Here is a 40,405-nt window from a genome sequence, read left to right on the forward strand (position 1 = left end):
GCCGTCCTCGTAAGCGTTGACCCAATGCAGCACGAAGGTTGGGTCGGCTTCGAACCACCGGATCTCCTCGGATCCGCCGCGGCGGGGGATGACCGCGAAACGTGACGGCATATCGCGGTGAAACCCGGGCAGGTGGACGCCGGCCTGTAGCAGCTTCGGGTCCCAGAACAACGGAAAGTCATTGAGGATCGCGTAGTTCTCGGTGAACGCCATGTCGTGGGGGAGTCGCGGTCCAGGAAGAGGGATGTCGGTGAAGTGCACCAGATCATTGGCGGCGTCGACGACACCGTAGCGCATGTACGGCGCTTCCTTGCTATAGGTGAAGAACAGCAGCTCGCCCGTGCGATCGTCGACCTTCGGGTGCGCCGAGACCCCCCAGTCGAACGGGAATCCACCGTTGAAATCCTCTTTACCCAAGGTGTCACCGGTGAAGGGATCGATGCGGTACATGTCGCCGCACTGATAGTGGCTCGTCAGCGCTCGACCGCGGTGAACGATGACGTCGGTGCTGGACGCGTCCTTCATCAACGTTCTTGCACCCCAGCCGTAGTCGCGCTTGGCGAGCTGGATGGGTTCGGCCAGGCCGGGCCATAGCGGGCCGCCCTCGTCGTTCTCAGCGATGAAGCCGTCGGTTTGCACGAACCTGTTGCGGTAGAACGCTTTCCCGTCCCGGAAGCCGACGACGTGCACCATGCCGTCGCCGTCGAACGGGTGGTAGAACTTCAGCGCCGGATGCAGTGGATTCTCGGTGTTGCGCAGGTACACACCGTCCAGGTCGGGCGGGATCTCTCCTTCAACGGCCTGCAGATCGTCGGCATCCCATTCGGTGGTCTGTGGGCGCCACGGTCCGTTGCGGTAGGGGTGGTCGTCGTCCTCAGGCAGGGTGGACAGGTACTTGCCGACGATCTCGACATTGATGGTCATCTCATACTCCGCTCACGACGAAACTGACAGTGGTGGCGGTGCTGCCGCCGAAGTTCAACGTGCCGAACGTCTTTGCGCCCTCGACCTGGTAGTCGCCCGCGCCACCGCTGACCTGTTTGGCGGCGTCCAGGAGCATGCGAACACCGGACGCGCCGACGGGATGCCCGCCGCCGATGAGGCCGCCGCTGGGGTTGATCGGCAGCAGTCCGCCGATCTCGATCTCGTTGTTCTCGATCGCTTTCCATGATTCGCCGGGCCCTGTGAGGCCGATGTGGTCGATCGCGAGATATTCGCTGGGCGTGAAGCAGTCGTGCACTTCGAAGCCGTCGACGTCATCGAGGGTGACTTGCGCTCGGTCGAATGCGTCGAGCACCGCGGTGCGTACATGGGGCAGGACGTACGGATTGTCGGCCGAATGGTCGAGCTTCTGCTGCAGTCCGAGGCCGACGGTGCGGTGGCCCCAGCCATCGATGCGTCCGATTGGGCGGACGGTGGGATGATCGCGCAGCCAATCGTCGGTGACCAGAACGATTCCCGCGGCCCCGTCGGTCATCTGGCTGCAGTCGAAGCGACGGATGCGCCCGTCGATGACGGGATTCGCCTCGTCATCCGCGGTAATCGGATCCGGAACCGTCCACTCCCGCGTCTGAGCATTGGGGTTGTTGCGCGCATTGGCGAAGTTGACTTGGGCGATCGCGTGCAGGTGGACGTCGTCGATGCCGTAGCGGTGGTCGTACTCCGCGGCCACCTTGTCGAACATGTGCGGCCACATGAATTTGGCATCGGTGCCCTCATGGTCGGTCCACGCGGCCGCGCCGAGGTATTGCGCAGCAGTGTCGCCGTGCACCGTCTTCTCCAGTTCGACCCCGAGGACCAGTGCGGACCGATACGCGCCGGATCGAAGATCCGCGATCGCTGCCAATACGGCGACACTGCCCGAGGCGCACGCCGCCTCATGTCGTGACGCGGGCGTGTCCCACAGCCCGGCGTTGACGGTGGCGGGCATCGCGCCGAGGTGGCCTTGCCGGGCGAACATCTCGCCGAATGCGTTGCCGAGGTGTACGACCTCGATTTCCGACGAGTTGACTTTCGCCGCCGCCAGCGTCGAGTCCACGACTTCGCACGTCAGATCCGCGAAATCGTGTCCTTCGCGGGTGAGGTTGCGGGCGAAGTCGCTCTGATACCCGCCGAGGATCCAGACGCTTGTGCTGCCCATGAGCCTGACGCTACTACAACTAAGAGAGTGACTACAGGGAATCGGCGGGGGGATCGGCTCCGTCGGCACTCAGGTCTGAACCGACGGAACCTCAGCTGAAGTAGTGGTCGACCGCCACTTCAGCCTTTGTTGGACATTGCCCGGTGGTGTCGATGACAAACGTTCGTGTAGTGGACAGCAGGAGTGGGAAGCCTGTAGCGATGGCCGCAATTCAGAACCACGAGTTGGCTCAGCGGATGGCCGAGTTGGCGCGTGCTGCCGCGTCGCCGCGCAGCGTCGACGACGTCTTGATGGACGTCACCGCCACGGCGAAGGAACTCATCCCGGGAGTCGGGACCGCTGGTGTACTACTTGTCGGCAGGAACGGAAAGTATGAGTCCCTGGCGGGCACGTCTGAGTTGCCGCACAAGCTCGACGACCTCCAGATGGCGTTTGGCGAAGGTCCGTGCGTGCAGGCCGCGCTCGACGATGTCATCGTGCGTACCGACGATTTTCGGACCGAGCAGCGCTGGCCCAAATATTCGCCCGAGGTGGTGAAGCTGGGGATCCTCAGCGGCTTGTCGGTGAAGCTCTATACCGCGGATCGGACTGCTGGAGCGCTGAACCTGTTCGGGTTCGAACCGAACGGGTTTGACTCCGAGGACGAGACCATCGCTACGGTCCTGGCCTCGCATGCTGCTGCGGCGATCCTGGCCAGTCGTCAAGGCGAGCAGTTGCAGTCAGCTCTATCGACGAGGGATCGCATCGGGCAGGCCAAGGGCATCATCATGGAGCGCTACGGCATTGACGAGATAGCGGCCTTCGACATGTTGAAGCGGCTGTCGCAGGACAGCAACGTTCGGTTGGCCGATATTGCGCAGCGCGTCATCGACACGCGGAGCGAAAATGACGCGCGCGGCGCCGAGTAGGCGGCCGCTGCACGACATCGTCCGTGAAAACGGATTGCTGCTCGCATGCGTCGGCCTGTTCGTGGTGTTCTTCGGCGGCATGATCATCTCCGGCGCGGCAACCTACAACCAAGAGCAACTCGAGCACGGGTCTACCGAGCAGGTCTCGGTGCTGCAGTACCTGGTGACCGGAGACTTCGTCGAGGCGACGTTCGAGAACTGGGAGTCCGAGTTTCTTCAGATGGGGATGTACGTCGTTTTGACGGCCTTGCTGTACCAGAAGGGTTCATCGGAGTCGAAGCCGCTGAACAAGTCCGCGCCCCAGGATGCCGACCCACGCGAGGCCGCCAAGCGAAACTCACCCTGGCCTGTCAGGCGCGGCGGGTGGCCGCTGGCCGTTTACGAGCATTCGTTGGCGATCGCGTTTTTCGCGTTGTTCTTTGCATCGTGGGCGTTGCATGCACTCGGCGGCGTCAGCGCCTTCAACGAGGAGCAGATCCAGCATGGGCAGTCGGCGATTTCGGTGTGGCGGTATGTGACGACCGCTCAGTTCTGGTTCGAGTCGATGCAGAACTGGCAGAGCGAGTTCATCGCGGTGGCAGCGATCATCGGGCTGTCGATCTTCTTGCGCCAGCGCGGTTCTGCCGAATCTAAGCCCGTTGCCGATCCGCACCGCGAGACCAGCGCGTAGCTGGGTGGCAGGATCCGAGATAGGTCGTGTGCCGGAACCGAACGGCCCGGCAGTTGAGTGCTGAAATTACAGGGGTGGAATGTCTGAGTTGTCGCCAGAGCTTCAACCGCTCTACCTGTTCGCGGACAGTCAGCTGCTTTTCTGGAAGCGCAACGATCGGCTGCTTCTGGACACCGCGCTCGACGGGTTGGCGCGGGACACCCCGATCAGCGCTGCCTATGTCGGTGCCTCCAACGGCGACGCCCTCGAGTACTACGAAATCTTTGAAGCGGCGGTGGATTCGATCGGGATCAGCGACCGTCGCATGATCAATTCGTCGTTCGGCTCGGACGATCGGGCTTTCTTGGAGCGTGCGCAGTTGATCGTCCTCGCGGGCGGCGATGTGCGCCTGGGCTGGAACACGTTCGATAGAACGGGCATGAAGGACGTGATCCTGCAGCGATTCGCTCACGGTGCCGTCCTGGTCGGTATTTCAGCCGGCGCGGTGCAACTCGGCCGCTACGGCTTCGCCGAAACGTCTGAGTCCTCAGCGACCGCACCGTTCGATGTATTCAAGCTCGTCCCGATGGTCATCGACACGCACGACGAGCAAGCCGGATGGGCGCGCCTGTCACGCGTGGTTCATCTCCTCGATGGAGCGGCCGCTGGGCTCGGGATCCCTACCGGCGCAGGACTGATCATGCATCCGGATGCCACCATCGAGCCGCTACGGCGCCCGTCCCACGAATTTCGGTTCGACGGTGAGCGGGTCGCGCAGTCGCTCTTGTGCCCCGCAGAGGAAACTTGAGCCCTCAAGTTGTTCGCTGCGAACGATCCGCTTTGGCTTTTTCAGGGCTCGCGACGTGTCACACTGATACTTGCCGACCTTCTCCGTGAGGAGGAACCGCCTATGACGTCCTCGAGGATGGCCATTCATTGGCCTGATCGCCATCTGTGGGTCGCGCGGGTTTTCGCAACGCGGGCCACAATCCTCGGCTTTATCGATCAGTATCCGTGGGCCGCGGGATTGCTAGCGGTGCCGCTAGCAATGATTGGCCTAGCCGGGGTGGTCCTGAACCCGTTCCTGTTCGGTCCGTTACTGGTGCTTCTCGGCGTCGCGTTGGTCCTGATCGAGTACTACGCGGATCAGCACCAAGAACTTGAGCACCAGGCGCAGGCGGCCGGCACCCCGAAATGGAACCTCAGGTCGCGGATCGGCCAAGTCAGGCTGCACAACTGGCCAAAGCTGCCGCAGCTGATTCTGGAAGCGCGCGCGCGGGCGGAAGCTGCCGCAGCTGAATCGCTGGCCACCGCAGCCCGAGCCTTGGCCGCTGACGCGAAGAAGCAGGCAGACGTCGTTGAAGCCCGGACGCGAACCACCCAGCATTCCGAGGCGCACGCCGAGACCAAGCCGACCTTCCCCGCGGCTTAACCGCTGTTCAGTGATCTACGCGCCAACGCTTTCGCCGTCATCTACGGCGGCCGCAGCCCCAACGGCTGGAATCTCGGGGCGGTGAACATCAACCAATACGTGCCATCGCAAATCAGCGCGGCAGGGTTATCGGCAGGTCGACTAACTGTTGCACGCGGAGGCGGCGCGCTTTAGCACCAGCACCGCATCGGCCGCGGTGGTGTGCACGTCATCGTTGAATGCGTCCAGGTCCGGCCAGTCCATTGCTTCGGCGGAGTTGGCCAGCCGCACCAGTAGTAGCTCCAGCCGATCGACCTGCTGTTGCGCCGCATAAGGCTGCTCGCTAAGCCAGTAACCAGCCGCGGTACGTAGCGCCCCTCCCAGGCAGAAGCTGCATGGGGCGGCCACTGGCTCGGTGCGTGTCCGGTAGCCTCCCGCGCCGACGTGCTCGGTGCGCACCCGCACCCAGTTGCCCGGCGAGTCGACTGCCGGGTGCACCTGAGTGCCATCGGCGTCGCGGTAGTAGGCGCCTTGGGTCCATCCGCCGTCAGCCTCTATAAGCGCCAGGGCGCCCTCGATGACCTCCCGGTCGGTGTTCATGTCAGCCATGCCTCCAAAGTACGAAGTGCGGCCGCGCGACAACACGAGGTTGGCCTCCCAAGTTTTGGGGGTTAACCCCCCCTGAACACGAGACCTGTACGACGACCGCCGCTGGGTGCGAGCCATTGCCGGGCTGCGTGACTCGGGTGACGCGTCCCTCGCGCCCAAGCTTCCGAATTGGTCGGAGATCGCGACGGCAGCCCGGTTGTTCACTAGACGATGCCTGACCGGGCCTGCTGGTCAGTCATGGTGCTGCGTTGCGCATGAGCGATGACGCTATCCGCCGTCACCGACACCCAGTCGGTGACTGATGGTTGGCTTGGAGCCACGGATTCGACCTCGACGCCTTGGGTTCGCTGTTTCGCACGCCCTTGCGTTCGCGGCGCTCGTTGTCTCCTTAGTGGCTCTGTTGGTTCTCGCATCGCCAGTTGGTTCTGCATCGTGACGAGGGTGGCGGTCGGGGGACATCCCAGGGACTACCAACCACCGGCGCCCCAAGGCCCCAAACGGAAAGCGCGGACCTAACGTAGGTCCGCGGCTATTCCGATGTCTTGAGACATCACAATGTGCCCCCGGCAGGATTCGAACCTGCGACACCGGCTTTAGGAGAGCCGTGCTCTATCCCCTGAGCTACGAGGGCCTGACCGCTGGCAGCTTACCGGTCGGGGTACCGGATTTAACCGACAGCTGTGATCAGTTTCGGCAATTTTGACAAAACTTTCGCGAATCGGTCCAGCGGGCATCGATCCGCCAGTAGCCTCGTGAGCCGTGGAGTTGAAGTTGCAGCGCGTCGGCGCATGGTGTGGAACCGCGATGATCGTCCTTTACAGCGTGTGCTTTTCCGGCATCGCCAAACTCTTCCCGCCGATGTCCCCCATGGACACGGCCGAGCAGACTGACGCATTCTTGACCACTGAAAACCTTTGGGTGCGTTTCGGACTGGCCGGGGCGCTGCTCGCGGCCGCGCTCGCGCTGCCCTTCCACGCGGTGATCGTGCTGCGTCTACGGCGAGCGGAGGGGCAGTGGGGCATGCTGACGCTCACCCAGCTGCTCGCAGCTGCGATCTTCACACCGGCGATGATGTTCTCGCTGATGGCATTGGCGGCAGCCGCATTTCGAGCCGGGCAGCGTGATCCGCAGATCACCCAGGCGTTTAGCGACTTCTTCTGGTTGTGGTTCATCGGCATCGTGGGCACCATCGTGATGCAGAATCTGACGCTGGCGATCGCGTCGTTCACTGACAAGGGCGATCCTTCGACGTTCCCGCGTTGGTACGGCTTCCTCAACCTCTGGGTGGCGATGCTGTCGCTACCCGGTTGTGTGGTGGTAGCCATGAGTAGCGGGCCACTCGCCTGGGATGGTGTCTTCTCCTATTACCTGCCGGGTCTCGCCCTCATCGTGTGGATGATCGGCACTACTGTCGTGCTGCTGAAGTCCATCAAGGCAGAGGAATTCGCCGAAAGTCAGCTGGCTACGGCGTCGTGACAAGGTCGTCGACCCTGCCGAACGAGCTTTCCGCCCGGCGGATCCCCGGCGAGTCCGGCACGTGGGTGTTCTTGTTCGGCGACATGGTCGTGTTCGGCGTCTTCTTCGTCACGTTCATGGTGGAGCGGGCGAAGGAGCCCGACGTATTCGATGTCGCCCGTACGTCACTGCACATCGGAGTCGGGGTTGCCAACACCCTGGTCCTACTCTCCAGCTCGCTGTGCGTCGTCATCGCCCTAGGTGCGATCCGCGCCGGCGCGAAATCCATTGCCACCAAAGCTGCTTCCGCAGCGATTGCGTGCGGTCTGCTTTTCGTCGGCCTCAAAATATTTGAGTACGTCGCACTGACCACCAGCGGTCACGGCCCCGGCGCCAACGATTTCTTCCTCTACTACTTCATCCTGACGGGACTTCATCTTTTTCACGTTTGCATCGGCGTCGGTGTGCTGATGTTCCTGCTGACGCAGACGCGCCGTTCTGAATTCAGTCCTGCGCGGACGTCGGCCATCGAAGGCGGCGCCTGCTTTTGGCACCTCGTCGACCTGCTGTGGATCGTCCTATTCGCCGTGCTCTATCTGGTGAGCTGATGAAAGGACCCTCGGCGCTTCAGCTGGTCTGCAACCGGGCCGGCTTGTCGTGGTTGATTCTCGTTGCGGCGACCGTCGTCGCGTGGGCCGTCGGCGCCGATCACGGCACCGGCTCGATGGTGGCGATCGTTGTGTTGGCGATTGCGGCGATCAAGGTACGGCTTGTCGGCCTGGATTTCATGGAGCTGCGCCGCGCGCCGATGCCGTTGCGTGTGATGTTCGAGACCTACTGTTTCGTCATCTGGGCGGTGCTGTCAGGCCTCTACCTCTGGCTGTAGCCAACCAATTCTGTCCAGTCTCAGCGCAATTCAGTAACAACTACATTGCCGATTTTCGAGCGCGCCGTCACGCTAGGAGCGCTCGGATCGGTGGTTTCCCGTACGGTGACCGTCGTCTTGCCATCAGGCCGTTCGGATTGGGTAGTCACCCGATATCGTCCTGGCGCGGGCAGTCCGACGTCCACGTCGCCGTTAGCGATCGCTTCGGTAGTGCGCGGCGCTGCACGGAACTCCACTGAAAGATTGCCGGATTTGGTTTCGGCTGTGAAGGATTCGGTGACTGCGATCCTGTTGCTGGTGCTGATGTCGCCGTTGTGGACGTCGATATCGATCACGCGGGCCGAGCCGCCCAGTGTGACGGTGCTGTTATCAGACCTCACGATCAGCTGATCGAGGTCTGCGTCGAAAGTGAGGGACCCGGAGCGCTGGTTGACCGATACGCTTAAGCCTCGCGCGATATGCGGCGGAAGAACTATTTTGACCTCACCGATGCCGCTGAACCCCAGCAAACCGGGACGGCTACCGCCTATCGTGAGTCGACTGGCACCGGCGTGGTACTCGACTACGAGCGGCGAATCGTCAGCGCGCGTGAGCATTCGCAATCCAACCGAGGGCTCACTGACACCGGCGTCGGTGACGACGCGGATAGCGACGGGGACGTCTCCGTTGGCAACGGTCAACATCTTTATGGAGGCTGGCAGCACCCTCGCATCGGTGATGAGGCGCGCGTTGACGAGCCCGTACGCAACAGCCCCGAGACCGGTCATGCTGCTGAGGACTACCACCGCCGCGATGAAAACCAGGCCGATGCGCATCGCGGTGCGAAGGCCATCAGCCCTTGTCGTCGGCGGAGTTATCACCATTGGGAACGGTAGCACCGCCCCCGCCCCGAGGGCGCTGAGCGGTATTCCGGGGCGACTTCACTATTGCGCACTGCTTCTACGCGTCGAGGTGGGCGGCTGCACGCTTCAGCAACAACACCGCGTCGGCGTTGCTTGTGTGCGGATCGTCGTTGAACGCCTGCAAGCTCGGCCAGCACAGGGCTGAGACGGGATTGGCCAGCCGTAATAGCAAGCTCTCCAACCGGTCGACCTGCTCCTGGGCCGCGTGAGGATTATTCCTGGCGTGCCAGTAGCCGGCGGCCTCGCGTAGCGCCCCGCCAAGGCAGAAGCTGCACGGCGTGGCTCCGGACTCCTTACGCACCACATAGCCGCCCGCGCCGACGTGCTCGGTGCGCACCCGTTCCCACTCGCCCGGGGAGCCGACGACCGGGTGAACCTCGACGCCGTCGACATCACGGCAGTAGGTGCCCTGGGTCCATCGGCCGCCACCCTCGAGGACCTCCAGCGCGTCCTCAATGACTTCTCGGTCACGACTCGAGGTAGCGCAGAACGGCTAGGACACGGCGGTTTTCGGTGTCATCGGGCGCCAGCCCCAATTTCGTAAATATGGAGGCGATGTGCTTTTCGGCTGAGCCGGTCGACATGTGCAGGGTGGCGGCGATCGCCGAGTTAGTCCTGCCTTCGGCCATCAGCTGCAGAACCTCGCTCTCGCGCGCTGTGAGCTGGTCCAGCGCGTTACGGCGATTCGATCGCGCGAGGATTTGGGACACGACCTCGGGGTCGAGCAGGGTGCCGCCGGCGCCGACAAGTGAGACGGCGTCCAGGAACGCCGGTACGTCGGCGACCCGGTCTTTGAGTAGGTAGCCGAAGCCGCGGCTATCCGACGTGATCAGGTCGGAGGCATAGCGCTCTTCGACGTAGTGCGACAGCACCAGCACGGGCGAATCAGGATTTTGGCTCCGCAGTAACGCGGCTGCGCGTATTCCCTCATCGGTGAACGTCGGCGGCATCCTCACATCGACGATCACAAGGTCTGGTTTGGTGTCGTTGACCAGGGTCAGCAGGTTTACAGCGTCAGCCGCGCTCGCTACCACCTCGTGGCCGGCGTCGGTGAGTATGCGTTCGATGCCCGCGCGCAGCAGCGCCGAGTCCTCGGCGATCACGATGCGCATGGCAGCACCGCGGTGATAATCGTCGGACCGGTGAGGGGACTGGCGACCGTGAACGTGCCACGGGCTGCGCGCACCCGCTCTGCCAGACCACGCAGGCCGGTGGTGGTCGCACTGTCGGCGATCTGCGCACCGCCGCGGCCGTCGTCGGACACCGAGACGTGGAGCAGGTTTTCAGCCTGGTCGAGGCGCACCGTAACGACGGCCCGCGACGCGCGTGCATGTTTGGCGACGTTGGTGAGCGCCTCCGCGACGACGAAGTACGCGACTGATTCGGTTTCCTCCGGGATGCGTCCGGGCAGATCGACGTTCAGCGTTGTCGAGACTCCGACATTCTGGGTGCGTTGCACCACCGATGAAAGCGCGGCGTCCAGACCCCGGTCAGCAAGGATCGTCGGTGCGATACCGCGTACGACGTTACGTAGTTCTACGAGAGCGGTTTTCGCGTCCTCGTGGGCCTCCGACATCAGTGCTTTGGCGGCAGACGGGTCGGAGTCGAATTTGGTCTGGGCTAGGCCGATGGTCATCGCCAGCGCCACCAGCCGCGACTGCACGCCGTCGTGCAGGTCCCGTTCGATGCGGCGTCGCTCTGTATGGGCCGATGAAACCGCACCCAACCGCGCGTCGGCTAGGGCATTCACCTCGTCTTGCAACATCGAGGCCGACGACGTCGAGAGCAGCCAGAGGTCGATCTTGGCGTCGAGGATCGGTGCGAACACCACGATCGCGCCTGCGACCCCCAGTGCGACGATTGCTAATGGCCAGGCCAGCGCGGGGTGAACGAAGGACGGCCCGGCGTCGTCGCTTCGACTTATAGCGATCGAGGCGGCTGGTGCCAAAAACGCGAACGCCAGTAGCGCGAACGCGAGAACAGTGGCCGCCAGATCGAAGGTCATTCGGAGAAAATGATGAACGCAGCTCTTCCAGAATTGGACACTCGTTATGTCCAGCCACAATTGATCGATCCACCGTTGAAAGCCGGTGTAGGCAGACCTTTTTCGATGTGGTATCGCCAGGTCCATGCCGAAAACCGCTTCGCTCCGCAGCCGCTCGAGCCACGCCACGCCACGCATGAGATACACGAAAGCGACCGCGGCGAGCGCAAACCCGATCACCGAAGGGATCGTCGAGATCCCCACGATCAAGATCAATATCGGCACCCAAGCCCATACCACGGCGATTGCGGCGCCGGCAATCAGCGATGCGCTGGGTACCAACCCGATGCGTCGAGGCGCAGGCGACGCGGTCGTGTCAGCCTCGAGCGGCTCGGCATCTTGTTCCATGACTGCAACCACACCCTCAACGTACGGAACCGCCGCGGCTGTACCCATGCCGTTTACCGCCCAGTTTGACGGGGGTTAGCCCCCCCGGCTACCCGCCGCAGACATCACGGCTCGACTCAGCGTACGGGGAGACAACGTTGGCCGGCATCGTGTTTGCGAGCAGAATGCCGTACGTCAGAGCCTGGGCTTGGTGCGGTTTTGGTGGTCGAGCGACCGTTTGACCGAGGCGCCATGCGGCCTAGGTAGCGCTGGACGGCGGCGCGATGTGTGGCGTTCGGCGTCTGGCCGGTAGCTGTTTGGCTCCGGCTGTAAACCAACCGCAAATCACGCGAGGTTGCTCTCCGTAGTAGCGTCCCACCGTGGTGGATTTGGCCTATGAAGACCGCGGTGATGGGGATCCGGTGCTGTTCATTTCCGGTCAAGGTGGAGTTGGACGCACATGGGATATCCATCAGGTGCCTGCGTTCCGCGCAGCTGGCTACCGAGTCATTACGTTTGACAACAGGGGAGTCGGCGCCACCGCGAATGCGGAAGGGTTCTCGACGGCAACGATGGTGGCTGACACGGCGAAGTTGATCGAAAAACTCGATGTTGCCCCCGTTCGAGTCGTGGCCACCTCGATGGGCTCGTTCATCGCGCAGGAATTGATGCTGGCCCGGCCAGAGTTGATCAGCCAGGCAGCGTTGATGGCGACGCGCGGACGCCACGACCGCGCGCGAGAGTTCTTTCGGGTAGCTGAACAAGAATTCGTCGACGCCGGCCTACAACTACCGCCCAGTTACGACGCCAAACTGCGCTTGCTTGAGAACTTCTCGCCGAAGACCCTCAATGATGACCAGGCGATTCGGGACTGGATCGACACATTCACAATGTGGCCTACCAAGTCGACACCAGGGGTTCGCACCCAGTACGGGATCGCGCCGGCGAGCGATCGTCTGCGTGTCTACCGGGTAATCACGACTCCGGTCTTGGTGATCGGATTCGCGGACGACCTCGTGATGCCCCCGCACCTCGGAGCCGAGGTGGCAGACGCTTTTCCGCGGGGACAGTATCGGGAGATTGCCGACACTGGCCACCTGGGCTTCCTCGAACGGCCGCAAGTGGTGAACTCGGCGATACTCGACTTTTTTGCCGCCGGCCCCTAGCGTTCCCCGAGCGGACGAGCCTCGTTCCTGCTGGGCTGCGATTTGCCGCGCGACCCCGGCCCACACGTTCCCACTAGCATCAGTGGGGATTTATTCCTTCGTATTCGCGCCCTGCGATGCGGCGGTTTCCGACCGCGTCTTGCTCAACGTCAATTTCATTGGGCGTCGACGGCTGAAGGCCGCACGAATGATCGCCACCCAGCACTACGAAATATTTTCTCTAAGTCCCCACGTCAGAGGGCAATCTGCGTAGCAGCGAGGCTTTTTTCGCTGACGTTAACGATCAGTAGTTGCGCGACTTCCGTGGTATGTCTTTAAGCAACCGTATCCATTACGGTCCGGTATCACGTTCGTAAGACTTCATTTTTCGAGAACGACGCCATGCTTTACTCTCCAGAACCGGGTTTTGCTCCCCGAGTACTGCGTGTTTGCGGTGGCCGCCAGCCGGCTGGTCCCGGATGCTTGCCGCATCCGGGGGTTATCCCTCTGGCGGATCACGGTGATGTGTAGTTTCATGTTCGAGCCGGGCATGGAGAGGGATGGAGGGGATCGGCGATTTTTAGAGTGCTGAAGCGGGTGTGGATACCGCTGCTCATAGTTGTGGTGATCGTCGCCGGGGGTTTCACTGTGTCGCGACTGCGCACCGTCTTTGGCTCCGACGAACGCCCTGCGTATGCCGACACCGACGCTCAGGAGCAAGAAGCTTACGACCCGAAGGAATTGGTCTACGAGGTGTTCGGTCCCAGCGGCACTGTGGCGACGATCAGTTACTTCGACCCCGAGGCTGACCCACAGCTTGTTGAGGGCGTGAGTTTGCCGTGGTCGTCGAAGTATGAGCTTTCCGGGGCCGCCATCATAGGCAACCTCGTCGCCCAAGGCACCGGCGGCAGCATCGGTTGCCGCATCACCGTCGACGGTGAAGTCAAGGCAGAGAGAACCGCCGACGGAGTGAACGCGTTGACCTTCTGCATAGTGAAGGCCGCATGAGTACCGATCAGATCGTGAGCACCGATCAGAAGCGGCACAGCTCGTCATTCGTCGCGCGCATGATCCATCGACTAGCGGTCCCCATCATCCTTGGGTGGGTGGCGATTGCGGTCATCCTGAGTATGGGTGTCCCCTCGTTGGAGCAGGTCGAGAGAGAGCACGCGATAACGCTAACTCCCGATGATGCGCCGTCCTTCAAGGCGATGCAGCGCATGGGAGAGATTTTCGGCGAAGCCGATTCCGACAGCGTCGCGATGATCGTCCTCGAGGGACAGGAACCGCTCGGCGAATCTGCCCATGCGTTCTACGACGACCTGATCAGTCAGCTGAGGGCGGATACGGCACATGTGGAGTTTGTGCGCGATTTCTGGGGCGATCCGCTCACGTCAGGCGCCGCGCAGAGCTCTGACGGTAAAGCAGCGTATGTACAGATAAACCTTAAGGGCAATGTGGGCCAGGCCTCATCCAACGAGGCCGTAGAAGCCGTCCGGGACATCGTCGATCGCACCCCACCCCCGCCGGGCATCGTGGCGTACGTTACCGGCCCAGCCGCATTCGTTGCAGATATGGGCGAAAGCGGCAACAGGACGGTCATGCTGGTCACGGTCGTGAGCATCGCGGTGATCTTCCTGATGTTGCTCGTCGTTTACCGTTCGCTCGTCACCGTGATCGTGTCCTTGCTGATGGTCGCCCTGCAATTGCAGGTGGCGCGCGGCTTTGTCGCTTTTCTCGGTGATATCGAACTTGTCAGCCTTACTACGTTTGTCGTTAACCTGTTGGTGTCACTCGTTATCGCGGCCGGAACCGACTACGGGATCTTCTTCTTCGGGCGTTACCACGAAGCGCGCCTGGCCGGCGAGGATCGGATAACAGCCTTTTCCACCACATATCGCGGCGTCGCCAAGGTGGTCCTGGCGTCTGGGTTGACTATCGCCGGGGCAGTCTTCTGTTTGAGCTTCACGCGGCTGCCGTATTTCAAGCCGCTGGGTATTCCCGGCGCTATAGGCGTGCTCGTGGCGGTCGCCGTCGCGCTGACGCTGATTCCTGCGGTCATTGCCGTAGGCAGCCGCTTCGGGTTGTTCGAACCCAGGCGGAAGGTCGTCGGTCGTCGATGGCGTCGGGTGGGCACCGCGGTCGTTCGGTGGCCAGGGCCCATTCTGGTCGCGACATTCGCGCTTGCGCTCATCGGACTGCTGGCGCTGCCGGGATACAGGCCCAGTTACAATGATATGGACACTCTTCCCAAAGACATCGCGGCCAACACGGGATTCGAAGCCGCTAAGCGACATTTCCCCGGGGCACTCATGCTGTCCCCCGATATCCTGTTGATTCAAGCCGATCATGATATGCGCAATTCGGCTGATTTTCTTGTCTTGAACAAACTCGCCAAGGGCGTCCTCGCGGTTCCTGGAATTTCCACGGTGCAGGCGCCAACCCGGCCCGCGGGGGAGCCGCTCGAACATACGACGATTCCTTTCATCATGAGCATGAGCCAGGCGGCCCAGGTACAAAACCTGCCGTTTCAGGAAGATCGCATGGACGACATGCTCGTTCAGGCCAATGAAATGACCAAGACCATAGCCTTGATGCAGCGCATGTACGGCCTGATGGGAGAGCTCTACAACACCACGCATCGCATGACCGCCACGACGCACGAGCTCGAAGATATAACGAACGAGTTGCGTGATCACATTGCGGACTTCGATGACTTTTTCAGGCCAATTCGTAACTACTTTTATTGGGAGCCGCACTGCTTCAACATTCCTGTTTGCCATTCGATCGCATCGATATTTGAAGTAATCGATGGCGTCGACAGGATTACCGTGAAGATGCGTGATCTCGTAACAAATCTCGATCAATTAGACGCGCTGATGCCGCAGCTCATCGCCCAGTTTCCGCCGATGATCGAGACCATGGAAAGTACTCGGACAATGATGCTGAGTATGCACAGCACCATGTCGGGGATGCTTGGACAAATGAACGAGGCGGCGGATAACTCCACCGCGATGGGCAAAGCTTTCGACGCCGCCAAGAATGACGACTCCTTCTACTTGCCACCGGACATTTTCGAGAATGAGGATTTCAAGAGGGTGCAAGACATTTTCCTGTCAGAGGACGGGAAGACGGCGCGAATGCTCATCACGCATAGGGGCGATCCCGCAACACCCGAAGGCATTTCGCGGGTCGAGCCGATAATGAGCGCGGCCGAAGAGGCGCTGAAAGGGACTCCGCTAGAAAGTGCCCAGCTTTCGCTTGGTGGCACCGCGGCGATGGCTAAAGATCTGGTCGAGGGTTCCACATACGACCTCTTGATCGCGGGAGTCGCGGCGCTCTGCCTGGTTCTCATCATCATGCTGATCATGACGCGAAGTCTTATCGCCGCTCTGATCATCGTGGGCACCGTTGCGCTGTCGCTCGGCACGGCCTTCGGGTTGTCGGTACTCATTTGGCAGCATCTTCTCGGTATCCAGATTCACTGGGTGGTGCTCGCGATGTCTGTCATCGTCCTTCTGGCAGTTGGTTCTGACTACAACCTGTTGCTGGTATCGCGGATGAAGGAGGAAATTCACGCCGGATTGAATACTGGCATCATTCGGGCAATGGGAGGTACCGGCGCTGTCGTTACCGCCGCGGGCCTCGTGTTCGCGTTCACCATGTTCGCGCTGTTGGTAAGTGACCTGCGCACGATGGGACAAGTGGGTTCGACGATCGGGTTGGGTCTACTATTCGACACTTTGGTCGTGCGAGCGTTCATGACGCCGTCGATCGCCGCGCTGCTGGGACGCTGGTTCTGGTGGCCGCAGCGAGTCCACCCCCGTCCGGAGAGTGCAGCACGTCGACAGTTCGGGAGACGTCCACTGGTGAGTTCCCTCCTCCAGAAGCCGGAACGTGGGCAACCGTGAGAGGTGTCGGCTGCCGCATCTTCGCCGGTGAGGGGAAAGCGGAGGAGATCGTGCTCGCCATGATCGTACCGAGCTTCGGACTGCCGGCGGTCGTATGAGCAACCAACAGGAGACACGCAGTCCACGATTCGTTGCGCGGACGGTCCATTGGTTGGCAGTGCCGATCATCGTTGGCTGGCTGGCGATCACCGCAATCCTGTTTTTTGGTGTTCCCTCGCTAGAACAGGTCGGCAAAGAGCGTTCCGTATCGCAGGTGCCCGAAGATGCGCCGTCGTACCAGGCGATGAAACATATGGGCCAGGTTTTCGAGGAATCCGATTCCGACAGCTTTGCCATGGTCGTCCTGGAAAGCGACCACCCGCTCGACGCCGATGCGCACGTGTACTACGACGAACTGATTCGTCAGCTGAGGGCCGACACAAAGCATGTGAATCACGTGCAGGATTTCTGGGGCGACCCGCTGACGGCACCCGGCGCGCAGAGTGGCGATGGCAAGGCCACCTATGTACAGCTGAATCTCGCAGGTGACCAGGGCGAAGCCTTGGCCAACGAGTCTGTGCAGGCCGTGCGCGACATCGTCGAAAAGACTCCGCCTCCACCCGGAGTCTCCGTCTTCGTCACGGGCCCGGGGCCATTGATGGCGGACATGAACGCCGCCGGCGACGATTCCATGCTCAAGATCACTGTAGTCACTCTCGTAGTGATCTTGACAATGTTGCTTTTTGTGTACCGATCACTCGTCACCGTGATCTCTGTGCTGCTGATGGTCGGGATCCAAGTCCAGGTGGCCCGCGGAGTTGTCGCATTGCTCGCCCATCACGAACTCATTGGACTTTCCACATTCGCTACCAACCTAGTGGTATCGCTCGGGATCGCGGCGGCGACCGACTACGGGATATTCTTCTTCGGGCGGTACCACGAGGCGCGCCAAGCGGGCGAAGACCGGATAACGGCCTTCTACACCACGTACAGCAGTGTTGCCAAGGTTGTACTGGGTTCTGGTTTGACCATCGCCGGAGCCATATACTGCCTGAGTTTCACTAGGCTGCCGTATTTCGAGACTCTGGGCATCCCCGGGGCTGTGGGCATGCTCATGGTGGTCTTGGTAGCCGTTACTTTGATTCCGGCGGGGATCCTCGTAGGCAGCCGGTTCGGGATGTTCGAACCCAAGCGTATTGTCGCGGTTCGACGATGGCGGCGCTTGGGTACTGCGATCGTCCGGTGGCCCGGACCCATCCTGGTTGCGACGCTGGCCGTCGCCCTGGTGGGTTTGTTGGCACTGCCCGGGTACAGAAGTAGCTTCAACGATCGGATGTACGTTCCTCAGGACATATCTGCCAACGTGGGGTATGCGGCAGCTGAGCGTCACTTTCCGGCGTCGCGCATGATGCCGGAGATACTGATGATCGAAACAGATCACGATATGCGCAATTCGACAGATTTCCTTACCTTGCACAAACTCGCGAAAGCGATCTTCGCTGTTCCGGGAATCTCCAGGGTCCAGGGTATTACTCGACCAGAGGGAAACCCGATCGAGCGCACATCCATACCGTTTCAAATGAGCTTGCAGCAGGCCAGTCAGGTGCAGATGTTGCCGTTCCAGCAAAAGCAGGCGGACTCGATGCTGAAACAGGCGGATGATCTGACCAAGATGATAACCATCATGAAGCGTCAGTATGAACTGACAGCACAACTCAACGACATTACTCACACCATGATCGGTTCAACGCACGACATAGAAGATGTCTTGAACGAAATGCGGGACAACGTCGCGGATTTCGATGATTTCTTCAGGCCAATCCGCAATTACCTTTACTGGGAGCCGCACTGCTTCAATATTCCGATCTGCTGGGCGTTCAGATCCGTGTTCGACACAATTGATGGCATCGACCAAGTCAGTGGCAAAATGCGTGAGCTCGTCACGAATCTCGATCAACTCGATTTGATCATGCCACAGATACTCGCCCAAATGCCGCCGATGATTGCGACTATGTCGCTTATGCGGACGATGATGCTTACTATGCACAGCACCATGTCCGGAATGCTTGGTCAAATGGAAGAGGCGGCGGATAACTCCACCGCCATGGGCAAAGCATATGACGCCGCCAGGAACGACGATTCCTTCTATCTGCCTCCTGAAGTTTTCGAAAATAAGGACTTCAAGCGCGCGATGGAGCTTTTCTTTTCGCCGGACGGAAAGGCGATGCGCATCATGATTTCGCATCGCGGCGAGCCCGGGTCGCAAGAGGCTATCGCGCGGGTTGAGGCGGTCAGGAACGCTGCTGAGGAGGCACTGAAGACCACTCCGCTGAAGGATGCGAAGTTGTACCTCGGTGGCACCTCAGCGTCGTACAAGGACATGCAAGATGGCTCCAAATTCGATTTGCTGATCGCGGTAGTCGCTGCGCTCTGTCTGATTTTCGTCATCATGCTGATTTTGACGCGAAGCCTCATTGCCGCCCTTGTCATCGTGGGTACCGTAGCGCTTTCGCTGGGCGCGTCGTTTGGGCTCTCGGTGCTGATTTGGCAGCATATTCTGGGCATTGATTTGCACTGGCTTGTGCTAGCCATGTCCGTGATCATTCTCTTGGCGGTGGGGTCTGATTACAATCTCTTGCTGGTCTCGCGCATGAAAGAGGAAATAGGTGCGGGACTGAATACCGGCATTATTCGTGCAATGGGCGGCACCGGCAAAGTCGTGACAAACGCTGGCCTGGTGTTTGCGTTCACCATGATTTCTATGGTGGTCAGTGATCTGCGCATCATCGGTCAGGTGGGCACCACCATCGGGTTGGGTCTGTTGTTCGACACGCTCGTCGTGCGTTCTTTCATGACCCCGTCGATAGCTGCGCTGCTGGGACGCTGGTTCTGGTGGCCGCAGAAGGTGCGGCAGCGCCCCCTGAGCGCACTCCCAATGGTTTCAAGTCGGACGGTGCCACGACAGCAAGCAGACGCAGCGGCCGATACGACTCCGCTTCGTATACCACGCGATAGCGCCAGTCTTGGGAACTCATCGCAGGAGAAATAACCGGCTCACCACCAGTTATGTCCCGCGGCAAATGAGAATGGAGATTCTCGCTGCGGGATCGGGCGTTGAGGCGGTGTCTGGTGAGCGGTATCGCGCACGGGCTTATTCGCTAACGGCTTGGGCAGTTGGCATCGGCCATCTTCTGAAGGCGCTGTTTTCCGCCTGATCTCCGTGCACCACAAATTACCGCTCAAGTGCAGTGTCTGGGCCGGCGGCACCTGATCATGGGACACCCGCACGATCGATCAACAGGTTTGCTGGACTGCCAGCCGGATCACAGCAAAAACTTTGCCGAAACCGGAACCCGCCCCGTTTACCTTCAGTAACCTTTGGAGCGGTTCCACTCATTTCGACTAGATGGTCTGGAGAACTTGTGAGCGTCAATCCGTTCGACGACGACAGCGGCAGTTTTTACGTATTGGTCAATGACGAGGAGCAACACAGCCTTTGGCCGACGTTCTCTGATGTTCCGGCCGGCTGGCGGGTGGTTTATGGCGAGGCGGACCGCGCGGCATGTTTGGACTACATCGAACAGAACTGGCCCGATATCCGGCCGAAAAGTCTGCGCGAGAGGTTGGCGGCAGGACGAGTTGCCGACGAGTAGATCGTTCGTCCGGGGGGAGTCCAATGGAATTCGATGATGGGGCACTTCAGCTGACGCGCGGGCAGACGGCAGATTTTGATGGTCGTGTGTTGCCGGTGACGCGCGGCCAGCTGGACATATGGCTCGCGCAGGAAACAGGCCAACTCGGCACGGCGTGGCAGCTGGGTCTGTTGGTAAAAATCGATGGGCCCGTACAGCGGGATGCCTTGGAGTGGGCGATCCGTCGAGTGATAGCGGAGGCCGAGCCGGTCAGGGCCGCCTTTTTCGAGGTGGACGGCCAGGTCGTGCAGCGGGTGATCGATTACCCCGACGTCGAGCTGCCGTTTCATGACCTGAGTGCTTCCAGCGATCCAGCGCAGGAAGCCCGTGAGATCGCGGTGTCGATTCAGCGCACGCCGATGCCGCTTTCCGGCCCGCTTTTCAAATTTGTGTTATTTCAGACCCGGCCCGATGAATTCTATTTGTTTGCTTGCGGCCACCACATGGTCGTCGATGGATCCGGCATTGCGCTGCTTGGACAGCGGGTGGCAGCGGTTTATACCGCGATCGTTTTTGGCGCACCTATTCCTGGTGGCCTTTTCGGCTCGCTGCAGGACCTGGTGGAGTACGAGTCGGCATACGAAGCGTCCACCGACTATCTGGACGATCGCGCCTATTGGACTGAAAGCCTTCCAGCGGAAAGTGAACTGCCTCATCGGTTACCCCAGACCGGGGGTGAGCGTGATTCATATTGGCCCTCGGAGCCGGTTCGATTGGACCCGGTGGTCCTTAGCCGGGTTGATGAGTTTTGCCGGGTGCGGAGTGTGCCTCGGTCTTCGGTGATCGCCGCGGCGTGTGCGCTGTTGGTGCGCGGGTGGTGTGCTGGGGGCTCGGAAGTGGTGCTCGACTTCCCAGTCAACAGGCGAGTGCGTCCGGAGTCAAAGACGCTTCCCGGGATGGTCGCCGGGGTGGTGCCGCTGGTTCTGCGGGTGTCGCCGGATTCCACAGTTGCGGGCTTTTGTGAGCACGTGGACACCCGAATCCGGGAGGCGTTGCAGCATCAGCGGTTTCCGGTGCATGCCCTCGAACGTAACGCCCGCACCCGCTCCGCATTGCAGTCAGCCGACAGGGTGAGCGTCAATTTCCTTCCGTCTCGGTTCACTTTGGCGTTCGGCGCTGCTGCTGCATCGGCGTCATTCATGAATCCTGACCCCGTCGCGGACGGCTTTGGGTTGATGTTCCTAAGTGCCGGGGACGAGCTTTTTCTCAGCACGGTGGGTGCGGGGCAGCCGTTCTCCAATTTCGATGTCTCGGATTTGGCGGCCCGATTGGGTCGGTTGTTGGGGGCGATGATCGCTGATCCGTCGCGGTTGTTGTCGTCGGTGGAGTTGCTTGCTTCTGGTGAGCGTGCCGGGTTGGAGGTGTGGGGTAACCGGCGGTTGTTGACTCTTCCGGCGGGCGCGCCGACGGTGTCGATTCCGGCGGTGTTCGCGGCGCAGGTGGCTGCTGCTTCGGGGGCGGTGGCGGTGAGCTGTGGCGATCGTTCGTGGACGTATGCCGAGCTCGATGAGGCGTCGAATCGGGTGGCGCATCTGTTGGTGGGGTTGGGTGCGGCTCCGGGCCGGTGTGTGGCGTTGGTGTTTCCGCGGTGCGCGGAGGCGATCATCGCGATGTTGGGGGTGTTGAAGTCGGGGGCGGCCTATCTGCCGATCGATCCGGCGCATCCCGAGGGGCGCATCGAGTTCATGCTTGCTGATGCCGCGCCGGTGGCGGCGTTGACCACGGCGGGGTTGGCGCCGCGGTTGGCCGGGCACGAGTTGACGGTCATTGATGTCGCCGATCCGCGTCTTGAGGGGTATCCGGTTACGGGGTTGGCGGGGCCGGCTGCTGATGATCTGGCGTATGTGATTTACACCTCGGGCACCACGGGTGTGCCGAAGGGGGTGGCGATCAGCCATGCCAATGTGACCGAGTTGATGGGGTCGCTGGATGCGGGGTGGGCCGCTCCGGGGCAGGTGTGGTCGCAGTGGCATTCCTACAGCTTCGACATTTCGGGGTGGGAGATTTACGGCGCCTTATTGCATGGCGCCAAGTTGGTGGTGGTTCCCGAGTCGGTGGCGGCGTCTCCGGAGGCGTTGCGCGCCTTGCTGATTGACGAGCAGGTCACGGTGTTGTGTCAGACGCCGTCGGCGGCGGGGATGCTGTCGCCGCAGGGCTTGGAGTCGGTGACGCTGCTGGTCGGTGGTGAGGCGTGTCCGCCGGAGGTGGTGGATCGGTGGGCGCCGGGTCGGGTGATGATCAACGAGTACGGCCCGACCGAGGCCACGATGTGGGTAGCGCTCAGCGCGCCCCTGGTCGCGGGGTCGGGGACCCCGGCGATCGGCGCGCCCGTGTCTGGGGCGGCGTTCTTCGTGTTGGATTCCTGGTTGCGTCCGGTGCCGGCCGGGGTCGTCGGGGAGTTGTATCTGGCGGGCCCGCAGTTGGCGTATGGGTATGTGGGCCGGTCGGGGTTGACCGCCTCGCGGTTTATGGCTTGTCCGTTCGTTGGGTCTGAGGTGCCTGGGCAGCGGATGTATCGCACCGGGGATCTGGTGTGGTGGGGTCCGGATGGACAGTTGCGGTATGTGGGCCGCACTGATGAGCAGGTCAAAATTCGTGGACATCGCATCGAGATCGGTGAGGTCCAGGCGGCGCTGAGTGCCCTGGAGGGAGTGGCGCAGGCCGCGGTGATCGCGCGGGAGGACCGTCCGGGGGACAAACGTCTGGTCGGTTACGTCACCGGGACCGTCGATCCGAGTGGGGTACGTGCAGCGCTGGCAGACAGATTGCCCGGCTATATGGTGCCCTCGGCGGTGGTGGCCATTGAGGCGTTGCCGTTGACGGTCAACGGCAAGCTGGACAAACGCGCGTTGCCGGCACCGGAGTACACCGACACCGATCGCTACCGCGCGCCGTCCACGGCGACTGAGGAGATTCTGGCCGGCATTTTCGCTCAGGTGTTGGGAGTGGAGCGAGTCGGGGTCGATGATTCGTTCTTCGAGTTGGGTGGGGATTCGCTACTGGCGATGCGGGTGATCGCGGCGGTCAACACCGGCCTGGACGCCGGGCTGGCTGTGCGCTCCTTGTTCGAGGCCCCGACGGTGGCCGAGTTGGCAACGCGTATCGGCACTGAGGAGGCACGACTGGCGCCGCTGGTGCCCGCCGACCGTCCGGCGGTGGTGCCGTTGTCGTTTGCCCAGAACCGTTTGTGGTTCCTCGACCAGCTGCAAGGCCTGTCGGCGGTATACAACATGGTGGTCGCGCTGCGGCTTGACGGACCTGTCGATGTGGAGGCGTTGGGTGCGGCGCTGGCTGATGTGGTGGACCGCCATGAAAGCCTGCGCACCCTGTTCATCGCTCCGGAGGGCACCCCGCAGCAGGTGGTGGTGCCCGTCGGGGACGCCGACTTCGGCTGGCACGTCGTTGATGGCAGCGGCTGGTCTGACGGTGAGCTCAAGCGGGCCATCGACACCGCGGCGGGTCACCCGTTCGATCTGGCGGCTGAGATCCCCTTGCGGGCAACGCTTTTGCGTCTCAATGATGTTGAGCATGTGTTGGTCGCGGTGGTGCACCATATCGCTGCCGATGGTTGGTCGATCACCCCGCTGGTCGCCGATCTAGGCGTGGCCTATGCCGCACGGCGCGACGGGCGAGCGCCCGACTGGGCGCCGTTGCCGGTGCAGTACGTCGATTACACGCTGTGGCAGCGTGAACAGCTCGGTGAAGTGAGTGATCACCAAAGCCCGATCGCCGCGCAGTTGGCGTATTGGCAGGACGCGCTGGCCGGGACGCCCGAGCGGCTGAATCTGCCCACCGATCGGCCCTATCCGGCGGTGGCCGAGAACCGCGGGGCCAGTATGGCGGTCGAGTTCCCGGTCGCTCTGCATCAGCAGGTGGCGCGGCTTGCTCGGGAGCACAATGCGACCAGTTTCATGGTGGTGCAGGCCGCGTTGGCGGCGTTGCTCGCCAAGCTCAGCGCCAGCAGTGAAGTGGCGCTGGGCTTTGCGATCGCCGGGCGCAGCGACTCCGCTCTCGACGGGCTGGTGGGGTGCTTCATCAACACGCTGGTCTTGCGGGTCGATGTCGACGGTGATCCCAGTGTGGCCGAGGTGTTGGCTCAGGTACGCCGGCGCAGCCTCGCAGCTTACGAGCATCAGGACGCGCCGTTTGAGGTGTTGGTGGAGCGGCTCAACCCGACCCGATCGCTGGCCCATCACCCCCTGGTACAGGTGTTGCTGGCCTGGCAGAACTTCCCCGGCCAGGCCAACGGCCCGGTGTCGGGATTGAGCCTGGGGGATCTTGCGATCGCCCAGCTGCCGACCGAAACCCACACCGCCCGCATGGATCTGACGTTTTCGCTGGGGGAACGGTGGACTGAGGCCGGGGAGCCCGCCGGAATCTCCGGCGCGGTGGAGTTCCGCACCGATGTGTTCGATGCGGCCAGCATCGAGGCGCTGATCCAGCGGCTGGAACGAATGTTGGTCGCGATGGCCGCCGACCCGCAGCAGTTGTTGTCCTCGGTGGATCTGCTCGATGAGCATGAGCAGACCCGGCTGCAGCAGTGGGGCAATCAAGCGGTGTTGAGCGCGCCGACGCCCGCCGCGGTGTCGGTTCCGGAGCTGTTCGCTGGGCAGGTGGCCCGCACCCCGGATGCGCTTGCGCTGACCTGCGACGGCCGGTCCATGACTTATCGCGAGCTTGATAATTCGGCTAATCGGTTGGCGCACTTGCTGGCCGATCATGGGGCGGGTCCGGGAACCCGTGTGGCCCTGCTGTTTTCCCGCTCGGCCGAGGCGATCGTCGCCATGTTGGCAGTGCTCAAGACCGGGGCCGCCTACGTGCCGATCGATCCAGCCCTGCCGGCTGCCCGGACGGAATTCATGATCGCCGATGCCGCGCCGGTAGCCGCGATCACCACAACCAGCCTGCGTCCACGGCTGGATGGCTGTGAGGTGGTGGTCATCGATGTCGAGGACACCGCTGTTGAGACCCAGCCCAGTACTGCGCTGCCGGCGCCTGCACCCGACGATATCGCCTACCTGATCTACACCTCAGGAACCACCGGAACGCCCAAAGGTGTTGCAGTCACTCATCACAACGTCATGCAACTGGTGGCGTCGATAAACGACGCCGTGCCCGCGGGACCCCGACAGGTCTGGTCGCAGTGGCATTCGTATGTCTTCGACGTTTCGGTGTGGGAAATCTGGGGCGCACTGCTGCACGGCGGCCGTCTGGTCGTGGTGCCCGAGTCGGTAGCCCGCTCTCCGCAAGACTTCCACGCCCTGCTGGTCGCGGAACGCGTCAGCGTCCTACACCAAACACCTTCTGGAGTGGGCGTGCTCTCTTCTGAAGGGTTGGAGTCGACGGCTTTAGTGGTGGCCGGTGAGGCCTGCCCGCCGGAGTTGGTTGATCGGTGGGCATCCGGGCGTGTGATGGTCAACGCGTACGGACCGACTGAGGCGACGGTCTATGCGGCGATGAGCGCGCCGCTGGAGGCGGGCTCCGGGGTGGCTCCGATCGGTTCGCCGGTGCCGGGGGCGGCCTTGTTCGTCCTCGACGGGCGGTTGCGTCCGGTGCCCGCCGGCGTGGTCGGAGAGCTGTACGTGGCCGGCGACGGGGTGAGTGTCGGCTATATGGGCCGGGGCTTCTTGACGGCGTCGCGGTTTGTGGCGTGTCCGTTCGCGAGGTTCGGCGCGCGGATGTATCGCACCGGGGATTTGGTGTCCTGGGGTACCGATGGGCAGTTGCGCTATCTGGGCCGTGCGGACGAGCAGGTCAAGATCCGCGGGTATCGCATCGAACTCGGTGAGGTACAGGCGGTACTGGCCGCTTGCGACGGCGTCGATCAGGCGGTGGTGATCGCTCGCGAGGACCGTCCCGGCGACAAACGCCTCGTGGGGTATGTGACCGGTACCGCCGACCCGACGACGCTGCGGGCCGCGGCGGCCGAGCGACTGCCCGCCTACATGGTGCCGGCCGCGGTGGTGATGCTCGACGCGGTGCCGTTGACGGTCAACGGCAAGCTCGACAGGCGAGCCCTCCCGGCGCCGGACTACGCCGATATCAACCGGTATCGGGCACCGTCGACCCTGACCGAGGAAATCCTGGCCGGCATTTTCGCCAAGGTGCTCGGGGTGGAGCGGGTCGGGGTCGACGACTCGTTCTTCGATCTAGGTGGGGATTCGCTGTCGGCGATGCGGGTGATCGCGGCGATCAACAAGGGTCTGGATGCCGGCCTGGCGGTGCGTACCTTGTTCGAGGCGCCCACGGTGGCCGGGCTGGCCCCGCGCATCGGCGTCGATGAGGGTCGGCTGGAGCCGCTGGTGGCGGTGGAGCGGCCGGCGGTGGTGCCGTTGTCGTTTGCCCAGAACCGGTTGTGGTTCATCGAGCAGTTGCAGGGCCCGTCGGCGGTTTACAACATGGCGGTGGCGTTGCGGCTGGACGGGCCCCTCGATGTTGCAGCACTGGGGGCGGCGCTGGGCGACGTCGTGGCCCGCCATGAGAGCCTGCGCACGCTGTTCGCCGCGCCTGAGGGAATTCCCCAGCAGGTGGTGGTGCCCGTCGAGGACACGAACTTCAGCTCAGAAATTGTTGATGCCGACGGGTGGTCTGCGGCTCGGCTTCAAGCGGCTATCGATGCGGTGGTACGTGAGCCGTTTGACTTAGGCACCGAGATCCCCTTGCGGGCAACGCTTTTGCGTCTCAGTGATGTTGAGCATGTGTTGGTGGCGGTGGTGCATCACATCGCCGCCGACGGCGTTTCGGTCGCTCCGCTGGTCGCGGATCTAGGGGCGGCTTATGCCGCCCGCTGTGTGGGGCAGCCCCCGAGCTGGACGCCGCTGCCGGTGCAGTACGCCGATTACACGTTGTGGCAGCGCGCCCAGCTGGGGGAGCTGACCGATCCCGGCAGCCGCATCGCCGCGCAGTTGGCGTATTGGGAGCAGGCGTTGGCCGATATGCCCGAGCGGGTCGCGCTGCCCACTGACCGGCCATATCCGCCGGTGGCGGATTACCGCGGCGCCAAGGTGGCCGTGGACTGGCCCGCGCATTTGCAACAGCAGATCACGCGGGTGGCTCGTGAGCACAATGCGACCAGTTTCATGGTCGTGCAGGCTGGCTTGGCGGTGCTGCTGGCCAAGCTCAGCGCCAACTCCGATGTGGCGGTGGGCTTTCCGATAGCCGGGCGCCGCGATGCCGCACTCGATGGCCTGGTCGGATTCTTCGTCAACACATTGGTGCTGCGGGCCGATCTGGCCGGAGACCCGACGGTCACTCAGGTGCTCGCTCAGGTGCGTGCGCGCAGCCTGGCCGCTTACGAGCACCAGGATGTGCCGTTCGAGGTGTTGGTGGAGCGGCTCAACCCGACCCGGTCGCTAACTCATCATCCGCTGGTCCAGGTGATGCTGGCCTGGCAGAACAACGATCTCACTGCTGAGCTGGACCTGGATGATCTGCACGTCACGCCAATCCCGGCCGACACCCAGACTGCCCGCGTGGATCTGACCTTCGCGCTGTCTGAACGCTGGAGTGAAGCCGGTGAGGCCGCCGGCATCGGTGGAGCGGTCGAGTTCCGCACCGATGTGTTCGATGCGGCCAGCATCGAGACCCTGATCGAGCGGTTGCAGCGCGTGTTGGCTGCGCTGACATCAGATCCCGGTCGGCGGTTGTCGACGATCGACGTGCTCGATGTTGTTGAGCGTGCCCGGGTGGATGACATCGGTAACCGGGCGGTGTTGACCCGCCCGTCGCCGACCCCGGTATCGATCCCGGTGCTGTTCGACGTTCAGGTGGCCAGCGCTCCACAGGCGGTGGCGATCACCAGCGAGAACGAGTCGATGACTTACCGCGAACTCGATGAGGCGTCGAACCGCGTAGCGCGCTTATTGGCCCGTCATGGTGTAGGTCGGGGTGAGCGGGTCGCGCTCGTGTTGCCGCGCTCGCGCGAGGCGATCGTAGCGATGCTGGGTGTACTCAAGACGGGTGCGGCGTATGTGCCGATCGACCCGGTCCATCCGGACGCTCGGATCAGGTTCGTACTGGCCGACGCCGCGCCGATCGCAGCGATCACCACCGCGGACCTACGCCCGCGGCTAGCCGGGCACGAGCTCGCCCTGATTGATATCGACGACCCTGCCATTGACGCCCAGCCTGGTACCGCGCTGCCGGTGCCGTCGCCGGACGATATCGCGTATCTGATCTACACCTCCGGCACCACCGGTGTCCCGAAGGGTGTGGCGGTCGCGCACCGCAATGTCACCCGGCTCCTGGGGGTGTTGCATTCCGAGGTGCCGGTGGCCGGCGTGTGGTCACAGTGTCATTCGTTGGCGTTTGACTTCTCGGTGTGGGAGATTTTCGGCGCTTTGCTGGGTGGCGGCCGGGTGGTGGTCGTGCCCGATGCGGTGGTGCGCTCCCCCGAGGAGTTGCATGCGGTGTTGCTTGCCGAGCAGGTCAGTGTCCTCAGTCAGACCCCATCGGCGTTTTATGCCCTGCAGGCTGCCGACGCGGTGGCTCCTGAGTCGGGCGATCAGCTCCAGCTGACTACGGTCGTGTTCGGTGGGGAGGCGCTGGAACCGCCGCGTCTACGAGGATGGTTGGATCGTCATCCGGCGTTGCCTCGGCTGCTGAACATGTATGGCATCACCGAAACCACGGTGCATGCCTCGGTGCGTGAGATCGTCGGCGCCGACGCCGAGGCAGCGGTCAGCCCGATCGGGGTTCCCTTAGCCCACTTGGGCTTCTTTGTGCTGGATGGGTCACTGCAAGCGGTACCGGTCGGTGTCATGGGGGAGTTGTACGTGGCCGGCGGGGGCCTGGCCTACGGATATGTGGGCCGGGCCGGATTGACGTCGTCGCGGTTTGTGGCGTGTCCGTACGGGGCACCGGGGGCACGCATGTATCGCACCGGCGATCTCGTGTCGTGGAGCGCTGACGGTCAGCTGCGTTACCTCGGGCGTGCTGATGAGCAGGTCAAGATCCGCGGCTATCGCATCGAGTTGGGTGAGGTGGCGGCGGCGCTCAATGCCGTTGGTGGGGTTCTTCAGGCGGTGGTGATCGCCCGTGAGGACCGCCCTGGCGATAAACGTCTGGTTGGTTATTTCACCGGATCGGCAGAGCCGGCCGGGATACGTGCGCAGCTCGGTGAGCGGTTGCCGGGTTATATGGTGCCGGCCGCGGTGGTGGCGTTGGATTCGTTGCCGTTGACGGTCAATGGCAAACTCGATACCCGCGCCTTGCCTGCGCCCGAGTACCACGACGCTCGCAGTGGGTATCGCGCGCCCACCAACGCTATCGAGGAGGTCCTGGCCGGTATCTACGCCCAGATCCTGGGTGTTGAGCGGGTCGGGATCGACGATTCGTTCTTCGAGCTTGGTGGGGATTCGCTGTCGGCGATGCGTCTGGTCGCTGCGGTCAATAGCGGCCTGGATGCCGGACTGGCGGTGCGGACGCTATTCGAAGCGCCGACGGTTTCACAGTTGGCGCCACTCATTGGTGCGGCCACAGGCGGGCTTGCTCCGTTGGTGGTGGGCGAGCGTCCGGCGGTGGTGCCGCTGTCGTTCGCGCAGAACCGGTTGTGGTTTGTGGACCAGTTGCAAGGGCCATCTGCGGTCTACAACATTTCGACCGCTTTGCAGCTGAGTGGGAAGCTGGACATCCAGGCGTTGGGTGCGGCCCTCACCGATGTGGTCGGCCGTCATGAGAGCCTGCGCACCTTGTTCACCGCACGCGAAGGTATCCCTCAGCAGGTGGTGGTGCCGATCGAGCAAGCCGATTTCGGTTGGCAGGTCATTGATGCCAGCAGTTGGCCGGAAAGCCGGTTGGGTGAGGCCATCGACGTGGCGGTGCGTGACACATTCGACCTGACACGCGAGATTCCGTTGCGGGCACGGCTTTTCCGTGTAAGCGACGTCGAGCATGTGTTGGTGGCGGTGGCCCATCATATCGCTGCTGATGGGTGGTCGATCAACCCGTTGGTGCGGGATTTGGGCGTGGCTTATGCCGCCCGGTGTGTGGGGCAGGCGCCGGGGTGGGCGCCGTTGCCGGTGCAGTATGTGGATTACACGTTGTGGCAGCGTGAGCAATTGGGCGATCTCGACGATCCCGAGAGCCGTATTGGGACGCAGTTGGCATACTGGGAGAAGGCACTGTCGGGGGCGCCCGAGCGGCTGATGCTGCCCACGGACCGGCCTTACCCCTCCGTTGCCGATTACCGCGGGGCCCGGGTGGCAGTGGAGTGGCCTGCCGAGTTGCAGCAGCGGATTGCTCGGATGGCTCGTCAGCACAACAGCACCACTTTCATGGTGATGCAGACCGCGTTGGCGGTGTTGTTGTCGAAGTTGAGCGCGAGTTCTGATGTGGCGGTGGCGTTTCCGATTGCCGGACGTCGCGATTCTGCGCTTGATGAGTTGGTGGGTTTCTTCGTCAACGCATTGGTGTTGCGGGTTGATCTGGCCGGTGATCCCAGCGTCGAAGAGTTGTTGGGTCAGGTGCGGGCGCGCAGCTTGGCCGCTTATGAGCATCAGGATGCCCCGTTTGAAGTGTTGGTGGAGCGGCTGAACCCGACCCGCAGCCTGACTCATCATCCGTTGGTGCAGGTGACATTGGCGTGGCAGAACTGGCAGAACGACGATCCCGTCGAGGGATCTTTGGGCGATGTTCGGGTCACACCGTTGCCGGCGGATACCCGTACTGCCCGTATGGATTTGACGTTCTTTCTGGCTGAGCGTTGGACTGAGGCTGGTGAGTTCGCCGGGATCGGCGGGGCGGTGGAGTATCGCACCGATGTGTTCGACGCGGTGAGCATCGAGGCGTTGATCGGACGCTTTGAGCGGGTGTTGCTGGCGGTGACCGAGGATCCGTCGCGACGGTTGTCATCGGTGGATGTGCTTGATGGGGTCGAGCATGGCCGGTTGGCGGGGTGGGGTCATCGGGCGGCGTTGAGTGCGCCTGCACCGTCGGCGGTGTCGATTCCGGAGGTGTTCGCTGCGCAGGTGTCCTGCGCTCCACAGGCACAGGCCGTGACTTTCGAGGGCCGCTCGTGGACGTATCGGGAGCTGGATGAGGCGTCGAATCGGTTGGCGCACTTGCTGGTTGCCCATGGCGCGGGTCCTGGTGCGCGGGTGGCGTTGCTGTTGCCACGCTCGGCTGAGGCGGTCATCGCGATGCTGGGGGTGCTCAAGTCCGGCGCGGCGTATGTGCCGATCGATCCGGCCCATCCCGACGCGCGCGTCGCGTTCGTGCTCGCTGATGCCGCGCCGATCGCCGCGATAACCACCGCAGGGCTTTCCGACCGGCTGGCCGGCGACGACCTTTTCGTCATCGATATCAACGACCAGAAGGTTAAGGCCCAACCCGGTACCGCCTTGGCGGGACCGGCGCCCGACGACATCGCCTATCTGATCTACACCTCGGGCACGACCGGGTTGCCCAAGGGCGTCGCGGTCGCGCACCGCAACGTGACCCGGTTGATGGAATCCCTGCATGCACCGTTGCCGGCGGCGGGGGTGTGGTCGCAGTGGCATTCGTTCGCTTTTGATGCGTCTGTGCAGGAGATCTTCGGTGCGCTGCTGGGCGGCGGGCGCTTGGTGGTGGTGCCCGATGAGGTGGCCCGCTCGCCAGAAGACTTGCATGCGTTGCTGATCGCCGAGCAGGTCAGTGTTTTGAGTCAGACCGCTTCGGCGGCCGCGATTCTCTCCCATGAGGGGTTGGAGTCGGTGGCGTTGGTGGTCGGCGCTGAGCCGTGTCCGGTCGAGGTGGTGGATCGGTGGGCGCCGGGGCGGGTGATGGTCAACGTGTACGGTCCGACTGAGACCACGGTGGATGTGGCGATCAGTGCCCCGTTGGTGTCCGGTTCGGGGGTGCCGCCGATTGGTGCGCCGGTGTCGGGGGCGGCGTTCTTCGTGCTGGATCGGTGGTTGTGTCCGGTGCCGGCCGGGGTTGCGGGTGAGTTGTATGTCGCCGGTGCCGGCGTTGCGTACGGCTACGCGGGCCGGACGTCGTTGACGGGCTCGCGATTTGTGGCGTGTCCCTACGGGCCGCCCGGGGCGCGGATGTATCGCACCGGGGATGTGGTGTCCTGGGGTGCTGATGGGCAGTTGCGGTATGTGGGCCGAGCGGATGAGCAGGTCAAGATTCGCGGATACCGCATCGAGCTCGGTGAGGTCCAGACAGCGCTGAGTGCTCTCGATGGGGTGGGGCAGGCCGCGGTGATCGCTCGCGAGGACCGTCCCGGCGATAAGCGTCTGGTGGGTTATGTCACCGAGTCGACGAGCGGGGCGGTGGACCCGGCTGCGGCACGCGCGCTGCTGGGGGAGCGGTTGCCGAGCTATATGGTGCCCGCGGCGGTGGTGGTGCTGGAGGCGTTGCCGTTGACGGTCAACGGCAAGCTGGACAAGCGCGCATTACCGGCGCCGGAATACATCGATGTGGATCGCTATCGCGCCCCGGCCAATGCGGTCGAGGAGGTGTTGGCCGACGTTTATGCCCAGGTGTTGGGGCTGGAGCGGGTCGGGGTCGACGAGTCGTTCTTCGAACTTGGTGGGGACAGCATCTTGTCGTTGCAGGTGGTGTCGCGGGCGCGCGCAGCTGGCGTGGTGTGTCGGCCGCCTGACATCTTCACCGAGCAGACCGTGGCTCGGCTGGCCCGGGTCGCTGAGGTGTCCGACAGCGCCGATCGTCCGGTCGACGCGGGTATCGGCAATGTCGAGGCGACCCCGATCATGCGTTGGCTGCAGGGAGTGGACGGCCCGGTCGAGCAGTACAACCAGACGATGGTGGTGCAGGCCCCGGCCGGGGTGAGCGAGGCCGATGTGGCGGTGGTGTTGCAGGCACTGCTGGATCGGCACGCCATGTTGCGGCTGCGCGTCGATGAAGACGGCGTCGGGAAGTGGGCGTTGCACGTGCCCGAGCCCGGGTTGGTGCAGGCCGCCGAGTGCCTGCATGTGGTCGAGGCACTAGACGAGGCGGCGTTGGTAGGGGCGCGGTCACGGTTGAACCCGGCTGCCGGGGTGATGCTGGCGGCGGTGTGGGCCGGTGTCACCGGTCAATTGGCGGTGGTCATTCACCATCTGGCGGTGGATGGGGTGTCGTGGCGAATCCTGTTGGAGGACCTCAACATTGCCTGGGCCCAGCACCACAGCGGGCAACCGATCGCGTTGCCTTCGGCGGGCACGTCGTTCGCGCGGTGGTCGTCGCTGTTGGCCGAGCACGCTCTAAGCGCTGAAGTCATTGGCGATGCTCAGACTTGGCGGCAGGTGTCGGCAACTCCGGCGCTGTTGCCGCCGGTGCAACCGGCGGTGGACACGTTCGCTACCGCTGGACGGTTGTCGGTTCAGTTGGATGTTGAAACCACCCGGATGTTGCTCGGTGAGGCGCCGACGGCGTTCCACGCCGGGATCCAAGACATCCTGCTGATCGCGTTCGGGTTGGCGTGCGCGGAGTTTTTGGGCGCTGACAGCGCTCCGGTTGGTATCGATGTGGAAGGCCACGGCCGGCATGAGGAGTTGGCCGCGGGGGTGGATCTGACCCGCACGGTGGGCTGGTTCACCACCGTCTACCCGGTGGCGTTGACCGTGGGTGGCGTGGACTGGGCGCAGGTGGCTTCCGGCGATCCCGTCCTAGGGGCGTTGATCAAGGACGCCAAGGAACAGTTGCGCGCCCTGCCCGACGGAGTGACCTACGGGTTGCTGCGCTATCTGAATTCCGATGTCGAGTTGGCCGAAGTTGATCCGGTGATCGGGTTCAACTATCTGGGCCGCCTGGGTGCGGGAGCGGGCGAGCTGTCTGAGGAGCTGTGGCGCGTCAGCCAGGAGGGCTTGGCGCTCACGGGTGCCGCGGCGGCGATCCCGATGCCGCTCACCCACACGGTGGAACTCAACGCGGTCACCTCTGACACCGATGAGGGTCCGCAGTTGCAGGCGCATTGGACCTGGGCGCCCTCGGCGCTCGACCAGATGCAGGTGGATCGGTTGGGCCGGTTGTGGTTTGAGGCACTGGGCGGGATTTGTGCGTTGGTGCGCGCCGGTGGGGGCGGGTTGACGCCCACCGATATTGTCCCAGCTCGGCTGAGCCAGCCTCAGCTCGATGAATTGTGTCAGCAGTACGCGGTGGCCGATGTGTTGCCGTTGACGCCGCTGCAGCAGGGGCTGCTGTTCCACGCCGGCAGTGCCCAGGACAACGACGACGATGTGTACGCGGTGCAGCTGGAGATCACCATCACCGGCCCACTGGAGCCGCAGCGGCTGCGCGAGGCGGTGCATGAGGTCATCCGTCGTCACCCCAACCTGGTGGCGAGGTTCTGCGACAGCTACGACCAACCGGTGCAGGTCATCGAGAGCGATCCGGTGGCACCGTGGCGGTATGTGGACGTGGATGACGCCGACGATATCGATGCACGTGTCCGGGAGGTATGTGCCGACGAGCGTGCCGCGGTGGGCGACCTGGCAGGGCAGCCGGCGTTCCGGGCGGCGTTGATCCGCACCGGATCAGATCGGCACCGGTTTGTGCTGACCAACCATCACATCGTGATGGATGGCTGGTCGCTGCCGATCCTGATACAGGAGATCATCGCCGGTTACTACCGCCAGCCGCTGCCGCCGCCCGTCCCGTATCGCAGGATTGTCAGCTGGTTGGCCGAGCGGGACATGGACGCCGCCCGCGTCGCCTGGGGTGACGTGTTGGCCGGGCTCGACACCCCCACCCTGGTGGCACCGCCGAGCCGGGCGGGGCGCGGCCGGCGAGGTGTAGCCGCGCATCAGCTGTCCGAGCAGACCACCAGCGCTCTGACCGACCTGGCGCGTGCCCGCCAAACGACGGTCAACACGGTGTTGCAGGCCGCGTGGGCGCAGCTGCTGTGCTCACTGACGGGCCAGCAGGATGTGGTGTTCGGCACCGCGGTCTCCGGACGCCCGGCCGAGCTGGCCGGAGCGGAGTCAATGGTCGGCTTGCTGATCAACACCGTGCCAGTACGCGCCACCCTCGCCGCGACCACATCGGGCGCGGAGTTGCTCGAACAGCTGCAGACCGCCCACCGGCGCACCCTGGAGCATCAGCATCTGGCGCTACCGGAGATCCATCGCCTCACCGGTCAGGATCAACTGTTCGACACCCTGTTCGTCTATGAGAACTACCCGATCGACACCGCCGTAGATGCTGCCGACGGTGAGTTGGCTATCACCGAGTTCAGTACGCGCGAGCACAACCACTACCCGTTGACGGTGGCTGCCGCGCCGGGAACCGAATTGAGCCTTCGCATCGAATACGACACTGAGGTGTTCGACGCTGCCGGCATCGAGGCGCTGATCGGACGGTTGGGGCGGGTGTTGGTGGCCATCAGCGCCGATCCGTCCCGGCGGTTGTCGTCGATCGATCTGCTCGATGAGGTCGAGCAGGACTGCTTGCAGGGGTGGGGTCGTCGGGCGGTGCTGACCGCTTCGGCACCGTCGGCGATGTCGATTTCTGAGGTGTTCGCTAGGCAGGTGGCCAGCGCACCCGAGGCAATGGCGCTGACCTGCCAAGGCCGCTCGTGGACATATAGCGAGGTGGAGGAAGCCGCGAATCGATGGGCTCACTTGTTGGCCGCCCATGGCGCCCGCCCAGGTGAGCGCGTCGCGCTGTTGGTGCCACGGTCCGCTGAGGCGGTCGTTGCGATGCTGGGGGTGCTCAAAACCGGCGCGGCCTATGTGCCGATCGATCCGGGGCTACCGGTGGCGCGAATTGGGTTCGTGCTCGCTGATGCCTCACCGATCGCGGTGATCACTACTGAGGGACTGCGGTCGCGGCTGGCCGGGCTGGACCTTGCGGTGATCGATATCAACGATCAGAGGGTGAAGGCCCAACCCGGTACCGCCCTGGTGGGACCGGTGCCCGACGACATCGCCTATCTGATCTACACCTCGGGCACGACCGGGCTGCCCAAGGGCGTCGCGGTCGCGCACCGCAACGTGACCCGGTTGATGGAGTCGCTGCATGCACCGTTGCCGCCGGCGGGGGTGTGGTCGCAGTGGCATTCGTTCGCTTTTGATGCGTCGGTGCAGGAGATTTTCGGTGCGTTGCTGGGTGGGGGCCGACTGGTGGTGGTGCCCGATGAGGTGGCCCGCTCGCCAGAAGACTTGCATGCGTTGCTGATCGCCGAGCAGGTCAGTGTGTTGAGTCAGACCGCTTCTGCCGTCGGGACATTGTCGCCTGAGGGTTTGGAGTCGGTGGCGTTGGTGGTCGGTGCTGAGCCGTGTCCGGTCGAGGTGGTGGATCGGTGGGCGCCGGGGCGGGTGATGGTCAACGTGTACGGTCCGACTGAGACCACGGTGGATGTGGCGATCAGTGCCCCGTTGGTGTCCGGTTCGGGGGTGCCGCCGATCGGTGCGCCGGTGTCGGGGGCGGCGTTCTTCGTCCTGGATGGCTGGTTGCGCCCGGTCCCGGCCGGGGTTGCGGGTGAGTTGTATGTCGCCGGTGCCGGAGTGGCGTACGGCTATGCGGGCCGGACGTCGTTGACGGGGTCGCGGTTTGTGGCGTGCCCGTACGGGGGGCCTGGCGCGCGGATGTATCGCACCGGGGATGTGGTGTCCTGGGGTGCTGATGGGCAGTTGCGGTATGTGGGCCGAGCGGATGAGCAAGTCAAGATCCGCGGATACCGCATCGAACTTGGTGAAGTTCAAGCGGCGTTGGCCGGCTGCGATGAGGTTGAGCAGGCGGTGGTGATCGCGCGTGAGGACCGTCCCGGCGACAAGCGTCTGGTCGGTTACATCACGGGCACCGCCGACCCGGCCGCGGCGCGCGCGCACCTGGCTGAACGGTTGCCGGGCTATATGGTGCCGACTGCGGTGGTGCTGCTGGAGGCGTTGCCGCTGACGGTCAACGGCAAACTGGACAAGCGCGCATTGCCGGCACCGGAATACCAGGATGTTGACCGGTATCGCGCCCCAGCCAACCCAATCGAAGAGGTCTTGGCCGACATCTATGCCCAGGTGTTGGGGTTGGAGCGGGTCGGCGTCGATGAGTCGTTCTTCGAACTTGGTGGGGACAGCATCTTGTCGTTGCAGGTGGTGTCGCGGGCGCGCGCGGCCGGGGTGTTGTGTCGGCCGCCCGACATCTTCACCGAGCAGACCGTGGCCCGGTTGGCGCGGGTGGCCCGGGTCACCGACGGAGAGACCGGCATTGTCGACGAAGGCGTCGGGGCGGTAGTAGCTACGCCGGTCATGCACCGGTTGCAGGGCCTAGATGGCCCCATCGATGAGTTCAACCAAATGGTCGTGGTGCAAGCGCCCGCCGGCGTGAGCGAGGCCGACGTGGTGGTGGTGTTGCAGGCGATGCTGGATCGGCACGCCATGTTGCGGCTGCGCGTCGACGACGACAGCGCCGGGGGATGGGCGTTGCATGTGCCCGAGGCCGGGTCGGTGCGAGCGTCCGATTGCCTAACCTCGGTGGACGTGTTGTCCGAGGCGGCGGTGGTGAATGCGCGGTCGCGGTTGAACCCGGCTGCCGGGGTGATGCTGGCGGCGGTGTGGGCCGGTGACACCGGTCAACTGGCGGTGATCGTTCACCATTTGGCCGTTGACGGGGTGTCGTGGCGAATCCTGTTGGAAGACCTCAACATTGCTTGGGCCCAGCACCACAGCGGGCAGCCGATCACGCTGCCCGCGGGCGGAACGTCGTTCGCGCGGTGGTCGACATTGCTGGCCGACTATGCCCACAGCGGCGACGTCGTTCACCAGGCGCAGGTGTGGCGGCAGGTGTCGGCGACCCCTGCGCTGTTGCCGGCAGTGCAACCGGCGGTAGATACCTATGCCAGCGCCGGACAGTTGTCACTGGAGCTGGATGACGAGACCACCCGGATGCTGCTGGGTGAGGTGCCGACGGCATTTCATGCCGGAATTCAAGACATCCTGCTGATCGCGTTCGGGTTGGCGTGCGCGGAGCTATGGGGTACCGGCGGCGCGCCGATCGGTATCGATGTGGAGGGCCATGGCAGGCACGAGGAGCTAGCCGCGGGTGTGGACCTGACCCGAACGGTTGGCTGGTTCACGACCATCTACCCGGTCGCGTTGACCGTCGGCGGATTGGAGTGGACGCAGGTGGCTTCCGGCGATCCCGCCCTGGGTGCCTTGGTCAAAGACGCCAAGGAGCAATTGCGCGCCCTGCCCGAGGGTTTCAGCTATGGGTTGTTGCGTTACCTGAACCCCGATGTGGAGTTGGTCGAAACCGATCCGGTGATCGGATTCAACTATCTGGGCCGGCTGGGCGCAGCCGCTAACGAACTCTCCGAGGAACTGTGGCGCGTCAGCCAGGACGGTTTGACGCTGAGCAGCGCGGCCTCGGCGATAACGACGCCGCTGGCGCACGCCTTGGAACTCAACGCTGTCACCGCCGATACTGACGCCGGACCCCGACTGCAGGCGAACTGGACCTGGGCGCAATCAGCACTTGATGGCACGCAGGTGGATCGGTTGAGCCGGTTGTGGTTCGAGGCACTCGGCGGGATCTGCGCGTATGTGCGCGCCGGTGGCGGCGGTTGGACCCCGTCGGATATCGTCCCGGCCCGCCTGAGCCAGCCCCAACTCGACGACCTGTGCCAGCAATACGCGGTGGCCGATGTGTTGCCGTTGACGCCGCTGCAGCAGGGGTTGCTGTTCCACGCCGGCAGCGCGCAGGACAACGATGACGATGTCTATGCGGTGCAGCTGGACATCACCATCACCGGCCCGCTGGAGCCGCAGCGGCTGCGGGACGCGGTGCACGAGGTGGTCCGTCGCCATCCGCACCTGGTGGCGCGATTCTGCGATCAGTTCGACCAACCGGTGCAGGTCATCGAGACTGATCCCGGCCTGCCCTGGCGCGATGTCGATATGGGCGGAACCGAGCTGAACCTTGAAGCGGAGATACAAGCGGTGTGCGCCGACGAGCGTGCGGCGGTGGGCGACTTGGCCGGGCAGCCGGCGTTTCGGGCGGCGTTGGTCCGCACCGGATCGCATCAGCACCGGTTCGTGCTGACCAACCATCACATCGTGATGGACGGTTGGTCGCTGCCGATCCTGCTGCAGGAGATCATCGCCGGCTACTACCGCCAGCCGTTGCCCCCGCCTGTCCCGTATCGCCGGATTGTCAGCTGGCTGGCCGAGCGGGACCTGGCGGCCGCCCGCGCCGCCTGGGGTGACGTGTTGGCCGGGCTCGACACCCCTACCCTGGTCGGACCGCCGGGGCGCTTCGAGTTGGGGCGGCGAGGTGTGGCCTCGCATCAGCTGTCTGAGCACAAGACCCGCGCGCTGACCGACTTGGCGCGTGCGCGTCAAACGACGGTCAACACGGTGTTGCAGGCTGCTTGGGCACAGTTGCTGTGCTCATTGACGGGCCAACAGGATGTGGTGTTCGGCACCGCGGTTTCTGGGCGCCCGGCTGAGCTGGCCGGGGCGGAGTCGATGGTCGGCCTGTTGATCAACACCGTGCCGGTGCGCGCGACGGTCACCACGGCAACGACCGGCGCAGACCTACTCGAGCAGCTACAACACGACCACCAGCGCACCCTGGAGCATCAGCATCTGGCGCTGCCGGAGATCCACCGGCTCACCGGCCAGGATCAGCTGTTCGACACCTTGTTCGTCTACGAGAACTACCCGATCGATTCCGCCGCAGATACCGGCGACGGCGAGTTGGCCATCACCGAGTTCAGCACACGCGAACACAACCACTACCCGCTGACGGTGGCGGCGACCCCGGGCGACGAACTGAACCTAACCGTCGAATACGACACCGAGGTGTTCGACGCGGCGAGCGTGGAGGCGCTGATCGAACGGTTGGGACGGATGTTGGTGGCGCTCACCCACGATCCGGTCCGCCGGTTGTCGTCGGTCGATCTGCTCGACGAGGTCGAGCAGACCCACTTGGATGAGATCGGTAACCGGGCGGTGTTGACCCGGCCGGCCGACGCCCCGATGTCGATTCCGGCATTGTTTGAGGTGCAGGTGGTCCGCGCCCCGGAGGCGGTGGCGATCAGCTGTGGGGAGCGGTCGTGGAGTTACCGCCAGGTCGATGAGGCCGCGAACCGGTTGGCGCATCAGTTGATTGCTCACGGGGTTGGGCCGGGTGAGCGGGTGGCATTGGTGTTGCCGCGGGCGGCCGAGGCGGTTGTGGCGATGTTGGCGGTGCTCAAGACCGGAGCGGCGTATGTGCCGATCGACCCGGCGCATCCGGATGCGCGGATCGGGTTCGTGCTCGCCGATGCCAAGCCGAGGGTTGCGCTGACTACAGCGGGACTGGTTCATCGGCTTGCTGGGCACGACGAACTGCTGATCATTGATGTCGACGATCCCGTGATTGATACCCAGCCCGCCACGGCGCTGCCGGCGCCGTCGGCGGACGACATCGCCTATCTGATTTACAC

At 63.4% G+C, this 40,405-nt stretch carries 20 protein-coding genes and 1 tRNA gene (1 of these 21 running past the window's edge); 13 read left to right on the forward strand and 8 right to left on the reverse strand.

Translation table 11 applies throughout. The features are described 5' to 3' along the window. Both ACIA48_RS22810 and ACIA48_RS22815 read right to left on the reverse strand, forming a co-directional pair. Positions 1-918: the 5' portion of a carotenoid oxygenase family protein gene (locus ACIA48_RS22810; protein WP_396736887.1), read on the reverse strand. The gene continues 600 nt to the left of window position 1, outside the view; the window shows 918 of its 1,518 coding nt (coding positions 1-918); its start codon is at positions 916-918; the stop codon falls past the left edge of the window. Positions 919-925: 7 nt separating this feature from the next. Next, the gene (locus ACIA48_RS22815; RefSeq protein WP_396736710.1) at positions 926-2,140 is read right to left on the reverse strand and encodes an acetyl-CoA acetyltransferase; all 1,215 of its coding nucleotides are present in this window, start codon (positions 2,138-2,140) and stop codon (positions 926-928) included. 200 nt (positions 2,141-2,340) lie between these two features. On the opposite strand from ACIA48_RS22815, the gene ACIA48_RS22820 reads away from it, so the two are divergent. The 4 genes from ACIA48_RS22820 to ACIA48_RS22835 all read left to right on the forward strand — a co-directional run bounded on the left by ACIA48_RS22820 (position 2,341) and on the right by ACIA48_RS22835 (position 5,129). Beyond that, positions 2,341-3,048 carry a GAF and ANTAR domain-containing protein gene (locus ACIA48_RS22820; protein ID WP_396736713.1) on the forward strand — a complete coding sequence of 236 codons (708 nt, stop codon included), beginning with the start codon at positions 2,341-2,343 and terminating at the stop codon, positions 3,046-3,048. Continuing rightward, on the forward strand, positions 3,026-3,718 hold the full coding sequence (locus tag ACIA48_RS22825; RefSeq protein WP_396736716.1) for a DUF6766 family protein: 693 nt from the start codon (positions 3,026-3,028) through the stop codon (positions 3,716-3,718). The genes ACIA48_RS22820 and ACIA48_RS22825 overlap by 23 nt, the downstream gene beginning before the upstream one ends. 79 nt (positions 3,719-3,797) lie before the next feature. After that, positions 3,798-4,505: a Type 1 glutamine amidotransferase-like domain-containing protein gene (locus ACIA48_RS22830; RefSeq protein ID WP_396736719.1), complete on the forward strand. Its 708-nt coding sequence runs from the start codon at positions 3,798-3,800 to the stop codon at positions 4,503-4,505. Positions 4,506-4,607: 102 nt separating this feature from the next. Continuing rightward, positions 4,608-5,129 (forward strand): hypothetical protein, encoded by a 522-nt coding sequence (locus tag ACIA48_RS22835; protein WP_396736722.1) that lies wholly within the window; start codon positions 4,608-4,610, stop codon positions 5,127-5,129. 141 nt (positions 5,130-5,270) lie between these two features. Here the strand turns inward: ACIA48_RS22835 and ACIA48_RS22840 are convergent, their stop codons facing one another. Both ACIA48_RS22840 and ACIA48_RS22845 read right to left on the reverse strand, forming a co-directional pair. Continuing rightward, the gene (locus ACIA48_RS22840; RefSeq protein WP_396736725.1) at positions 5,271-5,717 is read right to left on the reverse strand and encodes a hypothetical protein; all 447 of its coding nucleotides are present in this window, start codon (positions 5,715-5,717) and stop codon (positions 5,271-5,273) included. Between the two features lie 558 nt (positions 5,718-6,275). Next, positions 6,276-6,348, reverse strand: a tRNA-Arg gene (locus ACIA48_RS22845). A gap of 173 nt (positions 6,349-6,521) precedes the next feature. Between ACIA48_RS22845 and ACIA48_RS22850 the strand changes: the two genes are divergently transcribed. The 3 genes from ACIA48_RS22850 to ACIA48_RS22860 are packed head-to-tail and all read left to right on the forward strand — an operon-like array spanning position 6,522 to position 8,058. Beyond that, positions 6,522-7,193 carry a hypothetical protein gene (locus ACIA48_RS22850; RefSeq protein ID WP_396736890.1) on the forward strand — a complete coding sequence of 224 codons (672 nt, stop codon included), beginning with the start codon at positions 6,522-6,524 and terminating at the stop codon, positions 7,191-7,193. Continuing rightward, positions 7,190-7,780 (forward strand): cytochrome c oxidase subunit 3, encoded by a 591-nt coding sequence (locus tag ACIA48_RS22855; protein ID WP_396736727.1) that lies wholly within the window; start codon positions 7,190-7,192, stop codon positions 7,778-7,780. The genes ACIA48_RS22850 and ACIA48_RS22855 overlap by 4 nt, the downstream gene beginning before the upstream one ends. Beyond that, positions 7,780-8,058 (forward strand): cytochrome C oxidase subunit IV family protein, encoded by a 279-nt coding sequence (locus ACIA48_RS22860; protein WP_396736730.1) that lies wholly within the window; start codon positions 7,780-7,782, stop codon positions 8,056-8,058. Before ACIA48_RS22855 ends, ACIA48_RS22860 begins: the two co-directional genes overlap by 1 nt. A 20-nt stretch (positions 8,059-8,078) precedes the next feature. Here ACIA48_RS22860 and ACIA48_RS22865 read toward each other — a convergent pair whose 3' ends face one another. The 4 genes from ACIA48_RS22865 to ACIA48_RS22880 form a co-directional block, all read right to left on the reverse strand. Then, positions 8,079-8,873: a hypothetical protein gene (locus ACIA48_RS22865; protein WP_396736733.1), complete on the reverse strand. Its 795-nt coding sequence runs from the start codon at positions 8,871-8,873 to the stop codon at positions 8,079-8,081. 124 nt (positions 8,874-8,997) lie between these two features. Continuing rightward, complete coding sequence (locus ACIA48_RS22870) at positions 8,998-9,297, reverse strand: hypothetical protein (protein WP_396736736.1); 300 nt, start codon at positions 9,295-9,297, stop codon at positions 8,998-9,000. Between the two features lie 130 nt (positions 9,298-9,427). Further along, the gene (locus ACIA48_RS22875) at positions 9,428-10,072 is read right to left on the reverse strand and encodes a response regulator (RefSeq protein ID WP_396736739.1); all 645 of its coding nucleotides are present in this window, start codon (positions 10,070-10,072) and stop codon (positions 9,428-9,430) included. After that, positions 10,060-11,352: a histidine kinase gene (locus ACIA48_RS22880; RefSeq protein ID WP_396736742.1), complete on the reverse strand. Its 1,293-nt coding sequence runs from the start codon at positions 11,350-11,352 to the stop codon at positions 10,060-10,062. Before ACIA48_RS22880 ends, ACIA48_RS22875 begins: the two co-directional genes overlap by 13 nt. 362 nt (positions 11,353-11,714) lie before the next feature. Here ACIA48_RS22880 and ACIA48_RS22885 point away from each other — a divergent pair, with 362 nt between their 5' ends. The 6 genes from ACIA48_RS22885 to ACIA48_RS22910 all read left to right on the forward strand — a co-directional run. Then, complete coding sequence (locus ACIA48_RS22885; RefSeq protein ID WP_396736893.1) at positions 11,715-12,497, forward strand: alpha/beta fold hydrolase; 783 nt, start codon at positions 11,715-11,717, stop codon at positions 12,495-12,497. Positions 12,498-13,061: 564 nt separating this feature from the next. Further along, positions 13,062-13,484 carry an MmpS family protein gene (locus ACIA48_RS22890; protein WP_396736744.1) on the forward strand — a complete coding sequence of 141 codons (423 nt, stop codon included), beginning with the start codon at positions 13,062-13,064 and terminating at the stop codon, positions 13,482-13,484. Next, positions 13,481-16,387, forward strand: coding sequence for an RND family transporter (locus ACIA48_RS22895; RefSeq protein WP_396736747.1), 2,907 nt, complete (start codon positions 13,481-13,483; stop codon positions 16,385-16,387). The genes ACIA48_RS22890 and ACIA48_RS22895 overlap by 4 nt, the downstream gene beginning before the upstream one ends. Positions 16,388-16,481: 94 nt before the next feature. Further along, a complete protein-coding gene (locus tag ACIA48_RS22900; RefSeq protein WP_396736750.1) occupies positions 16,482-19,415 on the forward strand; it encodes an RND family transporter in 2,934 nt (977 codons plus the stop codon). A gap of 373 nt (positions 19,416-19,788) precedes the next feature. Beyond that, positions 19,789-20,019, forward strand: a complete 231-nt coding sequence (locus ACIA48_RS22905; protein ID WP_396736751.1) for an MbtH family protein — start codon at positions 19,789-19,791, stop codon at positions 20,017-20,019. Positions 20,020-20,042: 23 nt separating this feature from the next. Continuing rightward, a partial coding sequence (locus ACIA48_RS22910; protein ID WP_396736754.1) for a non-ribosomal peptide synthase/polyketide synthase occupies positions 20,043-40,405 on the forward strand: 20,363 nt, incomplete at its 3' end.

The organism is Mycobacterium sp. NPDC051804 (genome assembly GCF_044452905.1).
Taxonomy (GTDB): domain Bacteria; phylum Actinomycetota; class Actinomycetes; order Mycobacteriales; family Mycobacteriaceae; genus Mycobacterium.

Bases quoted from the DNA above. Each gene is read 5' to 3' on its own strand.
- ACIA48_RS22815 (WP_396736710.1), bottom strand. From the start codon at position 2,140: ATGGGCAGCACAAGCGTCTGGATCCTCGGCGGGTATCAGAGCGACTTC.
- ACIA48_RS22820 (WP_396736713.1), top strand. From the start codon at position 2,341: ATGGCCGCAATTCAGAACCACGAGTTGGCTCAGCGGATGGCCGAGTTG.
- ACIA48_RS22825 (WP_396736716.1), top strand. From the start codon at position 3,026: ATGACGCGCGCGGCGCCGAGTAGGCGGCCGCTGCACGACATCGTCCGT.
- ACIA48_RS22830 (WP_396736719.1), top strand. From the start codon at position 3,798: ATGTCTGAGTTGTCGCCAGAGCTTCAACCGCTCTACCTGTTCGCGGAC.
- ACIA48_RS22835 (WP_396736722.1), top strand. From the start codon at position 4,608: ATGACGTCCTCGAGGATGGCCATTCATTGGCCTGATCGCCATCTGTGG.
- ACIA48_RS22840 (WP_396736725.1), bottom strand. From the start codon at position 5,717: ATGGCTGACATGAACACCGACCGGGAGGTCATCGAGGGCGCCCTGGCG.
- ACIA48_RS22850 (WP_396736890.1), top strand. From the start codon at position 6,522: ATGATCGTCCTTTACAGCGTGTGCTTTTCCGGCATCGCCAAACTCTTC.
- ACIA48_RS22860 (WP_396736730.1), top strand. From the start codon at position 7,780: ATGAAAGGACCCTCGGCGCTTCAGCTGGTCTGCAACCGGGCCGGCTTG.
- ACIA48_RS22865 (WP_396736733.1), bottom strand. From the start codon at position 8,873: ATGCGCATCGGCCTGGTTTTCATCGCGGCGGTGGTAGTCCTCAGCAGC.
- ACIA48_RS22875 (WP_396736739.1), bottom strand. From the start codon at position 10,072: ATGCGCATCGTGATCGCCGAGGACTCGGCGCTGCTGCGCGCGGGCATC.
- ACIA48_RS22880 (WP_396736742.1), bottom strand. From the start codon at position 11,352: ATGGAACAAGATGCCGAGCCGCTCGAGGCTGACACGACCGCGTCGCCT.
- ACIA48_RS22895 (WP_396736747.1), top strand. From the start codon at position 13,481: ATGAGTACCGATCAGATCGTGAGCACCGATCAGAAGCGGCACAGCTCG.
- ACIA48_RS22900 (WP_396736750.1), top strand. From the start codon at position 16,482: ATGAGCAACCAACAGGAGACACGCAGTCCACGATTCGTTGCGCGGACG.